General features: G+C 59.3%; 59 protein-coding genes and 1 pseudogene (1 of these 60 running past the window's edge). 26 read left to right on the plus strand and 34 right to left on the minus strand.

All coding sequences use genetic code 11. The features are described 5' to 3' along the window. On the plus strand, nt 1-288 hold a 288-nt coding region (locus BLP96_RS13065; protein WP_143005112.1), incomplete at its 5' end, for an integrase core domain-containing protein. A 51-nt stretch (nt 289-339) separates the two neighbouring features. Further along, nucleotides 340-2,004 (plus strand): ATP-dependent nuclease, encoded by a 1,665-nt coding sequence (locus BLP96_RS13070; RefSeq protein WP_089686889.1) that lies wholly within the window; start codon nt 340-342, stop codon nt 2,002-2,004. A gap of 115 nt (nt 2,005-2,119) precedes the next feature. Here the strand turns inward: BLP96_RS13070 and BLP96_RS13075 are convergent, their stop codons facing one another. Continuing rightward, nucleotides 2,120-2,491 (minus strand): histone-like nucleoid-structuring protein, MvaT/MvaU family, encoded by a 372-nt coding sequence (locus tag BLP96_RS13075; protein ID WP_089686891.1) that lies wholly within the window; start codon nt 2,489-2,491, stop codon nt 2,120-2,122. A gap of 236 nt (nt 2,492-2,727) precedes the next feature. On the opposite strand from BLP96_RS13075, the gene BLP96_RS13080 reads away from it, so the two are divergent. The 5 genes from BLP96_RS13080 to BLP96_RS13100 are packed head-to-tail and all read left to right on the plus strand — an operon-like array spanning nt 2,728 to nt 7,537. Then, nucleotides 2,728-3,162, plus strand: a complete 435-nt coding sequence (locus BLP96_RS13080; protein ID WP_089686893.1) for a TIGR03757 family integrating conjugative element protein — start codon at nt 2,728-2,730, stop codon at nt 3,160-3,162. Then, a complete protein-coding gene (locus BLP96_RS13085) occupies nt 3,159-4,109 on the plus strand; it encodes a TIGR03756 family integrating conjugative element protein (RefSeq protein ID WP_479688547.1) in 951 nt (316 codons plus the stop codon). Before BLP96_RS13080 ends, BLP96_RS13085 begins: the two co-directional genes overlap by 4 nt. 13 nt (nt 4,110-4,122) lie before the next feature. Next, nucleotides 4,123-5,610: an integrating conjugative element protein gene (locus BLP96_RS13090; RefSeq protein WP_089686895.1), complete on the plus strand. Its 1,488-nt coding sequence runs from the start codon at nt 4,123-4,125 to the stop codon at nt 5,608-5,610. Next, on the plus strand, nt 5,610-5,990 hold the full coding sequence (locus tag BLP96_RS13095) for a hypothetical protein (RefSeq protein ID WP_089686897.1): 381 nt from the start codon (nt 5,610-5,612) through the stop codon (nt 5,988-5,990). Before BLP96_RS13090 ends, BLP96_RS13095 begins: the two co-directional genes overlap by 1 nt. Next, on the plus strand, nt 5,990-7,537 hold the full coding sequence (locus tag BLP96_RS13100) for a conjugal transfer protein TraG N-terminal domain-containing protein (RefSeq protein WP_089686899.1): 1,548 nt from the start codon (nt 5,990-5,992) through the stop codon (nt 7,535-7,537). Before BLP96_RS13095 ends, BLP96_RS13100 begins: the two co-directional genes overlap by 1 nt. Nucleotides 7,538-7,554: 17 nt before the next feature. Here BLP96_RS13100 and BLP96_RS13105 read toward each other — a convergent pair whose 3' ends face one another. The 8 genes from BLP96_RS13105 to BLP96_RS13125 form a co-directional block, all read right to left on the minus strand. Continuing rightward, the gene (locus BLP96_RS13105; RefSeq protein ID WP_089686901.1) at nt 7,555-7,974 is read right to left on the minus strand and encodes a PIN-like domain-containing protein; all 420 of its coding nucleotides are present in this window, start codon (nt 7,972-7,974) and stop codon (nt 7,555-7,557) included. Continuing rightward, entirely contained in the window at nt 7,958-8,638 is a 681-nt protein-coding gene (locus BLP96_RS13110) for a hypothetical protein (RefSeq protein WP_089686902.1), read from the minus strand. Before BLP96_RS13110 ends, BLP96_RS13105 begins: the two co-directional genes overlap by 17 nt. A 317-nt stretch (nt 8,639-8,955) precedes the next feature. Beyond that, nucleotides 8,956-9,102, minus strand: coding sequence for a phage virion morphogenesis protein (locus tag BLP96_RS20585; RefSeq protein ID WP_176475894.1), 147 nt, complete (start codon nt 9,100-9,102; stop codon nt 8,956-8,958). 31 nt (nt 9,103-9,133) lie between these two features. Next, nucleotides 9,134-9,307, minus strand: a complete 174-nt coding sequence (locus BLP96_RS20590; protein WP_141247007.1) for a phage virion morphogenesis protein — start codon at nt 9,305-9,307, stop codon at nt 9,134-9,136. Between the two features lie 7 nt (nt 9,308-9,314). Next, the gene (locus BLP96_RS13115; RefSeq protein ID WP_089686904.1) at nt 9,315-10,073 is read right to left on the minus strand and encodes a hypothetical protein; all 759 of its coding nucleotides are present in this window, start codon (nt 10,071-10,073) and stop codon (nt 9,315-9,317) included. Nucleotides 10,074-10,315: 242 nt separating this feature from the next. Further along, complete coding sequence (locus tag BLP96_RS19910; RefSeq protein ID WP_141247003.1) at nt 10,316-10,735, minus strand: hypothetical protein; 420 nt, start codon at nt 10,733-10,735, stop codon at nt 10,316-10,318. 66 nt (nt 10,736-10,801) lie between these two features. Beyond that, nucleotides 10,802-11,116, minus strand: coding sequence for a helix-turn-helix domain-containing protein (locus BLP96_RS13120; protein ID WP_176475893.1), 315 nt, complete (start codon nt 11,114-11,116; stop codon nt 10,802-10,804). A 2-nt stretch (nt 11,117-11,118) separates the two neighbouring features. Continuing rightward, on the minus strand, nt 11,119-11,457 hold the full coding sequence (locus BLP96_RS13125; protein ID WP_089686909.1) for a toxin: 339 nt from the start codon (nt 11,455-11,457) through the stop codon (nt 11,119-11,121). Between the two features lie 279 nt (nt 11,458-11,736). Between BLP96_RS13125 and BLP96_RS13130 the strand changes: the two genes are divergently transcribed. Then, complete coding sequence (locus BLP96_RS13130; protein ID WP_089686910.1) at nt 11,737-12,177, plus strand: hypothetical protein; 441 nt, start codon at nt 11,737-11,739, stop codon at nt 12,175-12,177. Nucleotides 12,178-12,378: 201 nt separating this feature from the next. Here the strand turns inward: BLP96_RS13130 and BLP96_RS13135 are convergent, their stop codons facing one another. From BLP96_RS13135 to BLP96_RS13145, 4 genes are all read right to left on the minus strand, one after another. Continuing rightward, nucleotides 12,379-12,819, minus strand: a complete 441-nt coding sequence (locus BLP96_RS13135; RefSeq protein ID WP_023007306.1) for a DUF411 domain-containing protein — start codon at nt 12,817-12,819, stop codon at nt 12,379-12,381. Next, nucleotides 12,816-12,968: a hypothetical protein gene (locus BLP96_RS20130; RefSeq protein WP_023007307.1), complete on the minus strand. Its 153-nt coding sequence runs from the start codon at nt 12,966-12,968 to the stop codon at nt 12,816-12,818. The genes BLP96_RS13135 and BLP96_RS20130 overlap by 4 nt, the downstream gene beginning before the upstream one ends. Nucleotides 12,969-13,046: 78 nt before the next feature. Further along, nucleotides 13,047-13,349: a hypothetical protein gene (locus BLP96_RS13140; protein ID WP_089686912.1), complete on the minus strand. Its 303-nt coding sequence runs from the start codon at nt 13,347-13,349 to the stop codon at nt 13,047-13,049. Nucleotides 13,350-13,468: 119 nt separating this feature from the next. Beyond that, complete coding sequence (locus tag BLP96_RS13145; protein ID WP_089686914.1) at nt 13,469-14,161, minus strand: periplasmic heavy metal sensor; 693 nt, start codon at nt 14,159-14,161, stop codon at nt 13,469-13,471. 209 nt (nt 14,162-14,370) lie between these two features. On the opposite strand from BLP96_RS13145, the gene BLP96_RS13150 reads away from it, so the two are divergent. The 15 genes from BLP96_RS13150 (at nt 14,371) to BLP96_RS13215 (ending at nt 30,932) form a co-directional block, all read left to right on the plus strand. After that, nucleotides 14,371-14,865 (plus strand): cupredoxin domain-containing protein, encoded by a 495-nt coding sequence (locus BLP96_RS13150; protein WP_089686916.1) that lies wholly within the window; start codon nt 14,371-14,373, stop codon nt 14,863-14,865. A gap of 9 nt (nt 14,866-14,874) precedes the next feature. Further along, a complete protein-coding gene (locus BLP96_RS13155; protein ID WP_089686918.1) occupies nt 14,875-15,540 on the plus strand; it encodes a response regulator in 666 nt (221 codons plus the stop codon). A 43-nt stretch (nt 15,541-15,583) separates the two neighbouring features. Beyond that, entirely contained in the window at nt 15,584-16,855 is a 1,272-nt protein-coding gene (locus tag BLP96_RS13160; protein WP_089686920.1) for an ATP-binding protein, read from the plus strand. Between the two features lie 72 nt (nt 16,856-16,927). Then, nucleotides 16,928-18,739 (plus strand): copper resistance system multicopper oxidase, encoded by a 1,812-nt coding sequence (locus BLP96_RS13165; RefSeq protein ID WP_089686921.1) that lies wholly within the window; start codon nt 16,928-16,930, stop codon nt 18,737-18,739. 9 nt (nt 18,740-18,748) lie between these two features. Continuing rightward, a complete protein-coding gene (locus BLP96_RS13170; protein WP_089686924.1) occupies nt 18,749-19,519 on the plus strand; it encodes a copper resistance protein B in 771 nt (256 codons plus the stop codon). Nucleotides 19,520-19,648: 129 nt separating this feature from the next. Next, nucleotides 19,649-20,065: a hypothetical protein gene (locus BLP96_RS19915; protein WP_143005113.1), complete on the plus strand. Its 417-nt coding sequence runs from the start codon at nt 19,649-19,651 to the stop codon at nt 20,063-20,065. Nucleotides 20,066-20,288: 223 nt separating this feature from the next. Continuing rightward, nucleotides 20,289-20,702: a hypothetical protein gene (locus BLP96_RS13175; protein ID WP_089686926.1), complete on the plus strand. Its 414-nt coding sequence runs from the start codon at nt 20,289-20,291 to the stop codon at nt 20,700-20,702. A 157-nt stretch (nt 20,703-20,859) separates the two neighbouring features. Beyond that, nucleotides 20,860-22,164 carry a TolC family protein gene (locus tag BLP96_RS13180; RefSeq protein ID WP_245682250.1) on the plus strand — a complete coding sequence of 435 codons (1,305 nt, stop codon included), beginning with the start codon at nt 20,860-20,862 and terminating at the stop codon, nt 22,162-22,164. 35 nt (nt 22,165-22,199) lie between these two features. Continuing rightward, nucleotides 22,200-23,828, plus strand: coding sequence for an efflux RND transporter periplasmic adaptor subunit (locus BLP96_RS13185; protein ID WP_245682251.1), 1,629 nt, complete (start codon nt 22,200-22,202; stop codon nt 23,826-23,828). After that, entirely contained in the window at nt 23,828-26,953 is a 3,126-nt protein-coding gene (locus BLP96_RS13190) for an efflux RND transporter permease subunit (RefSeq protein WP_089686928.1), read from the plus strand. The genes BLP96_RS13185 and BLP96_RS13190 overlap by 1 nt, the downstream gene beginning before the upstream one ends. Nucleotides 26,954-27,232: 279 nt before the next feature. Next, nucleotides 27,233-28,042 carry a prolipoprotein diacylglyceryl transferase gene (lgt, locus tag BLP96_RS13195; protein ID WP_089686930.1) on the plus strand — a complete coding sequence of 270 codons (810 nt, stop codon included), beginning with the start codon at nt 27,233-27,235 and terminating at the stop codon, nt 28,040-28,042. 75 nt (nt 28,043-28,117) lie between these two features. Further along, the gene (locus BLP96_RS13200; RefSeq protein ID WP_089686933.1) at nt 28,118-28,456 is read left to right on the plus strand and encodes a hypothetical protein; all 339 of its coding nucleotides are present in this window, start codon (nt 28,118-28,120) and stop codon (nt 28,454-28,456) included. Between the two features lie 46 nt (nt 28,457-28,502). Beyond that, on the plus strand, nt 28,503-28,976 hold the full coding sequence (locus BLP96_RS13205) for a hypothetical protein (protein ID WP_089686935.1): 474 nt from the start codon (nt 28,503-28,505) through the stop codon (nt 28,974-28,976). Between the two features lie 138 nt (nt 28,977-29,114). Continuing rightward, entirely contained in the window at nt 29,115-30,455 is a 1,341-nt protein-coding gene (locus BLP96_RS13210; protein WP_089686938.1) for an APC family permease, read from the plus strand. An 18-nt stretch (nt 30,456-30,473) separates the two neighbouring features. Continuing rightward, nucleotides 30,474-30,932, plus strand: coding sequence for a hypothetical protein (locus BLP96_RS13215; RefSeq protein WP_023007325.1), 459 nt, complete (start codon nt 30,474-30,476; stop codon nt 30,930-30,932). Nucleotides 30,933-31,130: 198 nt separating this feature from the next. Here BLP96_RS13215 and BLP96_RS13225 read toward each other — a convergent pair whose 3' ends face one another. From BLP96_RS13225 to BLP96_RS13235, 3 genes are read right to left on the minus strand one after another with little or no spacing between them, the layout of a single operon-like run. After that, entirely contained in the window at nt 31,131-32,420 is a 1,290-nt protein-coding gene (locus BLP96_RS13225; RefSeq protein ID WP_089686940.1) for an ISL3-like element ISPpu12 family transposase, read from the minus strand. A 21-nt stretch (nt 32,421-32,441) separates the two neighbouring features. Continuing rightward, nucleotides 32,442-32,954, minus strand: coding sequence for a signal peptidase II (gene lspA / locus BLP96_RS13230; RefSeq protein WP_004863699.1), 513 nt, complete (start codon nt 32,952-32,954; stop codon nt 32,442-32,444). Between the two features lie 3 nt (nt 32,955-32,957). Then, the gene (locus BLP96_RS13235; RefSeq protein WP_004574643.1) at nt 32,958-33,854 is read right to left on the minus strand and encodes a cation efflux transmembrane domain-containing protein; all 897 of its coding nucleotides are present in this window, start codon (nt 33,852-33,854) and stop codon (nt 32,958-32,960) included. 95 nt (nt 33,855-33,949) lie between these two features. Here BLP96_RS13235 and cadR point away from each other — a divergent pair, with 95 nt between their 5' ends. Next, nucleotides 33,950-34,357, plus strand: a complete 408-nt coding sequence (cadR, locus tag BLP96_RS13240; protein ID WP_004364961.1) for a Cd(II)/Pb(II)-responsive transcriptional regulator — start codon at nt 33,950-33,952, stop codon at nt 34,355-34,357. A gap of 100 nt (nt 34,358-34,457) precedes the next feature. On the opposite strand, the gene BLP96_RS20235 is transcribed toward cadR, so the two are convergent. The 18 genes and pseudogenes from BLP96_RS20235 to BLP96_RS13335 all read right to left on the minus strand — a co-directional run bounded on the left by BLP96_RS20235 (nt 34,458) and on the right by BLP96_RS13335 (nt 53,322). Beyond that, on the minus strand, nt 34,458-34,718 hold the full coding sequence (locus BLP96_RS20235) for a DUF2933 domain-containing protein (RefSeq protein ID WP_058577548.1): 261 nt from the start codon (nt 34,716-34,718) through the stop codon (nt 34,458-34,460). Continuing rightward, nucleotides 34,715-37,261: a heavy metal translocating P-type ATPase gene (locus BLP96_RS13250; protein WP_089686942.1), complete on the minus strand. Its 2,547-nt coding sequence runs from the start codon at nt 37,259-37,261 to the stop codon at nt 34,715-34,717. The genes BLP96_RS20235 and BLP96_RS13250 overlap by 4 nt, the downstream gene beginning before the upstream one ends. Nucleotides 37,262-37,338: 77 nt before the next feature. Then, nucleotides 37,339-37,986: a Spy/CpxP family protein refolding chaperone gene (locus BLP96_RS13255; protein ID WP_089686944.1), complete on the minus strand. Its 648-nt coding sequence runs from the start codon at nt 37,984-37,986 to the stop codon at nt 37,339-37,341. Between the two features lie 669 nt (nt 37,987-38,655). Continuing rightward, the gene (locus BLP96_RS13265; RefSeq protein ID WP_089686948.1) at nt 38,656-39,903 is read right to left on the minus strand and encodes an MFS transporter; all 1,248 of its coding nucleotides are present in this window, start codon (nt 39,901-39,903) and stop codon (nt 38,656-38,658) included. Then, complete coding sequence (locus BLP96_RS13270; RefSeq protein WP_089677401.1) at nt 39,903-40,103, minus strand: hypothetical protein; 201 nt, start codon at nt 40,101-40,103, stop codon at nt 39,903-39,905. Before BLP96_RS13270 ends, BLP96_RS13265 begins: the two co-directional genes overlap by 1 nt. A gap of 68 nt (nt 40,104-40,171) precedes the next feature. Next, the gene (locus BLP96_RS13275) at nt 40,172-41,242 is read right to left on the minus strand and encodes a YncE family protein (RefSeq protein ID WP_089677402.1); all 1,071 of its coding nucleotides are present in this window, start codon (nt 41,240-41,242) and stop codon (nt 40,172-40,174) included. A 757-nt stretch (nt 41,243-41,999) separates the two neighbouring features. Then, nucleotides 42,000-43,031, minus strand: coding sequence for a zinc-dependent alcohol dehydrogenase family protein (locus BLP96_RS13280; RefSeq protein ID WP_045995012.1), 1,032 nt, complete (start codon nt 43,029-43,031; stop codon nt 42,000-42,002). 113 nt (nt 43,032-43,144) lie between these two features. Then, on the minus strand, nt 43,145-44,896 hold the full coding sequence (locus tag BLP96_RS13285) for a PHA/PHB synthase family protein (RefSeq protein ID WP_089677403.1): 1,752 nt from the start codon (nt 44,894-44,896) through the stop codon (nt 43,145-43,147). Beyond that, on the minus strand, nt 44,896-45,915 hold the full coding sequence (locus BLP96_RS13290) for a bifunctional enoyl-CoA hydratase/phosphate acetyltransferase (protein ID WP_089677404.1): 1,020 nt from the start codon (nt 45,913-45,915) through the stop codon (nt 44,896-44,898). The genes BLP96_RS13285 and BLP96_RS13290 overlap by 1 nt, the downstream gene beginning before the upstream one ends. A gap of 105 nt (nt 45,916-46,020) precedes the next feature. Beyond that, entirely contained in the window at nt 46,021-46,479 is a 459-nt protein-coding gene (locus BLP96_RS13295; RefSeq protein WP_043337196.1) for a hypothetical protein, read from the minus strand. A gap of 66 nt (nt 46,480-46,545) precedes the next feature. Next, entirely contained in the window at nt 46,546-48,246 is a 1,701-nt protein-coding gene (locus tag BLP96_RS13300) for a DUF3141 domain-containing protein (RefSeq protein ID WP_089677405.1), read from the minus strand. Between the two features lie 49 nt (nt 48,247-48,295). After that, nucleotides 48,296-48,502: pseudogene (locus BLP96_RS19920) on the minus strand (hypothetical protein); the annotation flags it as partial. Between the two features lie 84 nt (nt 48,503-48,586). Further along, on the minus strand, nt 48,587-49,246 hold the full coding sequence (locus BLP96_RS13310; RefSeq protein ID WP_089677406.1) for a methyltransferase family protein: 660 nt from the start codon (nt 49,244-49,246) through the stop codon (nt 48,587-48,589). After that, nucleotides 49,239-49,484: a DUF2933 domain-containing protein gene (locus tag BLP96_RS13315; RefSeq protein ID WP_052384922.1), complete on the minus strand. Its 246-nt coding sequence runs from the start codon at nt 49,482-49,484 to the stop codon at nt 49,239-49,241. The genes BLP96_RS13310 and BLP96_RS13315 overlap by 8 nt, the downstream gene beginning before the upstream one ends. Nucleotides 49,485-49,486: 2 nt before the next feature. Then, a complete protein-coding gene (locus BLP96_RS13320) occupies nt 49,487-51,895 on the minus strand; it encodes a copper-transporting P-type ATPase (RefSeq protein WP_176761525.1) in 2,409 nt (802 codons plus the stop codon). A gap of 100 nt (nt 51,896-51,995) precedes the next feature. After that, nucleotides 51,996-52,250, minus strand: a complete 255-nt coding sequence (locus tag BLP96_RS13325) for an SHOCT domain-containing protein (RefSeq protein WP_023004667.1) — start codon at nt 52,248-52,250, stop codon at nt 51,996-51,998. 399 nt (nt 52,251-52,649) lie between these two features. Continuing rightward, nucleotides 52,650-52,976 carry a DUF5676 family membrane protein gene (locus tag BLP96_RS13330; protein ID WP_083970599.1) on the minus strand — a complete coding sequence of 109 codons (327 nt, stop codon included), beginning with the start codon at nt 52,974-52,976 and terminating at the stop codon, nt 52,650-52,652. Further along, nucleotides 52,969-53,322 (minus strand): YHS domain-containing protein, encoded by a 354-nt coding sequence (locus BLP96_RS13335; RefSeq protein ID WP_023004669.1) that lies wholly within the window; start codon nt 53,320-53,322, stop codon nt 52,969-52,971. The genes BLP96_RS13330 and BLP96_RS13335 overlap by 8 nt, the downstream gene beginning before the upstream one ends. 1,048 nt (nt 53,323-54,370) lie before the next feature. Between BLP96_RS13335 and BLP96_RS13345 the strand changes: the two genes are divergently transcribed. Further along, the gene (locus BLP96_RS13345) at nt 54,371-54,802 is read left to right on the plus strand and encodes a MerR family transcriptional regulator (protein WP_089686952.1); all 432 of its coding nucleotides are present in this window, start codon (nt 54,371-54,373) and stop codon (nt 54,800-54,802) included. Between the two features lie 505 nt (nt 54,803-55,307). After that, a protein-coding gene (locus BLP96_RS13350) for a hypothetical protein (RefSeq protein WP_023004671.1) crosses the window boundary here: on the plus strand, nt 55,308-55,430 show its 5' portion. Its footprint extends 243 nt past the window's final position; only the first 123 of its 366 coding nucleotides appear in the window; its start codon is at nt 55,308-55,310; its stop codon lies off the right edge, out of view.

A 55,430-nucleotide genomic window follows, 5' to 3' on the forward strand; every position in this document is an offset into this window, starting at 1 on the left:
TTCCCCGCTGACGGCTTCGCCACCCTGGCCGAGGCTCAGGACTGGGTTCAGCAATTTACCGAGTGGTACAACCACGAGCACCGGCACAGCGCCCTTCGCTACGTCACGCCGAGCCAGCGTCATAACGGCGAGGCCAAAGGCATCCTGGCCCAGCGCCGGGAGGTCTTCGAGGCGGCGAAGCAGCGTCACCCGGAGCGCTGGTCGGGTGACATCCGGAAGCTCAGCCTGCCTGAGATCGTGCACCTGAATCCCGAGCGGGACCCAGTGCCGCAGGCAGCAGGGTTTTAAAGAGCCAGAACTATTTCATATGCCAACTATGTTGACAGACTCCGAGTGGGCTTGAAGATAAAAAGCGTTAGAATAAAATCTTTCCGCACAATTACAGTTGAGCAGGAAGTAGTGGTTGGCGATGAGCTAACGTTGGTTGGGCCAAACAATTCTGGGAAAACTAACACGCTACTAGCCATAATGGCTTTTTTTACCGGGTATGACAATGAGTACGATTACAGAGTTGAGAGAGACCTCCCTTATGGTCAAAGAAACGTAAAAACAAGTATAACTTGTACTTTTTCTGGCGATCCTGAGGGGGAGCATTCAGAAATATTCGATAAGCTTGAAAAGCTTAAAGAAATGCTTGGTGTTGCGACTGAAGATAAGAGAGAGTTCTCGATAAATGTTTATTTTAATGGGTCGAAGGCGGTCTATCAGGTATATCCTGGGATGAAAAGGCCCAAAGATAAACAGGCGCAGTTTTCAGTGGCGCAGAAGCAGTTTGTTTCATCTGTGCTAGATCAATTCCAATGGTATTACATTCCTTCCAATAAGTCTATAGAGGAGCTTTACCATGAGTTTGTCACCCCGTTTGTTCGTCGCAAAGTTGTTACCGTCCTGGAGAAATATGATTATGAAATAAGAGATAGTATTTCTAATTTGACGGATAGTATGAATGATATGCTTTCTGCAAATGGGATTCATGATGTTGAGACATCAATGGAGTATCCAGGAAAGGTAATGGAAGATTTTATTTCTGGCCTGGATCTATATGTGAAAGATAAAAATAGTAGCTCGATTTTTGAGAAGGGTATGGGGCTTCAGGCAGCTATATTGTTGTCTTCATTTAAGTGGATTACTGAGCAGCAGAGCAAGAAGATGGTGATATGGCTGCTTGAGGAGCCCGAAACATTTATGCATCCAAGTTTGGCTGAGAAGTGCTCTAGGGTCATCGATCAGCTGGCCGGAATTTCCACGGTTGTTAAAACTACTCATGCTATCAATTTTATCCCCTCCAATATAAATAAAGTGCAGGGCGTATCTCTTGGGAAAGATTTGAATACCATAATAAATCCATATTCTTCACATATTGAGGCAACAGAAAGCATACGTTGCTCTTTAGGTGTTAAATTCTCAGACTACTTTGGCCTGTCAAAAAAGAATATCTTCTTTGAGGGTGAGACAGATAGGCTTTACATAGAGAAAGTATTAGGCGCTACGGAGGGAGTCTCTCCCGATCCTTTTCCAGTCCTAAGAGCTGGTGAGGTTCAGTTAAGAGAGTTTACAGGAGTCACTGACCTTAAGGGGTTTTTGAAGGCAAACTATCATCTTATAAGAAAAGAAACTGCATTGGTCTCGCTTTTCGATGGAGATGACGCAGGTGTTAAAGCTGTTAAGGAGCTGGAAGGGTTTTATGGGAAAAAAGGTGGCTATAATGCACAGAAAGACTATGTTTTAATACCAGGGCGTATGGCAATTGAATCTATTTTCCCTCAAGAGTGGGTTTTTCAGGCTTATGAGACTGAGAAGTCATGGTTTGAAAGCTGGGTTCCGGATGCTGGTGGTGATATTGTATTTTTCTCAATTAGAGATAAATCGAAGAAGGCTTATATGGAATTTATTTTTAAGAAAATAGATGAGGCTGATGTCGAAGAGTGGATCGGTAAAGTCAAGTTGGTTGTTACTGCTTTAGAGGAAGCTTTGTTGATGCAAGAGAGAAGTATGGTGGCTTGATTGCAGCCTGTTAAGTGCCTGCGGTTAAGGTTTTGCGCATCAGCCGATAAAAGATGAATTTCGTAGCTGCAACTATCCCTGCCTGCGACGCTCTCGGCAGGCAGGGTAGCAAAACTTAGTCCTCAGTCTTCACCAGCCAACCCTCAACGGTCTCGGCTCCGTACTCCTCTTTCCACGCCTTCAGCGTCTTCTGATTGCCGCCGCGGGTCTCGACGACCTCACCGGTGTTCGGGTTCTTGTAGATCTTCAGTTTGCGCTTGGCGCGGCCGGTGCTCGTGGTGCCGGAGGCCTTGGCAGCAGCCGGCTGTGGGTTCAGCAGCTTGATGACATCGGCGGCTGACTTGTCGAACTCGCGCATCAGGGCCTCGAGCTTGTCCTTGAACTCTAGCTCGGCCTTGAGGCGATCATCGTTCTTCAGCCTGTCGAGCTCTTCCTGGAGCTGCTTGAGCTGCTGTTCCTTCTGGATGTAGGTGTTGAGAATGGACATGCGTTTACTCGTGTTGGGTGAGTGTTGGCAGCAAGTATGGTGGCTGTCGTGATTTGAATCAATGGATCTCTTCAATTAACCGGAGCTGTGGCAGTTGCCAGCATGATGATGGGTGCGCTGGGATATTGGGCTGCTGTCCCAGAAAACACCCTGCGGTCGAGTTAACATTTCCTGATGCAGCTCAAAGTCGACTCCGTAATGCTGTGCCAGTTCCTTGTTCTACTGGAGTGGCAAGCATGGAGAGACGCCAATCATGCCGCTGGCTGGCTGCTTTTGGGCTATGTGCATGCCTGGCTGGCCCCTCACTAGCTGACCCAGCCATCGAAGTCTTCACCACTGCCGGGGAGCCGGCTGTCAACGTGCCCTCGGGCGTGGCAGTGATCGAACTCGATGCGCCCGGTCGCCTGGATGCCGAGCTGTCGCAAGACCTTCCTGCTGATCCTGAACTTGCGGCGGCCTTGATGCGCGAGCGCATGACCACGCCCGCGTGGCAGGAAACTGCTGACCGCTATGCCGACAGCTATCTCGGGCTGGCCAGGGCCTGGCAGCTGGGTGTCGAGAAAGTGCCCGCCGTGGTGATCGATGGTCGCCATGTGATTTACGGCCAGCCGGACGTCGCGCAGGCATTGAACGAAGCCGATCGCCTGCTGAGTCAGGAGAGCCGCCCATGATGCGCTACAGGACCTTGGGCGCTCTGTTGATTGGCGCTGTGCTGAGCCTGGGCGTAATTGAGAGGCCCGCCCAGGCGCTAACAACACCAGAGATTGTGGCGTCGTCGATTACTACTCAATGCCTGGACTATCAGGTCATCGGCATCTGTGTCTGGCTCAACTGTTCCTGGTCGGGCTGCTCGATACGCACCTCGGTGCAGGTGCGTCATTACATCCCCGAGTTGGTGGTCTCCAGTTACGAGAACACTGGCGACAACCCGTGGTGGGAAGTGGCCACCCTCTCGCCACCCTTGGGTAAGGCCTTGGCAGGCGGGCAGAGCACCTCGGATGCCAACCGGGCGCGACATGAGCACCTGCGCTTCAAGAACGTGGACGCCATCGGCCACCCGGCCGGCAGCGCCTTCAGCAGCTTCGCCAGCGCCTTCGGCATGACCTGTGTTGGGGCAGCGACGCCCTTCCAGCCCTACCACCTCTCGACCCTGGACGCCCTGGCGTGGCGCAGCGGGATTCCCGAGTCGCTCTACCCGGAGGCTCTCACGCCCGGCATGCGTGAGCTGGGCCAGCCCGGCGACCTGTGGGGCAACGTCTATCCGCGCAGCGGCTTCCTGACCCAGGTGCATGATTACAAGACCGCGGCGACCACTGCCCAGCGCTCTGCCGACATCGTCACTCGCACGGGGCAGCCTCACGTCTACACGCCGCTGGTGGCCTCCAGCCTCGACGGCTACTGGCCGCCCGGGCCGGTCAAGGAGGGTGACCCCTCTACTCATCGCTGGCAGCGCCTGACGCCCGGCATGAGCAAATCCTGTCGGGTGTGGCCGGACCGTGGAGTCACCGACACTTACGGTGACCGCCTGGATACCGGCGGTGACTACGCCTGGTCGTTGTGGCTCCCCTATCGTTGCTGCAAGCGTCGCGGCCAGACCCTGCTGTATGCAGTCCCCTGAAGGAGAGAAGCCGATGAAAGGAACTCGTATACGACGCTTCGCCCTTGCGCCGTTGGCCAGTGCCCTGGTGGTGGGGCTGCTGTCTACCCATGCTGCCCAGGCTCAGGCGCAATCCGCCGATGCCCTTTACTACCAGATCGGCGGCGCCTCGCCTTTCAGCGTCTCCGCCGGACGGGGCTACAACCCCAACAGCCGTGGAATCGGCATCAGCTGGAACATGAATGCCACCTGCGGCAACTTCGATATCGGCGCCACGGTCTCCAACCAGCTCAACGGCATCACCAACGGCTTCCAGAACCTGATGGGGACGGTGGTTCAGAACGCCCAGAGTGCGGTGGCCTCGCTGCCTGCCATGGTCATCCAGCGGGCCAACCCGGGGCTCTATGACCTGCTGAGCAACGGCGTGCTGCAGGGGCGGGTGGACTTCGACCGGGCGTCGATGTCCTGCCGCAAGATGTCCGAGCGCATGGCCGATATGGTCACTGGCCAGGGATGGCAGCAGGTGGCCATGGCTGAGAGCTGGCAGAGCGCGGCCCAGTCCAACGCCGATGTCGTCGCGGCGCAGGAGCAGGTCGACCAGTCCGGTGGCAACCAGGGCGTGACCTGGGTGGGAGGCCAGCGCCGCGGTGGCCAGAGTCAGGCGCCAATTCGTGTGGTAGAGGACACTGCACGCGCTGGCTACAACCTGCTGCATGGGCGTACCGATACCACCAGCACGGCACCCATCCCGGGTGGCGGAGGCGGCTGGGGGTCGGTGGCCACCAACGAAGGCAGCTGGATCGGCGGCGGCGGGTTAGTCGGCACTTCCGGTGGGAGCGGTGGCGGCTCGGGGTCAGGCAGCGGGACGGGAGGAAGCTGTCTAGGCGGCATGTGCACGGTCTGGCAGAGCCCAGAGGAGGCCGCCGAGTGGACCCAGGCGGTGATCGGCGAGCAGTCGATTCGCACCTGCGACGGCTGCGAGCGCAGCGAAACCCAGGCCGGAACGGGGCTGGTGCGCGAGCTTGAGCGTGAGCAGCAGGAGGTCTACGGCAAGCTCCTGGGTCTGGTCGACGGCAGCGAGCCGCTGACCCCGGAGAACCTGCGCCAGGTCTCCGCCGGTGACGGCCTTACCGTGTCCCGTGGGGTGATCGAGTCCTTGCGCACCGATCCCGAGGCCTCGCTGCTGATCCATCGCCTGAGTGGCGAGATGGCACTGGCCCGGACGCTGACTAAGGCGCTGTGGGCGCGCCGGCTGCTGCTGGCCGGCAGCAGTGACCCGGGCATCGCCGACAACGAGCAGGGCATGTCGGCGCTGGATCGCAAGCTGGTGGCTCTGGATCGGGATATTGAGTCGCTGCGCTCCGAGATGGAGATCCGCCAGGCGCTGGGCAACAGCGCTGCCGGCATCGCCCTGGAGCGAGCCGCTCGGCGCAGCCAGGGAGCGTCACAGGGCGAGACCTTCCGGCCGGATGCGGCTCTGGATGGTCGTGGCCGTCCTGCCGGCGAGGAGGGTAGCGACTGATGGCTCGGCGCGCTTTCTCCTGGGTGAGCCCCGGTCGCTGGCCATCGCTGCTGGTCGCCATCGCGGTGCTGATCGCCATGTTCCTGCTCAGCGGGATCATTCTGGTGATCAGCGTGCGGCTGCTGGGTGGGCTCGAGGCCCACCATAGCGCCTGGCAGGCCGCCTGGCCGTGGCTACTGGCCTGGAGGCTGAGCCTCTACGCCGCGCTAGCCCTGGTCTGGTGGCGTAAGGTGCGCCCCCGGGCGGTGGCGCGGCTGCGCCGAGATCATGACGACGGTCGGCAGGCACTCGCCAAGCTCAGAAGGCTTGAGCTGATGGCCTTGGGCATCCTGGTGCTGCTGGAGGTCATCAACCTGGTCAACCAACTGGGAGGTGCCTGATGGGAGGCCTGCTTACCGCGCCGCTGGTGGTGTTCGACTACTTCGCCAACGCCATGACGCTGTTGGGCTGGATCATCAACAACGCCATCTGGAACGTCATGGTGGGCACCGGCATCGTCGCGGTGCCGTTCATTACCCTGGTGCTCTCCGAATGGTTCAAGGCCCGGCAGGAGGGCGACGAGGCCGGGACCAAGGGCATCCTCACGGTCAATCGCATCGAGACCCGGCTCTACGCCATGATTCTGGCCTATGCCTTCACCTGTTTGCCGCTGCTGCAGGTCCAGCTGGCCACCGCCGATGTCGACGAGAGCCGTTCGCTGGAGTGCGGGACCCGCCAGTTCGCCTCCGGCGGCTGGTCCGAGGGGGCGTTTGGAGCCACCGAGAATTCTATTGGAGGCCAGCAGGCCAGGATGCCGCTGTGGTGGGCGGGGGTGCATGCGGTATCCCACGGGGTCACAGCGGCGGCCGTTCACGCTATTCCCTGCTCGACGGACTTCGAGTCCATCCGCATGGAGCTGGACCTGCACAGCATTGAAGACCCGGGGCTGCAACAGGAGGTGGGAGAGTTCCAGCGCCAGTGCTTCGGCCCTGCGCGAAACCGGCTGCTGCAGGAGGGCGGCAGCATCGAGGCGAACCGGGCCATGGACGTGGACTGGATTGGCTCGACCTACTTCCAGACCACCCCCGGCTACTACGACAGCTTCTACGCCGGGCGGCCTATCACTGGCTTCCCCTACGATGCCAGCCGGGATGTCTCCCGGCCCAACACCGGCCCGGGGATGCCGGGCTACCCCTCCTGCCAGGAGTGGTGGTCAGCCGAAAGCGTTGGCTTGAGGGCCCGGCTGCATGATGAGGTGAGCACGGGGTTCTGGGACGACTTCCGCAGCGTCTTCACCGGCAGTGACGCCGAGGACTACGTGATACGGCGCCTGGTTAGCCCCCGCTCGGGTGCAGCCAGCGGCAACTTGGATCAGGCCGTGGTGGGCTTTCGAGGATTGGATGGTGGCAGCAGCTTCTGGGATGCCACCGTCACCGCCGGCTCGGCGATTGGCGGCACCCTGTCGATCCTGCCCTTCCAGGCCGGCATGGATATGCTCAAACAGGCGCTGCCCATGGTGCAGGGCATCCTGGTGATGGCCGTCATCATCTGCCTGCCCTTCGTCATGGTTATCTCCAGCTACAGCTTCAAGGTCGCCGGCATGGCCACCTTTGGGCTCTTCGCCATGTGGTTCCTGACCTTCTGGTGGGAGCTCGCCCGCTGGATCAACGCCAACCTGGTGGATCTGCTCTACCGCAGCGACGCCGCCAAGCTGAGCTGGCTCTCCGCCGCCAACAACCTCTACGACCGCATGGTGCTGCAGTTCGTGGAGGGAATGATGTTTCTGGTGCTGCCGACGCTGTGGGTGGCGGTGCTGGGGTGGTCAGGGATGAAAGTTGGTGACTCCTTGGGGCGGAGCGTGACCCAGTCCACATCTCCATCTCAAAGTGCCGGGCAGAAGGGTGGCAGCCAAACCCAAGCGAGCGGCTCTGGTGGGAAACTGGGGTAGGAATGGTCGGGGCTTTACTAAGGTTTTGGTAGCTTGCGGCCTTTGAGCTTGCCGGACATCCCCCAGGGGAGCTCGTAGAGCATGGGGCCTTTCGTCTGGGTGACTTCCTTGGAAATAGTCGGCCACCATCGGATCAACTGGATAGCCGTATCCCACACCTTGCGCCGGCTCCAGTCCTTTCCCAGGTTGATGATGGTCAGTCCGGCGTTCTCAAAAGCCAGCCGCTCTGGGTCGCCTTTCTTGAACCGATCCTTTGAGAGAATCACCCAGTTGCCTTCCTGCTGAAGGCGCTCCAGCCACTCCTGATCAGGAACACCAGGACGGGCATTGAACTCGCGGGCATGAACAACGCTGTGCTTTTCAGTGCGCAGCTGAGCGAGGTGATGAAGGGCGTTGGCGATGCGGTGGCTTAGGTTTTCGTCAATGAAGAAGTGCACCTGCCGCTATCCTTTTTTCAAAGTTAACGGCGCGATTCACCTCATCCAGTGAGATCTCGAAGTTCCTTGCCACGGCCTCGGCATCGCCATCTTCCGCCTGGAAGGCGCTGTAGATGGCATGGGTCGACATGTGGCAAGGGAGGACGATCGGCTTGCCGAAGGCGAGCTTCGGGTCGATCACGATGCTAGGGTCTTGGGGGGCGGGATGCCAGCGGACAGGATTCTCGCTGGCATCGAATTCGATACCTTTCAGCAGAGAGGGGAAAATGACGTCGGGGAAGACGGCCTGGCGTTTGCCGAGGTCGGTCAGGGCTTCTATACCGTTCTCCTCAAGGTGCCGCAGGAATACCGCCTTGCCATCGGTGAGAAGCCGAGGATGGGTCAGCGGATAATCGCGTTCGAGGTAGTCACGTAGGCTAGCGAGCGCTTCGCGAATCGCGGACATGGTGACGTACTCGCGGAACTGCGCCACCGCTCGGACTTCCAGAAGGTCCCGGAAGCTGAGGGTGTCCTCGGCACCCAGGGCTTCGGGCTCAGGGTGCCAGAGCGGGCCGAGGGGTGAGGTATCGCGCAGCAGCCAGCGGCGGATCTTGTCCGCTTCGACTCCGATGAGCCTCTCTGCCTGCTTGGGGCTGTACAGCCCAATACCAACGAGTGCCGTCATGGCTCCCTCCCCGAGTTCCTCTCGCCCTGTGACCGGTGCATCGCCGGTTCGTTCTACTGTCTTATGCTGTCTTTAAGTGTGGTGGACTATAGGCCCACTGCATAGGTAGATCAACCTTGGAGATCAGCTATTTTGGCCGCAGTTTCTTGATTAAACCTTGCGTTTCATGAGGTTGCCGCCTCCTTTCATCCCATCACAACTTCAAACCGCAGCGAGTTAGTATGGCGGTGTCGGCCAGATCTTGGGTGACCTCGGTGATCAGCCAGGAAGTGGCGTCGATTTCGGGCTTCCAGCCGGAGAGGGGGGCGGGGGCCACTTCAGTTGGGCATGGGGCCGCCGGGCTCGACGCGATTGCGCAGGTCGAGCTGATGGCCGCATGCGATGCGCGTCACGCGGCCGACCGCAGTGGCATTGGGGCCGGCCTTCATTTTCAGGGAGCATGCGGTGGGGCGCTTGGCGAACATGGCGCGCTGGCGGATGCTGCGGGCCTGGTCGCTAAGGGCGGTTTGAGGCAGGTAGGGAGGTGTTACCGTCGGGATTTTGCAGGGCCTTGATGCGCTCCAGCTGACTGATACGCAGGTCGTGGGCCTCCAGGCGGGCGAGATGGCGGGGCTCGGTGGGGCTGAGCTTCTCAATCAGCGGCTCGACCCATCGCTCCAGGGCCTCCAGCTGTCACTCATGAGGGCAGGCGCTCGCAATATTGGACGGCTTCTGGACAGGTCACGATAAATGGCTCGCTGACGTCGTAAGGCATCCCCCAGGTAAAGCGAAACTCTCGCTGGTGAGCGAATCGATCTGGTTTGATGAAGTGTCGCGCGGAGCTGATCATCTCGATGGTGCGGTGATCGATGCGGTCGATGCTGAAGCCTGGCTGTACTTTCCCACGCAGCGCTTTGTGAGGGCTATACACGCAGCTGGCATATTCATGGCCATGTGCACCTAGAGCTCGCTGTATCGCAGTGGCGAAGCCCGCTGGGTCTCGGATGATAAAGCCGCTGTCATACTCGAATTTCGCCAGCGTTTCGGGATCCGGATCTCCTCGGTACGTGCACAGTAGGTAGTGGTCGAAGCCTCCGGCGAACCGCCCAGCAGTGGTGAAGTTTTCCCTTTCGGCGAGCAGGACGACGTCCCCTTCCAGCTTGTCGCCGACTTCACCGTGGTCATGGCGGCTGTAGTATTCGAATGAGCCGAGTTGAAGTTTGCCTTCCTCGAAAAAGCTGTTGACGTGATCCTGTCGTGCCATCTTCACGATAGGCAAGCTAGGCACTTCCATACGGGAGATGGCTGACTCATAGACTGGCGTGACTTCCATGCTGTACTGGTAGGCATCGAGGTGTCGGAGGCCGAGAGTAAGAAAGCCGCATAACTTCCTGACCTCGACCTCGGTGAGGTTGCGGGCAATCCACATGTGCCCGAAAAGTTTCACCTTGCTCATCCTGAACGCTCCTAGATCAATTCGTCTTCACGCCAGTATGGCCGCTACGGGATAATCTCGTCCGGGCTTCCCCACTCGATGGCCAGCTGATAGCCGTTATCGCCTGAGCAGTTGATGTGCAACTTATAGAAGAGCCGGGCAGGCTTCGATGGGATAGGCGAGCATGTAGTGCGCGCCGCACTGATGGTATCGGCGCCGCAGTCCATCAAGGTGATCACCTGCTCGGTTAGGAGAGGTGGTATCTAGTCTTCGTACAAAGGGTTGCCGAGACAATCAATGGGAGCGCCAGTATGGTCGTAATACAGCCCTACTATGCGGTCAGTGCGGGGATCATTGGTATTGGCATTCCATGGGTCGCTGACATGAGAGCACTCGCTCCCAGCAGAGGCGCTCATAACTCCCTGAGCCACGCCACCGGCCATCATGGCGGCACCACCGGCTACTTTCCCGGCACCACGAGCAATCCGCCGCCATCCTTCTTGGGTGGTGGCGGTATGGGCGGTAGACTTGGCCGCATCGGCGGTGGAGTCACGCAGCACGCGCAACGACTCCGCTGTGCTCGCCCGGGTGTGCCATCCATCGGACCAGCCGTCCTGCTGGCTCTGTTGATGTGCCTTATTGCCAGCTGCGACAGCTCGGGCCAGAAGTGATTTCAGGGCCATGGGCTTCCCTCCCTGGATACATCAGATCTCTAGCATAGACCCAGTATGGGGGAAGCTCCACTGGGGTCAGCTGAGGGATGCGAGATGCTCGATGGTCTCGGGGTATTTCTGAACCAGACGAATTAGGGTCTTCGCCTGGGCGTTGGGCTTGGCGCGGCCCTGCTCCCAGTTCTCCAGCGTCCTGGGGTTGGTGCGCAGGTACATAGCGAATACCGGGCGAGACATATGCAGCCGCTCTCGTAGCTCGATGAGCTCGCTGGCTGTGACGTCGGGAACCTCCTCCAGCTCTACGGAGTGGGAGCGCAGCGTGCGCTTGCCTTGGCGCTCATCTGCCAGTGCATCGAAGCCCTCGACGAGCTCGTCAAAGATGTTACGGCCCATGGTCATGTCCTCGCGTTGAGCTCCGCATCCAGCAGCTGTTTCAGGGTCTTGCGCTGGGCTGGCGTCAGGTCATCCTGTGAATCCTTGTCGTACAAGGTGAACAACCAGAACTGGGAGCCACCCAGCCACCAGTAGTAGATGATGCGAACACCGCCCCGTTTGCCCTTCTGCCGCTTGGGGTCGCTGAACCGAACCTTGCGCAGCCCTCCTGTTCCCTGGATGACGTCACCGGCCGTGGGGTTCTTGAGCAAGAAGCTCTGGAAGGCACGAAATGCGGCATCGTCGAAGTAGGTAGAGCGATGCCGCTCGAAGGCCGGCAGCTCGACAAAAATTGCTTTCATAGAAGTGTACGTGGTTTGCGTATATTTTTGCCGCTGCACCTAACTCTGTCAAGCGCCTCGATGGTCGGCCTAGCGGTATTACATCAGCAAATAGTGAAAATGCCAAAAGGGCGGAAAGGTGGAAGGGAAGGGGAGATCAAGGGGAAGGGGCTTATCCTGAAAAGTCAGCAAGTTGCGAACCCCAAAGGAGAAAGGGAAAAGGGCTGCTCCAGTGGCATTGCGGCTATGACATACTCTCAAGCAAGCCCTACGTGAACTGTCGAACAAGGAGCCTCCTTGATGCTGACTGGTCTCAGCGCCTTTCCCCTGACGTCCATGAACGAGCAGACCATCGACGAGGTCGCCTTCGTCGGTCTGATCGAGCGGCTGGCCGCCGCAGGGGTCGACTCTATCGGCGTGCTGGGCCTGGCCGGGTTGCTGGCTCCCACCGGCATCGCCGTCCCCGAGGCCATGGCGGGTTTCGATATCCCGGTCATGATTGCCGTGGCCTTGCTCTGTCTGCCGATCTGCTTCACTGGCGGGGTGATCAGCCGCTGGGAGGGTGGCGTTCTGTTAGCCTATTACCTGGCTTACACCCTCTACTTGATCCTGGCTGCCACACACCACGATGCGCTACCGGTCTTCAGCGTCACCATGCTGTTCTTTGCACTCCCGCTGACAGCCCTGACGCTGGTGGTACTGGTGTTACAGGAGCGCCACCGAGGAATACGGCCCTTATGACCACTATTTACCCCTGCCCGCGCCCGAAGTGGCCGGTTGGCCTGTCGGGCCGTGGGTGCTATCGACCAAGTGCCAATGCCTTGACGTCATCGGCAGTCCTGTCCCGCCCTACATATCACGACGCAGTTGTGCTTCAACCAAACAGAAAAAACCGCTTCACTCAAGCGTGAAGCGGCCTTCTTCCTCTGCCTGTAGGTCGGATTACAGGGTCATGAAGGGTGTTGCCTCCCCGTTCCGGAATTGATAAATGTTCCAGTCTTCCTGCTTTGGGCCCGGCATCCCGGGGGTGCCGATAGGCATGCCGGCCAGGCCGATGCCATCGGTGTCAGGACGTTCCTCGAATAGTTTCTCCACGGCCACGAAGGGAACATGGCCCTCAATCACGTATTCACCCATCTCGATGGTGTGGCAGGCGCCGAGCCCGTAGGGCAGGCCGACGCGCTCCTTGACCTTGCCCAGCTCCACGTCATCGACGATGGTCACGCTGACACCGCGCTCCTCAAGCTGGCGGGCGTACTCGTCGCAGCAGCCGCACTGGGGATTCTTGTAGAGGGTGGCCTCGGTCGGCGATGCGGCCTGGGTGGTGCCGGCGCCCAACAGCAGCGCGGTGGAGAAAAAGAGGGTGGGGGCAAAGCGGTTCATGAGCGGTTCTCCTGGGTGTGACGGGAAACGAACAGGTATTTGACGAGGGCGGCAATGCCTAGGCCAAGCAAAAGCGTGACCGTCAGCGGCATCAGCCATCCCATCCAGCTCATTGAGTCCATGAAGGCGAAGCATTCGTTGCTGAACATAACAAGACTCCTGACGAACGTGCAGGTAAATCCGGTGGCAGGCCGATGGCCAGCATCACCGAGGCGTTGGATGCACGGTCAGGGTCTGGGAGGTTCGCGCGGGGGCGGGGCGATGAATTCGACCTTAGCCGGTCCGGCGGTGTCGGCCAGGGTGTCGGGGGTGGCAGGAATGACGAGGGGCGTCGACGCCAGGGCCGCGCAGCCGGCGCATTCGGGGTCGGCGTGATCGAACAACTCGACCTCAGCCGTGCTGCAGTCAGCGGCGCAGCTCTCCATGGCCGCCTGAGCGGTCAGGCCGGACACTGACAGTAGCACCACGAGCAGCAACGCCAGCAAGCGTCCTCCTCGTGTGCGGTGCAGCGGTCTGGCCTGTTCGGTCATGGTGATTCCCTCGTCATCCTTGTGTCATTCTGTGCCAGTCATCCGGTTGACCACCTTGACCCAGCGCAATAGGGAGCGAGATGGCTGAGCGATACCCGTCAGGCGGCGGGCATCGGGTATCACTGCGGGTTGTTGCCGGAAGACGGGTCCTGCTTCAGCTGCTCGCGCTGCTGATCGCTCAGCAGATCCTGCATCCGATTACGCATGCGCACCTTGTCCGCCATCATCTCGCCCTGGAGGGTGGCCATCTGACCATGGAGTGCCTGGACCTCCTCCGGATCAGGACGCTCCGCCTGCATCAGCAGCATCATGTCGTCACGCAGGTTCATCATCTCGCCCATGCGTTCGAACTGGGCGGAACGGTGCTCCCTGCGCATCTCGCGCAGGGAACTCAGCTGCTCTTCGTCGAGCATTCCGGCCATGCCTCCCATGTTCGCCATCATCGGACAGGGCATCATGCCGCCCTGGCCGCCCATCATCATGCCGGGGCCCATGCCGCCCTGGCCGCCCATCATCATGCCGGGGCCCATGCCGCCCTGGCCGTCCATCATCATACCGGGGCCCATGCCGCCTTGGCCGCCCATCATCATGCCGGGGCCCATGCCGCCCTGGCCGCCCATCATCATGCCGGGGCCCATGCCGCCCTGACCGCCCATCATCATGCCGGGGCCCATACCGCCCTGACCGCCCATCATGCCGCCTTGTTGCATGCCCTGACCCTGTTGCATACCTTGCGCAGAGGCGGCACCGCTGGTGACGACACCCATGCTGGCGGCCAGAGCGATGGCGAGAAGCTGCTTGTGCTTGATCATGTGCTGTACTCTCATCTTGCTGCTGGTAGAGAAATCGCCTTACCGAGGCAGGGAAGGCTGTTTGGCTTCAGTTATGAGCTTACAACCTATGGGTGGGCCCAATGTCAAGGTGTGATGTGGATTGACACTATTTTTTGCTTTGTTCAGCTTGTCTTCAGGTTTGTGCGTTACAAGTGAACTCCCCTGACTCAACTAAAAGAGGGTATATCATGCGCAAGACTCTACTGACGCTGGCACTCGGCCTCGCTACGACAGCTGCCTTCGCTGGTGCTGGGCACGGCGGCTCTCAAGCTGCGGTGAGCGATGCCGACATCGATCGCACCATTAGGCTCGAGGCGGGTGACATGTGGTTCAACGCCGAGAATCTCGATATCGCGCCCGGAGACACCATCAAGTTCGAAATCGTCAACACCGGCAACCTCGAGCATGAATTCGTAATCGGAGACGCCAAAGCACAGGAAGAGCATCGCGAAATGATGCAGGCGATGATGGGAAGTGGGGACGGCGGACATGGCGGTCACGGAGGCCATGACATGGCCGAGGGCGAGCATGGCGGCAGCATGCCGTCCGTGACCATCGCGCCGGGTGACACCGCGGAGCTTGTATGGACTGCCCCCCAGAATGTGGACGGGCTGGAGTACGCCTGCAATATTCCGGGCCATTATGAGGCCGGCATGTCCGGAAATATCGATTTACAGGGGTAAGCTTTTCACATGAAACTGTTGCTTCTTGAAGATGACGACCTGCTCGCGGAGAGTCTGGCCGAAAGTCTGAAAGACAACGGTTACCGGGTTGACCTGGCCACTTCGCTGAAAGTGGCCAGGTCACTTATGGCAACCGAGCACTATGAACTGGTAATCCTCGATCTCGGTCTTCCAGACGGCTCTGGACTGGATTTGCTCAAGAAGTGGCGTAAGGATGGATACGACCTTCCTGTTCTGATTCTGACGGCTCGAGATACATGGGAAGATAAAGTCGTAGGCCTTGAAGAAGGTGCTGATGATTATTTGACAAAGCCCTTTCATGAGCCTGAGCTCATCGCCAGGATTAGAGCACTACTGCGCAGGAAATTTGGCAGTACGTCGAATGAGCTTTCTCTCAATGGTATTACGTTGGATGAGGCAAGCCGGTCTGTCAGCGTCAATGGGAGAGCTTGGCAGTCTTTGACCGGGACTGAATTCGCCCTGATGCGTTATTTTATGCATCACCCTGATCGAGTGCTTTCTAAAGAACGCCTCCTCCAGCAACTTTACGCACTAGATCAAGATGCGGCGACGCCTAATATTATTGAAGTGTACATTGCCAGATTGCGTCGTCACGTAGGAAAATCGATGATACAGACTCGGCGTGGACAGGGGTATATCTTTGTTACGCATTGACCGACGGAGCCTGCGAATCCGCTTGCTGTGTTGGCTCTCTGGCATGGCCATCATTGTGACCGGAGCCACATGGCTATTGCATGGTATCTTGCTTAAAGATCTAGCGCGCGATTTTCTAGGAGAGCGCCTGAAACGAGAAGCCGACCATGCGATTGAGCAAGTCAAGCAGGATCATATATCTACCCCCGTCGTGCTGGATTCCGCCAGCCGTGGTTTTCAAGCCTTTCACCACCTGTACGTTCTACGTTTAGGCAGCGATATCTCTTCTTCAGACCCGCGTTGGGTGAAGGCACTGGACTTTTTGTTGGATAATATCAGTGATGGTCTCGTGGAAGTCAGGGATGGAGCGCAACATTTATTGGTATATCGGCGATCTTTTTCTTTGGAGGAAGAACGTGGGGTGCTTCTTGTTGGTGAAGATTTTTCCCAAGTAGAAGCGGGGCTGCATGAACTTCACTGGTGGGTAGCGGCTATTGCGGCAGTTATTTTACTGCTCCTGGTGCTGCTGAATATTCTGGCGGTCAATCGAGGCTTGATACCTCTCTCACGCCTACGGGATCAACTTGGAGAACTTCGAACTGGAGATCGAGAGCGTCTATCCTTGGATGTTCCCTCTGAGCTAGATAGCTTGGTCATTCAGCTCAACCGATTCATGGATGAGATCGATAGTCGTTTGCAGCGCTCCCGCGATTCGGTGGCAAACCTGTCTCACGCACTAAAGACGCCGCTCGCGGCGGTGACTCAGGTGCTGCGAGGTTCGCGCCCTATTGATCAGACTCGTCGCCAGAAGCTGGTGCAGCGTCTCGAGGAGATTCACGCCCAACTTGATGCAGAGCTTAGGCGGTCAAGAATTGCAGGCCCGAACGCGGGGCGTATGGCTGATCTCCATCGTGATTGCACAAGGTTGATCGAGATGTTTCGAGGTCTTTATCCAAATATTAATTTCACCATGAGATTGCCGGAGGAAACCGAGAAACGAGTACCCATTGAGTCTCAGGATTTTTCCGAGATACTAGGGATAGTGCTTGACAATGCCGGAAAGTGGGCTGGCAGTGAAGTGGATTGTCGTATTGTGCTCGATGATCGCCTAAGGATCACCGTTGAGGATGACGGCCCTGGCGTTTCAGCAGATGACCTGCCACGCCTTGGTCAACGTGGCCGGCGGCTAGATGAAAGTCACCCCGGGTATGGTCTTGGACTGTCCATTCTGGGGCAGCTCATGACGCGGTATGCCGGGGAAGTGAGATTTGAACCTAGCGCACTGGGGGGGTTGTGCGTGACGGTCGAGGTGCCCATCAAGGAATCTATCGACTAATTACGCATTTTCAGCCCTGTTTCAGGTTCGTCCGTCAGAATGGCTCGCGTCAAACATGGACGGGAGTCACACATGGCAAACTCGCGCGTCATCACGCACCCGCTGTCACGTCGTCAGATTCTGAAAGGCGGTGCTGCGCTTGGGCTTGGTTCGGCAGCGGCTCTGAGCCTACGTCCCAGCTGGGCCAACCCTTGGGGGCAGACCAATGTATATTCCAAGGGAGTCGAAGAAGGCCCCGAGGTGTCGTTGGCCATCCGCCGGGAGTCGATCCTGATCGACGGCAAGGAGGCGAGACCGTTCAGCATCAACGGCACCAGCCCCGGGCCGATGATCCGACTCAAGGAAGGCCAGGACGCCGTACTCAAGGTCACCAACTTGCTCGACGAGCCCACGTCCATCCACTGGCATGGCCTGATCCTGCCGCCCGGGATGGATGGCGTGCCGGGGGTGAGCTTTCCCGGCATCGCGCCGGGCGAGACCTTTACCTACCGTTTCCCCGTTCGCCAGAACGGTACCTACTGGTATCACAGCCACTCCGGCCTGCAGGAGCAGCTCGGCCATGCTGGCCCGCTGGTCATCGATGCCGCCGAGCGCGAGCCCTTCCGCTACGACCGTGAGCATGTGCTGCTGCTCACCGACTGGACCTTCGAGGACCCCATGTCGGTCTTCCGCAACCTGAAGACCGCCGAGGGCTACTACAACTTCCAGGAGCGCACCATCGCCGACTTCTTCGCCGACGTGCGTGAGAAAGGCTTTGCTGCCACCGCCGAGATGCGCGGCATGTGGGCGAAGATGCGCATGAGCTCTCGCGACATCGCCGACGTCACCGGCAGCACCTACACCTACCTGCTCAATGGTCACTCGCCAGAGGAGAACTGGACGGCGCTCTTCAGGGCCGGTGAGCGGGTTCGCCTGCGGGTGATCAACGGCTCGGCGATGTCTTACTTCGACGTGCGTATTCCCGGGTTGAAGATGACCGTGGTGGCAGCCGACGGCCAGCCGGTGCAACCGGTTCCCGTCGACGAGTTCCGCATTGGGGTGGCCGAGACCTATGACGTCCTGGTCATGCCCGAGGACGATACCGCCTATACCATCTTCGCCGAATCCATGGATCGTAGCGGCTTTGCACGCGCCACCCTGGCGCCGCGTGAGGGGATGGCCGCCGAGATCCCCGAGCGACGCAAGATTGCCGACCGCGGCATGGAGGCCATGGGCGCCCACGGCATGGAGGGCATGGACCACTCCGCGATGGGCGGCTCAGACACGCAGGGCATGGATCATTCCGGCATGAACGGCTCGGACATGCAGGGCCTGGATCACTCCAGCATGCAGGGCATGGACCATTCCAACATGCAGGGCATGTCGAATGAGCGCAGCAGGATCAATGCCAACGGCATGCTGGCGGCGGGGGCGGCCCAGCCGGGATCCCGCTACGACCAGGCCGGCATCGGCATCGACCCGGAGGCGCGACGCATGCTGGTCTACCGGGACCTCAAGGCCTTCACTCCCTGGCCGGACCGCCGTGAACCGGAGCGGGAACTGGAACTGCACCTCACCGGCAACATGGAACGCTACATGTGGTCCTTCGACGGCAAGAAGTTCAGTGAGGTAACGGGCCCCATCCACTTCGAGAAGGACGAGCGCCTGCGCCTGATCCTGATCAACGACACCATGATGGAACACCCCATCCACCTCCACGGCATGTGGATGGAGCTGGAGAACGGCCAGGGTGAGCTGATTCCCCGCAAGCACACCCTCAACGTCAAGCCCGGGGAGCGCGTCTCGGCGCTGATCACCGCCGATGCCGAGGGCAGCTGGGCCTTCCACTGCCACCTGCTCTACCACATGGATGCCGGCATGTTCCGGGTCGTCAAGGTTTCGTAAGGAGAAGGCATGAATAACAGAATCCCACTGACCGCCGCCGGTGTCCTGCTGGCCACGACAGCGTTTTCCGTCGCCCAGGCAGAGGACGGCTACGATGCTCCGGCCGGCTGGCCGTCACCGGTTGTGGAACACAATATGGGCATGGCACTGTTCGACCGGCTCGAGTACGTCGTGCCCGACAAGGGGGAAGAGGCCGTGGTTTGGGACTTCGAGGCCTGGTACGGCGGCGACGTCAACCGTGTCTACCTCAAGTCCGAGGGCGAGAATGTCCAGGGCGATGGCGAGGACGCCGAGTTCGAATCCCTGGAGCTTCTCTATAGCCGGTTGATCGCCGACTTCTGGGAACTCCAGGGCGGCATCGGCTATCAGGGCGGTGTGTTCTCGGACGACCACGCCGAACGCGGCTATGGGGTCATCGGCCTGCAGGGTGTGATGCCCTACGGGATCGAGACTGACGTGGCACTTCAGGTCAGCGACGAGGGAGACGTCTCGGCGAGTTTCGAGGGTGAGTATGACCTCCGCCTGACCCAACGACTCTATCTGCAGCCACGTACCGAAATTGTCGTCGCTGCCAGCGAGGTCGAGGAGTTCGGTGTCGGCGAGGGGCTCAACTCCGTGCGTGTCGGTATGCGCCTGGGCTATCAGGTAACCCGGCGGTTCGCGCCCTACGTGGGTGGCTACTGGGAGAAGCAGTACGGGGATACCGCCGATCTCTCGCGTGCCGGAGGTGATGCCACGGAAGATACCGGTCTCGTAGCCGGGGTAAGGCTGATGTTCTAGCCATCCTTATATGTCGGTGCTTGCGCCACCTTCCGGTGGCGTTTTTTTTACCCTTCACCTACGTATATTCAGCTCTATTTCAAGTTGCACCACTATCATGACAGTGTCACCAAAACGGAGAGACCTCTCATGAAGTTCAAGACAATTACTTTTGGAATGGCAGTGGCAAGCATGTTTTCAATGCCTGTCCTCGCCAATATGGGAGCCAGTGTCCAGGAGATGCCGGTTTTGGAAAGAGGCGTATCTCCTACACAGATCCTCGCTAATGGACACCCGAAACGCTTCCAGATTAACATTGACCAGCCCACGACGCTGAGAGTCTCAAGTGAACACTTTACGGGAGTGTCGAGTCAGGGTAGTCAGATCAAAGCGATATTATATGATGATGCCGGTAACCGTGTGGCGGAAGCATCCAGCCCTCGAGGTCACTTTCAGCTCAACAGACAGCTGCAACCTGGGAATTATCAAATTGAAGTGTCAGGATCATCACTGGGAGGCAAAGCTGAGAGTGATCGAAACCGGTATGAGCTTCACACTGCATACTGAATGAAGTAGTCGGGCAGAGTTTTTTCATCATAGTGGCCAGCCTTGAGCTGGCCTTTTTCATTACAGCCCAATCACGGGTGATTTTTGGGGTAGCCATAAGTCATGTTGGCAATGCAAGTGAATAGTTATGATCTGTGTCATGGTTTTAAAGTATGCCTGTTAAGGCTGGGTTCAGGTAAGAAACGTATCTGAGTCTGTCACCAAACAGGAAGGGAGAGTTGACATGAAAATCAAATTCGCATTTGCCGCCGCCATCATTAGCCTCGTTGCTACGCCCGCATTTGCCAGTTTTGGCCACACCGAATCTCAGGGCAAGCAGCTGTCGGAGGGGGTTACGCCCGGTGGCATTTTGACCAGCGGCTTCCCGCATGAATATGCACTTTCGTTAAACGAAAGTTCGGAGGTGAAAATTGCCAGTGATCACTTTCCAGGATCATCAAGTCTTACACTTGGGATGAAGGCAAAGTTGATGAATGATTCAGGGAAAACTATTGCGGAAGTAGATTCATTCAATGGAGACTTCACGATTGATGAAAAGCTCGAGAAAGGCGAATATCGCCTGATGGTATCAGGTGATAGTGGTGGGCTTGGTGATAGTGATATTCACCAGTACAGTCTGCATGTAGACATTCAGTGATACGCGAGGGTTGGTCAGCTAATGCTGGCCAACTATCGTCCCGGTAAGTTGTTGGTTTTCAAAATGGATATCCAGTCATAGTGTGTTATGGCTGAGTATTAAAGTTAGTTATGATGATGTTTTTCTGTGTAGCATAACATTTCCGTGGGGAGCTGCTGTGATCAAGGCTGTATTATTACTCACCGGTGTCTTGGGTGTCGCCTGGATGCCAGCTATTGCTGTTGCCGGGAGTGAAACGGACAGTTTGCAAAAAGCGATACAGATAGCCATTGATCAAGACCCTTGGTTAACCGGAAGTATGTCCACTGAAGCCGCCCTTGAGAACGAGGCCATTGCGTCGGCCCAGCTCCCGGACCCCCAGATTTCATTGAAAGCGGGAAATCTGCCGGTTGATACTTTTGACTTGAATCAAGAAGGTATGACCCAGTTCAGCGTAGGAATCAGTCAGAAATTTCCCAGAGGAGATAGCCTGGCGCTTGCCAAGCAACAAAAGCAGCAGATTGCGGCCCAACAGCCGATGTTGCGGCAGGATAGGGAAGCCAGAGTCGAGGCTACGGTCAGCCAGCTTTGGCTGGAGGCCACTCGAGCTCAGCTGAGCATCGAGCGGATAGAGCGTGATCGTAGCTTGTTTGAGCAGCTAGCTGATGTCGCCGAGGTGAGTTATTCGTCCGCCTTTGGAATGACCCGCCAAGACGATGTGATTCGTGCTCAGTTGGAGTTGACTCGCCTGGAGGACCGGTTGACCGATCTCAGGCAGCAACAGGAGGCCGTTGAACGACAGCTATCTGAATGGCTGGGGAGCGAAGCGATAATGCCGGTAGTGGCGGATTTCCCCGGGCTGGAATTGGAAGAACCTAAGCTTTTCACTGCCGTTGAGCGTCCCAATCGTCAGGCATGGTATGAGCGGGTGAGGTATCACCCTGCCGTGCTGGCAGTCGATAAGTCGATTGATGCCATGGAAATTGGAGTCGATGCAGCGAGGCAGCAGTACAAGCCAGAATGGGGTGTGTCGGCTCAGTATGGCTACCGCGAAGACGACCCCATGGGTGGGAGCCGAGCGGATTTGTTCTCCGTCGGCGTCACATTCGACGTGCCTATCTTTACGGAAAATCGACAGGACAAGCGAGTGGCGGCGGCTGCCTCTCGCCATGAATCAGTGCAATATCAAAGGGAAAGCTTGATACGTGAACTGATTGCCAGGCTAGAAACAAATTGGGCTAAGTTGTCGCGGCTTGATGAAAGGCTTGCACTGTATGGGAATCGCTTGTTGCCAGAGCTGAGCGAACAGGCCGAAGCTTCCCTGAATGCCTATAACAATGACGATGGTGATTTTGCAGAAGCCGTGCGGGCACGAATTGATGAAACCAATGCGAGTGTGGAGCTCATAGGCCTGAAAGCCCAACGACTCAAGGTGATCTCGGATATCAACTACCTGCTGTCCCAAGGCACGTCTTCACGCTAACTCACGACTTCTCAAGTCTGGAATGAGACATCACGATGAATCAAATGGGTAGGTACTTTTTCGTCATATCGTTAGGCGTCATGTTGGGCGTGTCCGGCAGTATAGTCCTGGGAGGCAAGACATTCATCCTGAATGCAGTAGAAACTGCTATTGGAAACGATAGTAGTGAGACTGGGATGGAAGAGAGGGGGGAGCGCGTTCCCCTTTATTGGGTGGCGCCAATGGATCCCGACTATAAGCGGGACAAGCCTGGAAAATCCCCGATGGGGATGGACCTCGTGCCGGTATATGATGATCAGGACCAAGGAGATACTCCCGGGACAGTGAAAATTTCTCCTGATGTCGTCAATAATCTTGGTGTCAAAACAGGCACAGTCGAAAAGGATACCTTTGACACTACGGTAAGGACAGTTGGGTATGTCCAATACGATGAAGATAAGTTGGTACATATCCATCCCCGCGTCGAGGGGTGGATAGAAAAGTTATTTGCCAAGTCCGAAGGGGATCGAGTTACCCAGGGTCAGCCGCTCTACTCGATCTATTCGCCGACGCTCGTGAATGCACAGCAAGAATTGTTGCTTGCAATGAACCGCGGCAACCAACGTCTGATTTCTGCCGCCTTGGAAAGGCTCCGCGCGTTACAAGTTCCCACTGAAGCCATCCAGAGTCTCAAAGACACACGCCAGGTCAGCCAGACGATCATCTTGCGCGCACCTCAGAGTGGCGTTTTGGACAACTTGCAAGTGCGTGAAGGAATGTTCGTGAGCCCGGGAATGAGCATGATGAGTATTGGCGTTCTTGATCATGTGTGGGCTGTCGGAGAGGTGTTTGAGCGCCAGGCAGCGTTGATCGCTGAGGGAGATGAGGTTCGCATGACTCTTGACTATCTACCCGAACGGGAGTGGACAGGGGTGGTGGACTATATATACCCAAGTATTGATAGTGAGACGCGTACGGCTCGTGTAAGGATGCGTTTCGCCAACGACGACCTGGCACTGAAGCCTGGAATGTTTTCTCAGCTGACCATTATGTCCGATACGACGACTGAGGCATTGCAAATACCCCGTGAGGCCTTGATTCGCACCGGAAGCCAGTCGCGTGTCGTTCTTGCATTGGGTGATGGAAAATTCAAATCGATCGAAGTCGACGTTGGACGCGTGGGTTGGGAAACCGTCGAGATATTATCGGGCCTGGAGGAGGGCGATCGCATTGTTACGTCGGCTCAGTTCCTTCTGGATTCCGAGTCAAGTCGAACATCAGACTTTCGACGAATGGAGCATAGTGACAGTGCTGAAGAGGCCGATGATAATTCCCTTGTTGAGACCGTATGGGTGCCAGCACGCATCGAAGATGTCATGCCGGATCATGGCATGGTGACGCTATCCCATGCCCCCATCGCGGCGTGGAACTGGCCGGCCATGAGCATGGATTTCCAGGTTGCTGATACGGTTAGCCTTGAACAGCTGAAAGACGGTATGGACATCCATGCCGAACTCGAACGGATTGCGGAAGACAAAGTCGCTCTACGCGGTGTGCATGTTGACGATGATAAGACTAAAGCACCCAGCGATGAGGGCATGGATCACGGAGAAACCAGTAATGCGGAACGCGGCCAGCAAGACGTGATGAGCCATCAAGGCCATGCAACTGGGGAGAGCAAGTAATGATTCCTGCGTTGATCCGTTGGTCAATAAGCAACCGTTTTCTCGTGCTTCTTGCTGCCGTGATTCTGGCGGGGGCGGGAATCTATTCAGTCAAGAATACCCCGATTGATGCTCTACCGGACTTGTCAGATGTGCAGGTGATCATCAAGACCAACTACCCGGGCCAGGCTCCGCAGGTCGTCGAAGATCAAGTCACCTACCCGCTCACCACGGCCATGCTGTCGGTTCCCGGGGCGGCAACGGTACGCGGATACTCCTTCTTCGGTGACTCCTACGTATATGTGATTTTTGATGAGGATACCGATCCCTACTGGGCCCGCTCTCGTGTGCTGGAGTATCTTTCTCAGGTGGCGCTTACGCTACCGGATAGTGCGCGCCCACAGCTTGGCCCAGATGCCACTGGCGTGGGGTGGGTCTATCTCTACGCCCTCATCGACAAGACTGGCCAACATGATCTCAGTGAGTTGCGGAGCTTGCAGGACTGGTTTCTGAAGTATGAGCTTCAGACCGTGTCGGGCGTCTCTGAAGTCGCGGCGCTTGGCGGCATGGTCAAGCAATACCAGGTCGTGGTAGATCCGGAGAAACTGCGTGCCTTCGACATTCCCCTGGCTCACATCCAGACCGCTATACAGCGGGCCAACCAGGAAGTTGGCGCCTCGGTCGTCGAGATGGCCGAAGCCGAGTACATGGTGCGCGCCACTGGTTATATCCAGAGTCGTGAGGATCTTGCCAGTATTCCGCTGGGTGTGGATGATAATGGAACGCCTCTGCTGCTCAAGGATGTCGCCGACATCGGGATGGGCCCCCAGATGCGCCGTGGCATTGCCGAACTGAACGGGGAAGGTGAGACCGTCGGTGGCATCGTTGTCATGCGCACAGGAGAGAATGCCCAGAAGACGATCGATGGCGTCAAGGCCAAGCTTGAGCAGCTCCAGTCCAGCCTGCCGGAGGGGGTGGAGGTCGTGACGGTCTATGACCGTTCAGGCTTGATCGAAAAGGCGGTAGACAACCTGCTGCGTGGCTTGCTCGAGGAGTTAGCCATCGTAGCCTTGGTATGCGTGCTCTTCCTGTTCCATCTGCGCTCTGCGTTAGTGGCGATGATCAGCTTGCCGATGGGCATTCTCACTGCCTTCATCATCATGAACTGGCAGGGCATCAACGCCAACATCATGTCGCTTGCGGGTATCGCCATAGCGATCGGTGCCATGATCGATGGCGCCGTCGTATTGATCGAGAATTTGCACAAGCACATGGAGCGTACACCGTTGACGCGTGAGAACCGCTGGAAGGTGGTGGCCGACTCGGCGGTGGAAGTGGGACCGGCTCTTTTCTTCAGCTTGCTGATCATCACTGTCAGCTTTGTTCCTGTCTTTACCCTCGAGGCCCAAGAGGGGCGAATGTTTTCACCATTGGCCTTCACCAAGACCTATGCCATGGCAGCCAGTGCCGGGCTGGCGGTCACCTTGGTTCCGGTGCTGATGGGCTATTTCATCCGCGGCCGCGTACTTCCTGAGCACAAGAATCCGGTCAATCGACTGCTGGTCGGGGTCTACATGCCGGTACTCAAGGCGGTATTGAGATTCCCAAAGACGACCATCGCCCTGGTGCTAGCGATAACCCTGGTAGGTTTCTGGCCGGTCAGCAAGATTGGCAGCGAGTTTATTCCACCCCTGGATGAAGGCGACTTGATGTACATGCCGACCACTTATCCAGGGCTGTCGATCGGCAAGGCGCGGGAGCTCCTTCAGCAGACCGATAAACTGATTGCCAGCGTACCGGAGGTGGACACGGTGTTTGGCAAGATCGGACGGGCCGACACGGCTACCGACCCTGCGCCGCTGACCATGATCGAAACATTCATTCAGCTCAAACCGCGGGAAGAGTGGCGAGAGGGGATGACCACCGACAAGCTCAAGAAGGAACTCGACAGCCTGGTGCGGATACCGGGGGTATCCAATGCCTGGGTGATGCCGATTTCGACGCGCATCGATATGCTGGCGACCGGGATCAAGACGCCGGTGGGCATCAAGGTGGGCGGAGAAGATCTCAAGCAGATTCAGTCCATCGGACAGCAGCTGGAGACGATCCTTAGCGATGTTCCTGGTACCGCTTCGGTCTATTCCGAGCGGGTGGCCGGAGGTCGCTATATCAAGGTTGATATCAACCGCGCTCAGGCGGCGCGCTATGGCCTGAACATTGCCGACGTGCAACAAGTGGTGGCGACCGCTATCGGTGGTCAGAACATTACTCAGACCATCGAGGGATTGGAGCGCTACCCGGTCAACCTGCGCTACCCACAGGATTACCGGGACTCCCCCGAGCGGCTGGCCGAGCTGCCGATCGTCACCGCCAATGGGCAGCGTATCGCGCTAGCAGACGTGGCGGACATCTACGTGGAGGACGGTCCACCGGCGATCAAGAGCGAAAACGCACGCCCTAACGGTTGGACCTTCGTGGATATCGAGGGTGTGGATGTCGGCACCTACGTGCAGCGCGCCATGGATGTCGTGGCGGAGGAGCTCGAGCTACCCACCGGATATTCGGTGACGTGGTCCGGGCAATATGAATACATGCTGCGTGCCAAGGAGAAGCTGAGCTATGTGGTGCCTTTCACGTTGGCCATCATCGTGATCCTGCTCTACATGAGCTTCAAGCGCTTCAGTGAGGTAGCCATCATCATGGGCACGCTACCACTGGCCATGGTAGGGGCCATCTGGCTGATGTATCTGCTGGGCTATAACTTCTCCGTGGCCGTGGGAGTGGGGTTTATCGCTCTGGCCGGGGTGGCAGTCGAGATCGGAGTGATCATGCTCGTATATCTCAACCAGGCCTATCAGCAGATGCTCGAGCGCTGCCAACACAAGGGAGTACAACCCCGTCGGGAGACTCTTCGCCACGCCGTGCTGCACGGTGCTGCTCTCAGGGTGAGACCGGTAATGATGACATCGGTCTCGACCATTGCCGGTCTTCTGCCACTGATGTACAGCTCCGGCACGGGTTCCGAGGTGGTCAGCCGCATTGCGGCCCCGATGGTGGGGGGGATGTTGAGCGCAGTGATACTGACGCTTCTGGTGTTGCCCTGTGTCTACTACCTGTGGAAATGCCGCCATGTGAATCATGCATAACGTCAGGATCGACAAGGCTGGGTGGCACATTCTAGATAATCGAATGCAGTATCTCGCGAGCACCCAGCCTAACACGAATCGTCAGTGGTACTCGATGTGAGGTACACCAGCGATGCCCCCTGGCGTTAGGTTGAATTTGCACTTCGTGAGTCAAGATTCAGCTTGTATTCAGGCCATGAGGCTATGCTGGTAGATAAGAGAGCACGCTTGGCTATTCGCTAACCCGCTGGCGTAGCGTCGAACGGTTCATAGAAGCTTGAAGGTCGCGAGGAAATTGCCATGATTGCGTACCCACAGATCGATCCAGTGGCATTCTCCCTCGGACCGGTACAGCTACATTGGTATGGCCTAATGTACGTGGTGGGGCTGACGGCCGCATGGTGGCTGGGGCGGCGGCGAGCGCACCGCCTCGGCCTGACCCACGATGATATCGGTGACCTGATCTTCTATGGCGCTCTGGGCGTCATCATCGGCGGCCGCCTGGGCTTCGTGTTGTTCTATGGGCTCGATCAGCTCCTGACCAACCCCTTGTGGCTGTTCATGGTCTGGGAAGGGGGCATGAGTTTCCATGGGGGCCTGGCCGGCGTACTGATCGCCGCGTGGCTGTTCGCTCGCCGTCACCGCCTGGCCTACCTTCAGCTGACCGATTTCATCGCCCCGCTGGTGCCGATCGGTCTGGGGGCAGGGCGTCTGGGCAACTTCATCAATCACGAGTTGCCGGGGAGGGCCAGCGAAGTGCCCTGGGCGATGATCTTCCCTCCCATGCTGGGCTTGGGGCCTGAACCCCGACATCCATCAGCACTCTACGAGTTTGTCCTGGAGGGTGTGGTGCTGTTTGTCGTGTTGTGGTGGGTGTCACGGAAACCGCAAACTCAAGGGCTTATCTCGGGTCTATTCCTGCTTCTGTATGGCACCTTCCGTTTCATCGTGGAGTTTGTGCGCTTACCCGATCCTCAATTGGGCTTCATCGCCTTTGATTGGCTCACTATGGGACAGTTGTTGACGGTACCAATGTTGGCAGCAGGTGCGTTCCTGGTCACCACTGCATGTCGTAGTCAGCGAACCATGGTTGCTACATCGGACCGATAAGCAAGACAAGTGATATGAGGTATGTCGATAATATTGGAAGAACGTTAACGATATTACAGTACGAGGAGAATTCTCATGGCACACAGAGAGCATCGGTTGGGAGTTTCTGAAACGACCTTGGTGAACCGACACTTAAAGCTTGATTCCAGCGATCTGGATGCGGTGAAAGCGGCTGTTGCAGATATTGATGAGCTATACGGGCTAGACAGTGTTTCGTTCGATGAGCAGAAACGAAAGCTTCACCTGGCCTATGATGCCTCACGTCTCTGCCTCGACTGCGTCGAAGATATTCTCGACAAATATGCGGTCGAAATCAGTCGTGGTTGGTGGAACCGCTTCAAGGAGGAGCATTATCGATTTGTCGATCAGAATGTGAAGGACAACGCCAAGAAGGAGCCTTGGAGCTGCCATTGAATGGTAGTCATAACCGCGCATGGGCTAGCCTTGAGGTGAACACTGCATGAAGCTACGCTTACTCCGCTCGGCGCCGGAGCTTCATGTAGCGCTCTTTGCCTTTCTGCTGAATCTTCCCTGGGAGTTTCTTCAGGTTCCGTTGTATGCGGGCATGCCTGTGATGCCACATTGGGAAGCTGTGCAGGCTTGTACCCAGGCAGCCCTTGGCGATGTATTGATCACGTTGATGGCGTATTGGTCGGTGGCCGTATGGCATCGACGTCGTGACTGGCTTCGGGGCTATGGGGCCAAGGAGTGCCTGGGCTTCGTGCTGGTGGGCGTCGGTATCACGGTGGCGATGGAGTGGCACGCTACGTTATTCAGTCAACGGTGGGAGTATGCACCGCTAATGCCCCGTGTGCCGTGGTTGGGCACCGGCCTCTCGCCGTTACTCCAATGGTTGATCTTGCCACCGCTGATACTGTGGATGGCGCGTCGTCATCGGCTAGGTTCGGAGGTTGTATCCAAAGAAAATATTTGACTATTGGGTTGCACATAGGTTCTACACTTTGATTCTGTCGTGTTGAATTACGCGCTACTATTCGTCATCGGGCGAGTCTCAGAATGTCAAGAGGGCTTTCCTTTCGGTAGGGTCTGGTTTCATTCACCCATGAGAGAGATGATGCAGTCAATGGATAGAACGCCACAGTACAAGCAGAATAGCCTCTCGCTGGTCGGTGCGATTGCCTTAGGGACCGGGGTCATGATTGGCGCTGGTATTTTTGCTTTGACGGGACAGATGGCCGAGATGACGGGAGAGCTTTTCCCGTTAGCCTTCTTGTCAGCGGCTCTAATCGTCTCTTTCAGTGCTTATTCCTACGTGAAAATGTCCAATGCCTATCCGTCAGCTGGTGGTATTGGCATGTACCTCAACAAGGCTTATGGACCAACTCTGACCACCGCTTTCCATGCGCTTTTAATGTATTTCTCCATGGTGATAGCACAAAGTTTTTTGGCGAGAACGTTTGGGTCCTACACGCTAGAGCTTTTCGATTTTGGGGATAGGTCACTGCTTGTCCCCTTATTGGGTGTTGCGCTGCTGATATCTGCATTTTTACTAAATCTCTCTGCCAACAAGCTGATTCAGGGTGTTGCGTCAGTACTCGGGTTCATAAAAATTGGTGGGATCATCTTGTTCGGGGTCGTCGGTGTCATCATCGCCGACTCGGTCGGCATGGAAACCTCGGCGTCGACGCCCGAGGGATCTCTGTCAGGCTTTCTAGGAGCAACCGCGTTGGGGATCCTGGCCTTCAAGGGGTTCACGACGATCACCAATAGTGGTTCAGAGATAAAAGATCCCCATCGCAACGTCGGCAGGGCGATCATGATCTCGATCGCCCTGTGTGTGGTGATCTATGCGTTGGTGGGCTTCGCTGTCGCCAGTAATCTGTCGTTGAGCGAGATAATCGAAACGAAAGATTATTCGTTGGCGGCTGCTGCCCGTCCTGCGCTGGGGGAGGCCGCCGTCTGGTTCACCGTCATTCTCGCCATGCTGGCCACCGCGGGTGGTATCATTGCCAGTATATTTGCGGTATCACGCATGTTGGCAATGCTGACGGAAATGAAGCTGGTGCCACATCGCCACTTTCATATGCCAGGCAGTATCCAGAAGCATACCTTGGTCTATACGGTCGTGCTTGGCTTGATCTTAACGGCATTCTTTGACCTCAGTCGTATCGCTGCGCTTGGAATCATTTTCTATTTGATTATGGATATAGGTATTCATTGGGGGGTATTGCGTCATCTGCGTAATGAAGTTGGTGCAAGCGCAACGGTGCTAGTGATTGCTATACTCCTGGATGTAGCCGTGTTGGTAGGCTTTCTTTGGGTCAAGGCTACGACAGATTATTTAGTGCTAATCGTCGCAACGATTGTCATGGCGGCTATCTTGATTGCCGAGCGACTCTTTTTGTCTCGTAACGGCGCTTCTAGTTCAAACGATAATACTCATTCTCATTAACTATTAAGGATAAGGATCATGGAGGTTCGGACCTTTGGTGACCTGATTGACTGGACACGGCAGCTGCATGAGCATTTGGCGCGCTGTCTTTCTCACTGTGCCGATCATAATGAAGAAGAGCGTGCCAAGATGCTCCTTAATTATCTGGCAGCTCATGAGCATGAGATGGAGTATGTTGTTGGTGAGTTAAAGAGTAGAGCGGACCCCAAAGCATTGAATACCTATGTATATGATTATCTGGAACACAGGCCGATCCGGACGCATCGGACCTGTGATGCACCCTATGCTGCGCTGGGTTTCAATGAAATCTGTCGGGAGATTTTCGACTTCCATGATCAAGTGACGGATCTCTATCGTAACTTGGTTGGCAAGGCGGAGATTCCTGAAGCAAGGGAGTTGCTTGAATCCCTTCTTGAGCTGGAACAGCATGAAGCGATGCGCCTTGTTCGGCAGACTGGGAGGATGGACGATCTGTAAGAAAATGATGTCTGGATCTGTTATAACTGCCTGATCGCCACCCTCGGCATAACATCTGTCCTGACTGTTCCTAATGTAACGTACCAGAACGGCATCGGCATTGCGTGTCTGGCATCGATGCCGATTGTCCTGTTTTTTATGGGTATACGGATTTAATGGTTGATGGGGCACCTTCACCCCATCAATCTGATACCACCCTCAGATGGTTGATAGATCGACTCCGTAGTTGAATTCCTCTGCGAAGTCCGGCAGTCCGTAACCGATGGTTTTCTTGTAGAAAGGAGAGACCTTCGCAGTCGGTGCCTTCTTCTTGTGCTTCGTGGTGTAGAGCATTCGTGCCCGCATCACCTCGAAGGAGTAACCGCGCCCTTCACGGTTCTTGTCCTTGGCCAGTCGGTTGATGGACTCCGTGTAAGCGTTGGTGACGGGCATGTCCGTCTCGAAGTAGGTCATGGTCTCTTCGCGCCAGTTTCCCACTGCCCTGACCAGATCGCTCCAGACTTCCTTTTGGCCCTTCGGGATGGTGGCTATCCACTCGTCCAGGGCGGCTTCTGCCTGGAGCCGTGTGGTGGCGTCCCAGATGCCGTAGAAGCGCTCCTTGTGCTCGTAGGCGGCCAGCAGTTGCGGGAACGCGCCTGTCCAGGTCTCCATGATGAGGCGCTCCCGGTCTGAGACTTCGTGAGCGCGTTTCAGCAGGATTTTCCGGTCTCCCTTGAGAGTCCGGCTCTGGGACGGTTTCAGCTCCTTTCTGAGGCCCTTGCGCACTCTCTCTAGGGCATCGTTGGCCATGCGCACCACATGGAACTTATCGACCACGATACGGGCCTGGGGCAGCACAGCCTTGACCGCTGCCCGGTAGGGGTTCCACATGTCCATGCTGACGATCTCGACCTTCTGCCGGTCTTTCAGCTTCATCAGGTAGTTGGTCACCACGTTCTGGCGGCGGGTGGCCAGCAGGTCGAGCAGGGTTCGCTCCTCAATGTTGGTCAGAATGCAGCGGTAGCGCTTGTTCAGGTATAGCTCGTCAATGCCCAGGATGCGGGGCGTCTCGAAGCGGTGCCAGCGCCCCAGGAACTCGGCGCGGGCGTTGAAGATGTCGCGCACCGTCTTCTCGTCCAGGCCGGTCTGTGCCGCCACAAAGGTGTAGGGGTGGTTGAAGGATTCCTTCTCCACGTACTCATGCAGCCGCAGTGTCATACGGAATCCGTCCACCATCTCCGGTAGCTGGGGCCTGAATGTTGTCTTGCAGGCCCGGCAGGTGTATCGGCGGCGGACCACCCAGAGAGTGACCCGCTTGCCGTGGATGGGCAGATCACGATAGGGAACGTCACGCTTGCCGAACCGTACGAACTCACCCTGCACGCCGCATTCCTCGCAGGCGATGGGATCGGGCACGTCCACCTGGAAGTGCATTTCGTCGTCGGTTGATTTGCAGCCCAGTACTTGGTATTGCGGCAGGTGAAGGATGTTGTCGGGAAGTTCGGTCATGGTGTTGTATAGGCGTAGGTGTCAGTCAGATCCATCCGGCTCGGCATTGGTGTTTGCTTTTTTACCCAACAAGCTGCTGGAAACGAAAAGTAAGGCACCGAGGACAATTGCAATATCAGCCAGGTTGAAGGCCGGCCAATGCCAGTCTCGCCAATAGAAATCAAAGGAATCCACAACATAGCCGCGAAAGACCCGGTCAATCAGGTTGCCCATGGCGCCACCGAGGATAAGACTGTAAGCGATGGCTTCTCCTTTATGACGATTTTCAAGGATCAGCTTGATCAGAAAAATCGAGACCACTACCGCGATTCCGATAAAAAAGTAGCGCTGCCAGCCTCCACCATTCGCAAAAAGACTGAATGCGGCACCGGTGTTCCATAGGTGCACCCAGTTAAAGAACGGGGTCACCGAAACATACTCGCCATAGGCCATTGATTGCTGCACCAGCCACTTTACAGCCTGATCAGACGCTGCCAGCAGGCCCGATATGGACAATAGGGCATATGGCGAGAGCTTTTTGCCAATAATGAGCATTATTTAACCCTTCAACGCCAAAATGCGTCTGGCACCGTTAAGTACAATGCCCCCCGCGATGGTGCCGATAATCAGATCCGGATAATTGGAACCGGTCCACGCGACCAGGGCGCCGGCGGTGATGACCCCCAGGTTGATCACCACGTCGTTGGCCGAGAATATCCAGCTTGCCTTCATGTGCGCCCCGCCTTCCCGATGTTTGGATATGAGCAGCAGACAACTGGTATTGGCAATCAATGCGACGAATGCGATAGCCATCATCACCAGCGATTCAGGCTCACTACCGAATACAAAGCGTCTCACCACCTCTACGAGCACGCCCACAGCCAAGATCAGTTGCAGTACACCAGCAAGATGCGCGGCACGTACCTGCATTTTCACGCTATGTCCAACCGCATAAAGGGCAAGCCCGTACACCGCCGCATCGGCAAAATTGTCCAGGGATTCTCCAATCAGGCCGGTGGACTGGGCGATCAGACCGGCAGTCATTTCCACCACGAACAGAAGTGCATTGATGCCGAGCAACCAGCGCAGGGTCCCGGATTCTTGCTTAGCAGAAGCTGCCGAAAACTCGGCGGCCTTGATGGTCTCCGGATTTGCAGCGACGGTTTCCTGAAGCGAGGCGCCTAGCCCCAAGGTCTTCAGTTTCGAGGTGACGGGCTCGACCTCGCCGTCATGCACGACCTTCAGCCGGCGGTTCGACAAGTCGAAGGACAGCGCCCGAATCTCCTCAAAGCCGTTCAGGGCTAGGCGAATCATTCGTTCTTCTGATGGACAGTCCATCTTCGGCACGGCATAAACACTGACCCATCTCCCTGGCGCCTCGGAGGAGGCCTGTATATCGGTATCCGCTGCGGACGTTGCATCACCGCCACAGGCGCCACCACAGGATTTGCTCATGATACGACTCCACTTGAACAATGTTGTGGTACCATTTAAAACTATAAAGCTACTATAAGGTCAATAGAGTAAAGAATCCGTTGGGGAGGAGGCTGATGCGCATTGGTCAGTTGGCGCAGTTGGTAGGGGTCGAAACACAGACGATCCGCTTCTATGAACAGCAGGGCTTGTTGCCGCCGCCTGATCGGCAGGACAACGGTTACCGTGTCTATACCGAGAAGCATGGTGAGGGGCTGGCCTTCATCCGTCGCTGCAGAATCCTGGGCCTGTCACTGGCTGAGATTCACGAACTACAGAGCTATCAGGACGACCCTCATCAGCCTTGTACCGCCGTCAACGCCTTGCTCGATGATCACATCTCTCATGTGCGGTCGCAGATAACCGCTCTGCAAGCGCTTGAGAAACAACTCGTTTCACTGAGAGCGAGTTGCAACGATGACCGGGAAGTTGAGGCGTGTGGGGTTCTTGCTGGAATTAGCGAAGGAAACATGCACCAGCAGTAGGTGAAGCATCAACCAGATAATCCGATGAGATGCCGGTCTGTCTCACTCTCATGCAAAGGTAAGATCAACCATTTAATCCGCTTACCCTTTTTTATATCTGCTATTCATCTCGGTCGCGCTGATCATGCCCGACATGACGGTGCATCAGGAAGTGCATGCCGAGACAGAGGGCCAGGGGCAGCAGCAGCCAGGCGCCGCTGCTCAGTGATTGCCCGCCCCACATGAACAGCAGCACGGCGCCTCCCATCAGCACCACGCAGGCGGTCATCATCCATTTATGGAGTGCCGCGGTAGGGGAAGACGGCTCTTTCTGTGATTCGGCCTCTCCCGAGGGGGGCTTGGTGGATTCTGGTCGTTTCATGAGCGGTCGCCTTTGGCTTGGACCGATGGGGTGGCAGTGGAAGGCTCTCCGCGGGGCTGCTCACGGGCGTAACGCCGCTTGAGCAGCAGCGAGTTGCCGATCACCGAGAGGGAGCTGGTGGTCATGGCGATGACGCCGATCATCGGGTGCAACAGGCCGATGGCGGCGATGGGGATGGCGGCCACGTTATAGGCGCTGGCCCAGATCAGGTTCTGGACGATCTTGCCGAAGGTGGCACGCGAGAGGTGCATGGCGTCCACCACGGCGGTGAGCTCGCCGCGTACCAGGGTCACGTCCGCCGCCTCGATGGCCACGTCGGCCCCGGCACCGATGGCGATGCCCACGTTGGCCTGCTTCAGTGCTGCGGCGTCGTTGATGCCGTCGCCGACCATGGCCACGTGGTTGCCGTGTTGTTCCTGCAGCGCGCGGATGGCATCAACCTTGCCTTCCGGCAGCACGCCGGCCTGGACCTCGTCGATGCCCACCTCGTCGGCCACGGCGCGGGCGGCGCGTTCATTGTCGCCGGTGATCATCACCACGTGCAGACCGAGATCATGCATGCCGCGGATGGCCTCCACCGACTCCTGCTTGAGGGTGTCGGCCACTGCCCCCAAGCCGAGCGCCTGGCCGTCGGCGGCGACGATCACCACGGTGCGGCCCTTGCCCTCGAGCTCGCCCATGGCGTCATCCAGGGCCTCGAGGCCGGTCACGCCTTCCTCTTCCAGCAACCGGCGATTGCCGATCAGCACGCTTTCGTTGCCGACCCGGCCCGACACGCCACGGGCGCCGGTGGAGCGGAACTCGCTGACCTCGCCGGGTTTCACATCGCGCTCCCGGGCACCATCGACGATAGCCCGGGCGATGGGGTGCTCCGAGGCGTTCTCCACGCTCGCCGCCAGGGTGAGCAGGCGGTTTTCGTCGGCGCCTTCGGCGACGACGGCCTCGGTGAGTTTTGGTTCGCCGCGGGTGATGGTGCCGGTCTTGTCGAGCACCATCACTTTGACGTCCTTGAAGGTCTGGATCGCTTCGCCGGAGCGGATCAGGATGCCACGCTCGGCACCGATGCCGGAGCCGACCATCAGCGCCGTGGGGGTGGCCAGGCCCAGCGCGCATGGACAGGCGATGACTAGCACTGCGATGGCGGCGAGAATCGCCAGCACCGGCGTGGCGGCCTCGGGGTTCACCCAGGGCAGGAAGGTCGCACCCCAGTCGAGGATCGGTCGCAGGGCATCCGGGAATAGCGCCCAGGCCACCAGGCTGGCCAGAGCGATGGCCAGCACCGCCGGTACGAAGCGACCGGTCATGCGATCGGCGAATTCCTGGATCGGTACCCGCGAGCCCTGAGCCTGGTCGATCAGCCGCACCACTTGGGAGAGGAAGGTATCGCCGCCGACGCGGGTCGCCTTGACCCGCAAGCGTCCCTCCTTGTTGATGGTGGCACCGATCACGCTGTCCCCGGTGCTCTTGTAGACCGGTATCGACTCGCCGGTGGCGATGGACTCGTCGAGATGGCTCTCGCCCTCGACCACCTCGCCGTCGGTGGGGATCTTGTCGCCGGGGCGCACGACCATGATGTCGCCCGGGGCCAGCTCCTTCACCGCCACCTCGACTTCCTCGCCATCGCGCTCGACGCGTGCTGTCTTGGCACCCAGGGTCATTAGGCGGCGGATGGCCTGGGAGGCGCGTCCCTTGGCGAGTGCCTCCAGGTAACGGCCCAGCAGGTGGAAGGTCATGATGGTGGCGGCCATCTCGATGAATGAGGTCATGGGGTAGACGAAGCCGACTAGGCCGATCAAGTAGGGCGGCAGGCTGCCCATGGAGATCAGCACGTCCATGTTGAAGGTGCCGTTCTTCAGCGAGCGCCAGGTCGACTTGTGGGTGGCGATACCGCCATAGAGAAACACCACCGGGAAGGCCAGCACGGCGATGATGGCCAGGTAGCCGGGAATCGGCTGCCAGAACATGTGCGGCATCATCAGCAGCATGATCAGGGTGGTGGGTACCGCAGCGATGATCAGCCGCTTGCGGGCCTGGGAAAGATAGGCCTCCTCGATCTCGGCGTCGCTGTCGGCATCCTCCGCCTCGTCGGCCTGCACGGCGGCCACCTCATAGCCGGCCCCTTCCACGGCGCGCTTGAGCGCATCGCCATCGGGGCCATCGGCGGCAATACTCACAGAGACGCGATGGCTGGCGATATTGGTGTCGATTGATTCGATACCCTCGAGCCGCTCCAGGGTACTGCGGATGATGCCGGCGCAGTGGTCCGAGCCCATGCCGGGAACGGTCAGGCGGACCTGTTGCATGCCGGTACCACCACTGACGGCGGCCACGTCATAGCCGGCGCCTTCGACGGCTTCCTTCAAGGTGTCGCCGTCGGGCCCGCCTGCTTCGATGGTCACGCTGACATGGTGGTTGGCGATATTGGTCTGGATCTCGCCCACGCCATCGAGGCGTTCCAGCGTCTTGCGCACGATGCCGGCACAGTGGTCACTGCCCATGCCGGGGACCGTCAGGGTGATCGTGTTGGGGGGCGAATCGCTCATCGCTTGTCTCCTGCGGGCGTTGCCGAGTGGACGGCCAACCATGGCCGTCCTGTTGCCTGAGTCTGTGACACTCCCGGTCAGTGATGGGCCTCGTGGTCCTCGGGGTCGACGTCACCCTCGGGGGTGGCCTGCTGAAGCTGCTGGCGTTGCTCGTCGGTGAGCAGGTCGTTCATGGTATTTTCCAGACGCACCCTCTCGGCCATCATCTCGCCGTGAAGCTCGGCCATCCGACCGTGCAGGGCCTGGACCTCCTCAGGATCGGGGCGCTCGCCGCGCATCTCCGCCATCAGGTCCTCGCGTAGGTTCATCAGGCGGCCCATGCGCTCGAACTGGGCGGGGCGATGCTCCTGCATCAGCGCGCGCATCTCGTCGTGCTGCTCCGGGTCGAGCACCTCCCGCATCATGCCCATGCCGGCGCCTCCCATCATCGGGCAGGTCATCATCCCGCCACCCATCATGCCTTTCATCATGCCGGGCCCCATGCCGCCCTGGCCGCCACTCATCATTCCCCCCATCATGCCGGGCCCCATGTCGCCCTGGCCGCCGCCCATCATTCCGCCCATCATGTCAGGGCCCATGCCGCCTTGGCCGCCGCTGCCGCCCGTCATGCCGCTACCCTGATTGGGCTGATTGGTCGGCATGCTCTGGGCGAGAGCGATGCCGCTACCACTGGCACCGAGTGCCAGGGCGAGTCCGAGAGCGAGAGTATGCTTGCGAATTTCCATGATCCTTCTCCTAGCGAGCTGTTGGGCCCATTCAGGCCCTTTGCTGACATTATTCGGCTACGTGCTGCACAGAGGTCAATCCCATGTAACAGTGACTAGGTGTGAGGAGAATTACCCAGGGCTCAGGATCTGAAACGTTGTGTCAGCAGATAGACGGGAACCGGAGAAGGGTCGGGCAGAGCTTGCGGGACACCGCTGCTGGCGAGTATCCGAGGTGCCGGGTCCATACCGCCCAAGGAGGGAGGAACGGTAGCGAATTTGATGTCCTGCTGCGTCACGTGCGGCAGGGCACCGACGAGAGAACTCGTATCATGGCCATGGTGGCAGCTGGGGGCCTCCTGGGGAGCCTCGAGGTGTTGCCCGGCTAGGGGGCTGCCCTGGAGGAAGGCAGTCTCGTGGTGGGCGTGGGACTGAATCGCAACCAGGAATAGACCCAGTAGCATCAGTGCGACTATACCGATACGCAGGCACGACAAGGCGTGGGCAAGACTGAGGCGGCGTGTCGGTGGGCTCTTGGCCATGGTGGCAGACAACTTGACGAGAAACGGCTCCCTCACCTTAGACCAGTGATACTACCTGTCCATTGATATGCATCAAGATCGAAGAAAGCAGGAGGCGTGTGTGCAGAATCAGGTTGCCAAATCCTGTTTCCGCCATGAAATACTGTCATTAATTCTGACGCGGTGCGTGTTTAACCAGTGCTATCACTCGAGGATGATAGTGAACAAAGAATGTAAGGATGGCGGTAACGAAAAGCACGATCGCAAGCCCCCAGTATGTGCCGAGCGCGCTGCCAGCGAACAGCAATCCGGCGCCCGCAGACCCCACGGCTTGCCCAAGGCTGGCCAAGGCGGTCTGCTTGCCCAGCGCCGCACCCTGTGCCGGCCCGCTGGCCAGGGAGACCTGATAGGCCAGTAGCGGAACCAGCAGCCCTGATCCCGCGCCAAGTAGCCCGACCACGACGAATGCCCCCCAGAAGTTCGAAGCATACGGGAGGCCAAGAATGCCTACGGCCATCAACAGGAAGGACCCGCCGATCAGATGGCTGGGAGAGAGGCGTTTCGGTGGGTATGCCGACCACAGAAGTTGCGCCGCCAGCATCACCAGGCTGCACTCCGTGAACAGCAACCCGACCCTGAAGGGGTCGAGACCAATAGACTGCCTCGCCTGCAGGCTGAGCCCCACCTCAAAGGCCCCCAGGCCGAGCATCGCCAGCAGCGTCAGCGTCAGGAAGCCACCGATTGCTCGAGTCGAGTCCGGCTCGGAGGCATGCGTGTCGGAAGGCGGGCGGTGAGCCGGCTGTTCGCGGACGTGATGGTAGATCAACAGCCACACTGCACCAGCGAATCCCGCCGTGACCACGAAGGGCCATGCCACTGGCCCGCCGAGGACCATGTCGGATTGAGGCATCACCATGGGAATGCTGGCGAGCCAGCCGCTAAGCATGGGGCCGGACAAGAAGCCCAAGGTGGCGGCGGCACTGAGCCAGGCAAAACGCCGTGCACGGCGCGTTGGGTCGTCACACTCGGCCGCCTGCGCCAACGCCACCGGGATCACCGCTGCCGCAAAGGCGCCGGCAAGGGCCCGTACCCCATAGGCGAGTGGCAGGTTTCGAGTCAGGCTGAAGCCCAGCATGGCCAGTGCAAACCCTGCCAGCCCCCATAGCAGGATGGGCCGACGGCCCAGGCGGTCGGAGAGACTTCCCCATAGTGGGGCAAAGCCGAACAAGGCCAGCGTATACACCCCCGTCAGCAGCCCGGTGTGAAGCGATACGTCCCCGGGGGTAGTCACTGCCAGCACCCGGTCGAGGAACAGCGGCAGAATCGGCAGCACCGTACCGTAGCCGAGGAAGACGACTAAGGTGGCGGCGAGCAGAGCCGTGAAGCCGGCTCCTGATTTGCTGAGGACCCCCGCCATTAGTGAAAGACCATGCTGGCGATATCAAAGCCGGCATCGACTTGGAATATCTCACCGTTAACACCAGTGACATAGTCGCTGGCTAGCACCGCCGTCCGTGCCGCTTTTACGGAGGCAACGCGGAGCAGGTAACCGTTCCGAGCCCGCTGCACCAAGTCATCGAGCGTTGCAATAGGCACTGGCGTTGCCGTCTGGGTCATGTCACTTCTCGGGTGGATGCTATCTAGGTTGATAGGTTCCGCTCGCAATCGGCAGCAAGAGTGCTGTCTTAACGCGGGGCCAGAGATATCTGGTGGCCTATCCCATTAAGTGGTATGTCGTGCTGGATATTGAGAGTGATTGGGTCGATTACCCAGAGCTTGCTTTCCTCGCTACTGGTGACAAGCAACCGACCATCAGTTGGAGCCACTGCCAGATGGTAGGGGGCCGGGGGCAGGTCGATACTTTGCCGAGTCCCGTCGTCGAGTGTGATCCTGACAAGCCGGTCGTCACCTTGGCTCGTCGCGTACAGCGTCTGCCCATCTGGGCTCAAGCCGACGCCATGGGGGGCTTTGCCCACTGTATATTCACCCGCCACGGTGCCGGTAGACAGATCGAGTGCAACGACGCGCCCGGCCGAATCATCATTGACGTAGAGCCGGTCATTGTCGGGTGATAGGACCATGTGCCCCAGGCTGCCGCCGATCCGCATGTTGCGTTCAACGAACCAGTTCTGGGTATCGATCTCACTGACCGTCCCATTCCCCGTGTTGCTGACCAACAGCGATTGGCCGTCTTCAGTTTCGGTGACGTAGTTCGGGGCCGGTCCGGTGGCCACTGTCGCGACAACCTGGCCGGAATTTAGCGAAACGATACTGATGCCACCCCCCATGGGATGAGTGGAGACGGCATAGCGACCATCGGCCGTCACCAACACATGGTGAACCGGGCTGGGGACTTCCAGCTTTCGCACGATGGAATGGGTGGTCGTATCCACTACATACAGTAGGCCGGTGCTTTGCTCATCCGCCGGGGCCTTCCCGCTCCCACCGTGATGTGCCGCATGTTCGTCTTCCGTCATGCCCTCCGGACGACTGACATTTTCCTCGGTATCGCGCGGCGTGAGGCTGCCGGCAACCAGATACTTACCGTCCGGTGTTAATGCCGAGCCGTGCGTATTAATGGTATCCGGTATGGTGGCAGTCATCTGGTAGCTCTCCAGGTCGATCACGCCGACGGCATCTGCCAAGCCCATCGGCACGAAGGCGTGATTACCAGACGCCATCGCAGTGATCGATGCTCCCATCATCACACCCGCCACCATGGAGTTGAGCCATGGCCGTATTGATTTGCGTTTCATGCTTTACTTCCTTATCTTTGCTGAAATACGCCGTAAGAGCGCAGGGCTATGGGTTCGCTGTCGACACGGTCGTTGGTGATTTAGTCCTGGGGCGGCATAGTTTTGATGAGACGAATCTCACTGGGTCACTTTACCCTTGTGCCACGAAACGACACGCCCAAACGCCACGCCTTAGAGTTCCTCGAACCCCATCTCAAAAAGGCTGTCGCGAGTGGCGGCGACGTAGCGAATTCATTACCACCGTGACTTTCATTGTGCCGGCTTTCTCGCCTTTCCTCCGATTACCGTGAGATGGATGTTCATGTCGGTGAAGGTGCTGAGCTATGGAGTCGCCTGCCTCGCCTTGATGTCTTGAATCAACTTGTTGGCTGGGTCATCATGGGTTTAAAGATTATGTTTTTATTCCCCGTAGTAATATAAGTGGGTGAGGCCGAATGGAGTAAATCTGGGCAACACATGATATTTCGATCAGACGTCAAGTCTGTTTGACGACATTGATTATAGCTGTGCAAGCTGAAATGAAGCTGAAGATGCAGATGCAGTTCAGCGGTGCTCGCTTCTCGGGCCATTGAGTAGTTCGCCGAAGTGCTCGATGCCGGAGGCGGCCTTGGCACGCAGCTTGTCGAGGCTCTTATTGGGCATCGCCTTCACCATGGCCATGCAGTAGCCCCCCCCCGGGGGCGATGGCCGCGACGCAGGTATTGTGGCGGGCGAAGTCCTTGGCCCAGGTGGCGCCCATCGCATCCCCCCGGATCGGTTACTCGGCCGTCAATAGCATCTTGATGGCCTGCTCCTTCGATGCCCGGGAAAACACGTCGTAGGCCTTCTCGATGTCGTCGAGCTTGAAGCGGTGGGTCACCAAACCTGCGGGCTCGACGCCACCGGCCTCGACGATGCGCATTAGCACCGGGGTCGTGTTGGTGTTCACTAGGCCAGTACGCACCGTGACATTCTTGATCCAGAGATCCTGCAGGCGGAACTCGACGCTCTTGCCGTGCACGCCGATATTGGCGATATGCCCCCCCGGGCGCACGATGCGCTGGCAGATATCGAAGGTCTCGGGGATTCCCACTGCTTCCATGGCGACGTCCACGCCTTCGCCACCGGTCAGCTCGTCGATAGCGTCGAGTGGATCCCGGGCGATGGTGTCGGTGGCGCCGAGCTGCTTGGCCATGGCCAGACGGTTCTCGTCGGGGTCGATCATGATAATCCGTGCGGGAGAATAGAAGCGCGAGGTCATCAGGGCCGCCAGGCCGATGGGCCCCGCGCCGACAATGGCCACCGTGTCGCCGAGCCCTACCTCGCCGTTCAAGGCGCCGATCTCATGGCCGGTAGGCAGAATGTCACTGAGCATCACCGCCGCGGCGCGGTCCATGTCCTTAGGCAAGCGGTGCAGGCTGTTGTCCGCGTGCGGGATACGCACGTACTCGGCTTGGGTGCCGTCGATCAGATGACCGAGGATCCAGCCGCCGTCGCGGCAGTGGGCATAGAGACCCCGCTTGCAATAGTCGCAGCGGCCACAGGAGGTGATGCAGGAAATCAGCACCTCATCGCCGACCTGAATATGGCTGACGCCGTCGCCGACTTCCTCGACGACGCCGACGCCCTCGTGGCCGAGGGTACGACCATCCTCCACGGCGGGCACGTCGCCCTTGAGGATGTGCAAGTCGGTGCCGCAGATAGTGGTATGGGTGATGCGCACTACCGCGTCCGTGGGCTTGGTCATGCTCGGGCGCGGCTTTTCCTCCCAGCGTCGCTGGCCCGGTCCGTGATAGACGAGTGCTTTCATGATGTTACCTCATTGAGTGGCACAGCTCGGCAGCTCATGGAGAGCTACGCATTCGGGTCAATTCGCGGTTACAGTTGCACCGCTTCCTCTAGCAGGCCCGCAGGACGGGCTCATTACTCCAGTACATAACGCCCTGGCGCTTCGTCCAGCGCTGGATAGCCTCTGGTCACCCCCGGCTCCCGAGCGGGTATGCGCTGGGTACTGTGACCTTCCAGCCAGCCCTGCCAGCAGGGCCACCAGGAGCCGTCATGATGCGCGGCAGTGGCCTGCCAGCCATCCGGATCCATGAAGGGGTCCTCAGCCTGGATGGTCGAGATCTGGTGGAAGCGGCGGGAATCACCGGGCGGGTTGACGATGCCGGCGTTGTGCCCGCCGCTGGAGAGCACGAAGGTGACGTCCGCCGGCGTCAGCCACTGGACCTTGTAGACGGAGCGCCAGGGGGCGACATGATCCTTGAGCGTGCTGACGGCGAACACGGGAATCTCGATGTCGGTCAGCGATACGGGCCGTCCGTCCACCCGGTAGCGCCCACCGGCGAGGTCGTTGTCGAGGAACAGCCACCGGAGGTACTCGCTGTGCATGCGCGCCGGCATGCGGGTGCCGTCGGCGTTCCAGGCCATCAGGTCGAACATGGGCGGACGTTCGCCGGCGAGATAACTGCGCACCATCCTCGACCAGATCAGGTCCTGGGAACGCAGCAGCTGGAAGGCGCCGGCCATCTGCCGGGTGTCCAGATAGCCCCTGACGGCCATGAGGTCCTCGAGGAAACGCACCTGATCCTCGTCGATGAACAGCATCAGCTCACCGGCCTCGCTGAAGTCGGTCTGCGCGGCGAGCAGCGTCAGGCTGGCCAGGCGATTGTCACCGTCCCGGCCCATGGCGGCCGCGGCAATCGACAGCAGCGTCCCGCCCAGGCAATAGCCCACGCCGTGGACACGCTGCTGCGGGCAGATGGCCGTGACCGCGTCGAGGGCCGCCATGACCCCCAGCCGCCGGTAGTCGGCCATGCCCAGGTCCCGCTCCTCGCTGCCCGGGTTCTTCCAGGACACGACGAACACCGTATGGCCCTGCGCCACCAGGTAGCGAACCAGGGAGTTTTCCGGGGAGAGGTCCAGGATGTAGTACTTCATGATCCAGGCCGGCACGATCAGCACCGGCTCGACATGGACCTCCTGGGTGGCGGGCGCGTACTGGATCAGCTCGATGAGCCGGTTGCGGTAGACCACCTTGCCCGGCGTCACCGCCACGTCTCGGCCGACCCGGTATGCTTCGACGCCCACAGGCCCCTCGCCGGCCTGCCGGCGGCGCCAGTCCTCCAGAAGATTACTGGCGCCGCGGGCCAGGTTGGCGCCACCCTCGCGCCGAGTCTGCTCCAGCAATTCGGGGTTGGTGGCGAGGAAGTTCGACGGCGAGAAGACGTCGAGTATCTGTCGTGCACCGAAGTTCACCATCGCCTCATGGTGGCGCGAGACACCCGGTACACCGGTGGTGGCTGCATGCCACCACTGCTGCTGCAGCAGGAAACCCTGATAGAGCACGTTGAAAGGCCAGCGCTGCCAGGCCTCGCCGCGAAAGCGCTTGTCCTGGGGTAACGGCTCGATGCAGGGCTCGCACGGTGCCCGGCAAGCCTGCTCCCAGTAACCGCCGAAGCGTTGCCACTTACGCAGGGCCTTGCCGGCGAGTTCGGCCTGCTTGTCGGGCGACAGGAGCAGATGTTGCGCCCAGTCCCACCAGGCCTGCTGGACGGCGGTCGGCGACAGCCCACCCGTGAAGAGGCTCGCCATGGCGTGCAGGCGCTGATCGGTCGACGTCGCCGGTGGGCTCGCTGCCGGCCCGTCGATGTTGGTTCGGGTCGTGGTGTCCATCAGCGCACCTCCATGGGGCGGCAGGCCGACTCGGGTTGCGGGGAACAGCAGAAGGTGGGTTCCGCTTCGGTAGGAGAGGGCACGGGCAGGCGGATCCCCGCACGGTACATCAGCGCCGCCACGGCCAGTCCGGCCAGGCGTGCCTCGGGAGGGTCGGCCCGGGAACTCAGTACCACCGGTACCGTCAGCCCCATGACCACCCCGGCCGCCGTGGCGCCGGCATGGTACTCGAGGTTCTTGGCCAACACGTTGCCGGACACCAGATCCGGCATGAGCAGGATGTCGGCTTTCCCCGCCACCGGGGAGTCTATGCCCTTTTCGTGGGCCGCGCGTTCCGAGATGGCGTTGTCGAAGGCCAGCGGCCCGTCGACCTCGGCGCCGGCGATCTGGCCGCGGCGGGCCATCAACGTCAGGCAGGCCGCATCCAGGGTGGAGACGATGGCCGGTTTGACCGTTTCCACGGCGGAAATGACCGCGGCGCGTGGCCGCTCGAGCCCGATCATGTGCATCAGCTCGATGGCGTTGTGCAGGATCTGCGCCTTGGCGTCGAGATCCGGCACGATGTTCACGGCCGCATCGGTCACGGCCAGCAGGCGTGGGTAGTCGGGCACGTCCACCAGAAAGACGTGGCTCACGCGCCGGCCGGGCTGTCGCAGGCCATTGCCCAGCAGGGCATGCATGAAGGTATCGGTGTGGAGGTGCCCTTTCATCAGCGCCTCCGCGCGTCCGGCCTGCACGAGCTCCACCCCGATGCGGGCGGCCTCCACATCCGAATCGGCCTCGATCATCGCTTGCGGATCGAGGTCCCACTCGATCGCCGCGGCGGCCTCGACGATCTCGGTGGGACGGCCGATGAGCACCGGCTCGGCGATGCCCAGCCTCGCCGCCTCGCGAAGCGTCTCCAGCACGGCGGCCTGGGCCGCGTTGACCACGGCGACGCGGATCGGGTTACCGCCACCGGCTCGCTGAATCAGATCATCGAGCGTCGCAAGGGCCACTGGCGTTGCCGTCTGGGTCATGTCACCTCCTGGGTGTTGGTTAATGTGCGCTGCACGTGCCGGGCGATCATCCGTTCTTCATTAGTGGCTACGACCTCTGCTTAGACGGCCCTGTAGCGTCGACATCTATAGATCCCGAGCCCGGTTGATCTGCTGGGACAGACGCATCGCCTCGTGTTCCTCCAGCTTCAATAGCTCGCGAACGAGATCCCGAGCCTCGGGGATGTCGGCGCGTCCTTCCAGGTAGCGGTATAGCGCGATGACCTGATCGTGCAGCGAGAAGACTTCCCGGCTGATGTCTTCGAAGCCCATCTCGGCATAGGGCAAATTGCACGCCTGATGGGGTTTGATGGGCGCATGCGACAGATAATCGTAGACCCAGGTGTTTAGGGCCTTGGGGTCGGCCTGCTTCTCGAAGCTGGCCACGGTGTGCTCCAGGACCGCCTCGTGATCGGCGAGATACTCCAGCAGTGATTTGGCCCGTGCCTCCTCCTGCCGGGTGGCACAGTGCCTGAAGCACTCGGCCAACTGGGCATGCAGCTGGCGAGTCCAGTCGATCAGGTCATGAAAGGTCTCGATCTTCATTTATTGCTCTCCATTAGTGGGTTGCTCTATAGGTATTGGCTGTAAACCGGGTCGGCTTCGACTGGGTCACTCGTTCTCGCTCCACCATCCCCCGCCGTAGAGGCTGCGAAACCCCATCTCGTACATGCTGTCGCGGGTCGTGCCGGCAAGCTCCAGCGTCGAGGCGATAGAGTCGCTCAACAGCGTCTCCCATTGCCGATAGGGGGTGTCACTATCGATCGGCGCCGGTGCGGTCTCTACCATCTCGGCCAGCCACTTCACACCGGTCATCCAGGGGGAGAAGCGTTCCGAGTACATCAGCCGGCTGGTCCGCGCCGGATGCAGTTGACGCAGCACCTCGGCTGACCAGGGGGTGGTGTAAAACCGCACCCAGGGCCCGACGAAGGTCTCGTAGAGGGCCACATTGTGCTCGGAGAGCGCTCGCACCCCTTCGAACGCCGGGGCCTGGTCGGGAAAGTTCAGGTCTTCCACGCGGCGCTCCTCGAAGCGCACCTGGAACTGGGGCTTGTGACAGTCGGGGTCGCCGGTGGGGTTGTCGATGCGCATCTCGTAGAGGCCAGGGGCCAGGTCATTCAGATTGCCGACGCTCTCGAGGATCGCTCGGTGCTCGAGGCGCGCCACCTTGGAGGAGACGAAGATGCCCAGATGCCCGACGTGGGGATTGAGCAGGTAGACGATACGCTGGTCGGCGGCCTTGAGTGCCGCGGTATCGGGATAGACCGCGGGGATCCAGTTGAGCGCCTGATGGGGCGGGGTGATGTTGTCGCCGCCGGAGGCGAAGATCACCAGGGGGTTGCGGATGCGCTTGAGGTCGACGCTACAGCCGGGGCAGACCTCGAGCTCGCCACGCTCCAGCTTGTTGCCGACGAAAAGGTTCTCGACGATGGCAACGATCTCCTCTTTGCTCAGGCTATAGAAGCCCGTCCACCAGCGCTCGAACTCGAGGAAGCGTTCGCGCTGGCCGTCGATGTCGGCGAACAGCTGATAGTCCTTCTGCCACAGGGTATTCGCAGGCTTGAGGGCTTCGAAGTTGGTGGCGAGGTTCGCACCGTCGAAGCGCCCGTCTCCCAGGTCGGCCATCAGGTGCGTCAGCCAGGCACCGCCAAGCAGGCCGCCGGCGAGGCGCATGGGATTGACGCCGGATTCGCCGGACCAGTAGGAGAGCGGCGAGCCGTTCAGCACCGCCGGCCCGACCAGACCCTCGCAGTCGGCGGAGAGCAGCGCGATGGCCCAGCCCGCCTGGCAGTTACCGTAGAGCACCGGCGGCTGGCCGGGGTGGCGCTCGGCCAGCGTCTCGACGAAGCGGCGCAGGACGTGCAGCACGTCCTCCAGTGTCTGGCCGGGGACGGGCTCGGGGAAGAAGATCACGAAGTAGACCGGGTGTCCCTCGTGGAGCGCCATGCCCACCTCGGAGTCGCGCTTGAAGCCGCCGATGCCTGGGCCGTGGCCGGCACGCGGGTCGACGATCATCACTGGCGGCCTAGTCTCGTCGAGGCAGTCCTCCAGGCAGTCCTCGCCGACCCGGGTGATGCGCAGCAGGGCATAGTTGGCGGGGCGCGCCAGTCGACGGCCATCCACGAGCATCTCGTAATCGAAGTCGAGCAGTGGCGGCTTGCCCGCCTGCTCATGCTCGAGCATGTTGTCCGCGCGCTCACGCAGCGTGTCCAGGTAGCGTACGCCGCGTCGCCACAGGTCGGTCTGATAGGCGAGTAGCTCCGTGGCCGGGTGGCTCGGGAGGGTGCCTTCTTCGGGCTCGGGTGCGGTCATCGGGGCGTCCATCTCTGGTGGGGCGGTGGGTTGGCGCTTGCGCGGGGTTTTATGAGCCGTGGGTGGCTTGGTGGTGGATGTTTTGGCGGTCATAGTGGATACCTCTCAGTGTCAGGATGTCGTGGGCGCCGATCTCGATCCGGGACTCGGACAGGAAGCGGTACGGCGGAACCTTCAGGTTGATCGGCGCCGGCACCGCCTTGAACACGCGTCCGGCGAAGTCGAACTGGGAGCCGTGGCAGGGGCAGAAGAAGCCCCGGGCGAGTCGTCGCTGACGACCACGATCGTGCCGACGAGAAAAACGTCTGCTTTTCATGACTGCACCTCTGGGATTTTGTCCTTACAGGCGCCAGCCACTCGTACTCGCCATCCGCAGGTGCGGAATGAAGCGTGGCGTGCGGGCCGCGTAGGTCTGCCATTTGTCGCCAAACTGGCGCGCTACCTCGCGCTCTTCGTGGATCGCCAGTCGTGAGTACATCCACACCAATACCGGGAACATGACCAGGGTCAGCAGGGTGGGCCACTGCAGCAGGAAGCCGGTCATCACCAGCACGAAGCCGGCGTACTGGGGATGCCGGACATGGGCATAGAGCCCGGTGGTGGCCAGTTCTCCCCGCCGCTGGGCGGTATAGAGTGACCGCCAGCCGGCGGCGATGAGCCAGAAACCCGCGGCGATGAACACCATGCTCAGCAGATGGAACGGCCCGAAATGCGGGTTGGCCTGCCAGCCGAACAGCATCTCCAGCAGGTGGCCCGCATCGTGGCTGAACCAGTCCACCTCCGGGTAGCGCGACTGCAGCCAGCCGGAGAGGAAGTAGAGGGTCAGCGGGAAGCCGTACATCTCCGTGAACAGCGCCACCAGGAAGGCGCTGAAGGCCCCGAACGAGCGCCAGTCGCGGCGCGTCTGCGGCTTGAAGAAGCTGAAGGCGAAGAAGATGAAGATCGCCGAGTTGAGAATGACCAGGCCCCACAGCCCATAGGCGGGTACGTCATCACTCATCGCGTCCTCCCTTGTGATCATCATGCCCGCCATGACCCCCGTGGCCTCCATGTCCGCCGTGCATGAACACATGCATTAGCGGACAGGCGAGCAGGATCAGCCAGGGCAGGGCACCGAGCAGGTGCACCTTGTGCTCCTCCCAGAGCAGGAAGCCCATCACCGCCAGGGCGATCGCCACCATGAGCCAGAAGCTGCCTTTGCTGGGTCCTCGCTCCAGCCACCCCTTTTCGTCATGCATGATCAAATCCTCACCCGGCGCAGGCGCAGCGAATTCATCACCACCGACAGCGAAGACGCGCTCATCGCGAAGGCGGCGAACATCGGCCCGATCAGGATGCCGAGGAACGGATAGAGGATCCCGGCGGCGATCGGTACGCCGGCCCCGTTGTAGACCAGGGCGAAGAACAGGTTCTGCTTGATGTTGCGCATGGTGGCCAGCGACAACTTGCGGGCCCGAACGATGCCGTCGAGGTTGCCCTTGACCAGCGTGAAGCCGGCGCTTTCGATCGCCACGTCGGCGCCGGTGCCCATGGCGATGCCCACATCGGCCTGGGCCAGGGCGGGAGCGTCGTTCACCCCGTCGCCCGCCATGGCCACCTTGCGGCCTTGTTCCTGCAATTCGCGGATGATGCGGGCCTTGTCCTCGGGCAGCACGTCGGCGCGGATCTCATCGATACCCAGTCGCCCGGCCACCGCCTTGGCCGTCCGCTCGTTGTCGCCGGTGGCCATGATGATGCGAAAGCCAAGTTTGTGCAGCGCCTTCAGGGCCTCGGGGGTGGTCTCCTTCACCGGGTCGGCGACGCTGACCAGGCCGGCGATCTGGCCATCGAGCACGACGAACATCACCGTTTCGCCTTCATCGCGGCGGGCGTTCGCGGTCTCGGAGATCCGGCCGCCATCGAGGCCCAGTTCGGCCATCAGCTTGGCGTTGCCGAGGGCCACCGACTGGCCGTCCACGACCCCCTTGACGCCCATGCCGGTCACGGCTTCGAAATCGGTGGCATCGGCGAGGGATACGCCACGTTCTTCGGCGCCGGCGACGATGGCCTCGGCCAGTGGGTGTTCCGAGCCACGTTCGAGGCTGGCCGCCAGGCGCAATACCTCGGCCTCGTCATGCCCTTCCTCGGGCAGCACCGCCACCAGCTTCGGCTTGCCTTCGGTCAGGGTGCCGGTCTTGTCGACCATCAGCGTATCGACCTTGGCGAAGCCTTCCAGCGCCTCGGCATTCTTGATCAGTACGCCGGCCTGCGCGCCGCGTCCGGTGGCCGTCATGATCGACATCGGCGTGGCCAGCCCCAGTGCACAGGGGCAGGCGATGATCAGCACCGCCACCGCCGAGACCAGCGCATAGGACAGCGCCGGCGCCGGCCCCCAGATCGCCCAGGCGATGAAGGAGAGGATGGCGACGCCGATCACCGCGGGCACGAACTTGCCCGCCACCTTGTCGGCGAATTTCTGGATCGGTGCGCGGCTGCGCTGGGCGGCAGCCACCATCTCGACGATCTGGCTGAGCATGGTGTCGGCGCCGATGCGGGTGGCCTCCATGACCAGGCTGCCGGTGCCGTTGATCGTGGCCCCGGTGACCTTGTCGTCTTTGACCTTTTCCACCGGCACCGGCTCGCCCGAGATCATCGACTCGTCGATCGAGGAGCGGCCCTCGACCACCACGCCGTCCACCGGCACCTTGTCGCCGGGGCGCACCCGCAGGTGGTCGCCCACCTGCACGTCTTCCAGCGCGACCTCTTCTTCGCTGCCGTCGGGCCGGATCACCCGCGCGGTCTTGGCGGCCATGTCCATCAGCGCGCGGATCGCCTTGCCGGTGCCTTCACGGGCGCGCAACTCCATCACCTGACCCAGCAGTACCAGGGTGACGATCACCGCCGCGGCCTCGAAATAGACGCCGACGGTGCCGTCTTCCCGGCGAAAGCCGTCGGGGAAGACGCCCGGCAACAGCACCGCCACGATGCTGAACAGATAGGCCGCGCCGACCCCCATGCCGATCAGGCTGAACATGTTGAGGTTCATGGTGCGGAAGGAGTTGTAGCCGCGCACGAAGAACGGCCAGCCCGACCACAGGATCACCGGCGTGCTGAGCACCAGCTCGATCCACATCGCGTTGCGTTCACCGAAGAAGTCGCGAATGGCCCCGAGGCCCAGGTAGGGGCTCATCGTCAGAATCAGGACCGGAAGCGTGAGCACGGCCGCGACCCAGAAGCGTCGGGTAAAATCGACCAGCTCGGGATTCGGCCCTTCATCGCCGACCGCCGCCGATTCCAGCTCCAGACCCATACCGCACAGGGGGCAGGCACCGGGAGTGGTTTGGCGCACCTCGGGGTGCATCGGGCAGGTGTAGACGGCGCCGGCATGCCCGGCCGGCACCTTGTCGTACTTGCCGCCGTGGGCCGGCGCGGAGGCCCCATGACCATGCCCGTCATGCGTCTGCGAGTCGTCGCTTCCCACGGGCACGAGGTGCATGCCGCACTTGGGGCAGTCACCCGGCTGGTCGGAGACGACCTCCGGGTGCATCGGGCAGGTGTATTGGGCGCCACCCTGGCTGCCGGCGGTGTGTTGGTCCGTATCGCCGCTGCCTCGTGTCGGTGCCTCGTGCGAGGCATGCCCGTGACAATGGTCGTGTTGGTGTTGCGTCATGGAATCGTCTCCGTCGCTTCCGCGTCTTGATTCAACCTCGTGGCCCTATCTCGATAGGGTCGAAACTAATAGTGCCGTATCCAATAATCAGGAGGTGCGATCAAAGCAGAAGATCGCGCCTGCGTTGCTCGTACTCCTCGCGGTCGATCTCGCCGCGGGCATAGCGTTCTTGCAGAAGGTCCAGTGCCGTTGGCCGCTGTTGAGACATGGCCTCGCCCCGGCCTCGGGTCATGCCACGCACGAGGAGAACGGCCAAGGCAATGACGGCGCCCCAGAACAACACCATCATGAGCCCGCCGAAGAGCATATGCCCCCAGCCGTAATTCCCCATATACGCCATCATGTCGCCCCACATGGTCGGACCTCCTTTCATGTTGAATTACCCTGCCCTGATGTCAGGCTAAAACCTGTGGGTAACCCAAGGATCAAGAAAAATAGAGGTGAAAGCATGCGGCTCTTGATCCCGGTCAGCTTTCGTCATCCTCGTTGGAATGGAATCACCACCGCAGGCATGCGTTGATGTGTGAATCCATGTTAGTGCCCCCCGCTCATCGTGAGTATTGCGTGAGGTATCGGCTAGCTTCCGCCACTGTCCCCAGCGAGGAATAAACATCGGTACTCGCCGCTGATAGGCGCGAGATGTCGCTGCCAATTCCTTGGCAACATCGAGTATGGCCGGAAAAGCTGAAACAAGCCTGAATGGCTGCTTGGAGCGTTACATGTGTTGTCCATGGGGCCTGCCTCCCGCCGATTCTCACCGTCCAAAGCGTGTGGCAAAGAAGTTGTAGAGCGGGCCGAAGACCAGGGCGACGTACCAGCCGTAGCCGAAGCTTTCAGCCAGGCCCAGGAAGAAGCTTGACCAGCTCAACCAGGTGAAGCCAGGCAGCAGGCGAAGCCAGCTCTCATACATCGCCTGGTCGGGAAACAGCAGGTCGAAGCCGACGCATAGGGTGAAGGTCACGGCCAGAAACAGCCCCAGGCTCATCCCGAGCGTGATCACGGGAATCCGTGGCGTAGCCTGGACCGGCAAGCGGGTTCCGGAGCGAGGCTTGGCTGTCGACGGAACATCGGCATCAGGCATCTTCGTTCTCCGGTTGGGTAGTAAAGTCCTTTGCTGCAGGTGCGAGATATTGTTCGGGCGCGGCCTCGAAGCGCTCCCGGCAGTCACGAGAGCAGAAGTAAAAGACGTGGCCATCGTGGACGCTCGGCTTGGCCCTTTCGGTTCTGACGGTCTTGCCGCAGACGGGATCGACGTCCTCGGCTGGCGGAATCCACTTCAGCCCCTCGGTGGCGTGTGGATCCTCTCGACTATCGTCGCCATGCTTGCTCCTGCCATGGCGGTGCCCCATGACGTGGGCACCACAGCCAAAGCGCATCATCAGAAAGAGGATCGCTGCCCAGATCAGGAAGTAAAACAGTGCGTTCATAAATGCCTCCTCGTGACTTCCGCTAAGCTGTACCCGATACCGAGCCCGCTGGCGTGCTTACGAATGTGCATGCGAAAGAGACTCTCCACGCACAGAGGCCACTCCGGCAGTTGCCTGGATCAATGTGGGGCGGGCACGGGTTTCTCCCGCACAGCCATGTCTGGAAGCGCGGGATCAGGGAGCGAGTCGACTTAGACTCTGTAGCGTTGGGTCAAAAGGTAGACTGGAACCGAAGAGGGGGAGAGGAGAGCGCTTGGCCTGCCGCTGGCGGTGACAACCCGGGGCGCTATGGCTGGGGCCGTCATGCTCAAAGGAAGAGGCTCGAAGTCCAAGTCCTGGCGCTCCAGGCGCAACAGGGCGCTGCCGACATTACGAGTGCCATGGCCATGGTGGCATCGCGGTTGAGGATAGTCTGCGTTGATGAACTCGATGTTCGAGTGCGCATCTGCGTGAGGCTCAACGCCAACCTGGCCAGACACAGTAGAGGAGGGAGCATCTGCCGAGGAAGGGACATCTGCCATTGTGGCGGCGCTAGAGAGCAGTAGCACCATGCCCAGCAGGATGACCAGACCAAAGCGATGCCACGCGGTGGCAGACCGCGAGGATTGCTTGGGAAATGACGCGTGCCTGGCCATGCGGCAGGGCTCCTGCAGAGTGATGTACATCTTACCCTAGCGCAGAATCGAATCCTGTCCATTGACATGGATCAAGATGGAGCTTGCCGTAAGCTGCAGTGGCCTCATTGAAGTGGTGACCTGGGCGAATGGCTGGGATGACTTTTACCATAGGTTATACCGTTTCGGCATGGATGTATGTTCAAAACTTTGGTCTTGGTTGGTTATTCGGCATGACACCAGCGCAGTATTAACTTCTTGAATCCTTTGTACCGCTCTCATGCGTATCTGTTTTTTTACCCTTGATTCAAGGCCACATTTTGGAGGTGCAGCACTACGATGGAGACCGCCATGGGTCGACCCAGCTCGATCTTGACCTTTGGGCAGCCTCAAGGTTGTAAGCTGACGTAGAATGGATATGTAGGGAAAGGGCAATGCGAGTCACAGAATTGGCTCGTGCTGGTGGCGTCTCTGCTGAAACGGTACGCCACTACACACGTGAGGGTCTGTTACGACCGCAACGGGATCCGTGCAATGGCTATCAACTTTACGATGAAGAGGCGCTAGGGCGACTTCGTTTCATTGATTGCCTTCGTTCGTTGGGAGTTGGTCTCCCGGCAATCAAGCAGATACTACATTGGGCGGATCAAGACAATCCTACGGTTGTCGATAGGTATACGCCGTTGGCTAATAAAGGTTGTCACATTCGCTTGCGGATTCGAGAGCTCCAGGCGATAGCGCAATGGCTGGAGAGCATTGAACATGATGATGCACCCGATGATTCCAGCCTGAGGCAACTGATAGTAGCTTTGGGGTCGTCGGGGTCAGCGGACATCAAGGGTGATTCAGAAAGACGCCGTCAGTGATGCGGAAGAGATGTTATGTCGGCAGGATCTTCTCTACTGATTATTCACTGCTGATGTCAGAGTTACTATATGCCAAACATGATTTTTAGTAGTTCGTAGATTCCCGTTGCCGAACGCTTAGCCGTTTTTAAACGTTGGTGGGGATATGTAAACAATCTCCATAATTTTATTTCTATTCGAATGTGAACAAGCCGCCATGCGTGTGGCTCTGCCGCTTGACTGTGGTCGGCGGTGACGTAAGCTTGCTCTTGTAAGTGCCGCCCATGGCGGTCCGGTGGTCTCGACCGGCACCAACCGAGGCACCCCGGCACCCAGGCGTTTTGAGGGTGCGCCGCTTGGCGGTACGCCACCTCCCAAGGCCTCGCGCATCCCGAAACGAGGCCGCCCTCCCGGGGTGGATGCAGCACCTCTTCCTCGGCACTCATGTGCCATCACCCACCAGGGGATCCACTTTCCCCGGTGGGGAAGGTGTGTCCCCTGTGTGCAATACCGCAGGAGATACACCATGAAATCCTACGATATGTCGTCGCTGGCTTGTGACCATGGCTTTGTGGGCAAGGTTCGCATCAGCGAGCGGGCCATGGACGACTGCATGTATGCCGCAGAGCACGTGGTCTCGGAGCATGGG

It is taken from the genome of Billgrantia gudaonensis (assembly GCF_900100195.1).
In the GTDB taxonomy this organism is placed as follows: Bacteria; Pseudomonadota; Gammaproteobacteria; order Pseudomonadales; family Halomonadaceae; genus Halomonas; species Halomonas gudaonensis.

Coding starts and splice junctions, on each gene's coding strand:
- BLP96_RS13285 (WP_089677403.1), bottom strand. CDS start 44,896: ATGGACACCACGACCCGAACCAACATCGACGGGCCGGCAGCGAGCCCA.
- BLP96_RS13210 (WP_089686938.1), top strand. CDS start 29,115: ATGATGCAGTCAATGGATAGAACGCCACAGTACAAGCAGAATAGCCTC.
- BLP96_RS13115 (WP_089686904.1), bottom strand. CDS start 10,073: ATGAGCAAGGTGAAACTTTTCGGGCACATGTGGATTGCCCGCAACCTC.
- BLP96_RS13330 (WP_083970599.1), bottom strand. CDS start 52,976: ATGCCTGATGCCGATGTTCCGTCGACAGCCAAGCCTCGCTCCGGAACC.
- BLP96_RS13255 (WP_089686944.1), bottom strand. CDS start 37,986: ATGGAAATTCGCAAGCATACTCTCGCTCTCGGACTCGCCCTGGCACTC.
- BLP96_RS13265 (WP_089686948.1), bottom strand. CDS start 39,903: ATGGCGGGGGTCCTCAGCAAATCAGGAGCCGGCTTCACGGCTCTGCTC.
- BLP96_RS13335 (WP_023004669.1), bottom strand. CDS start 53,322: ATGAACGCACTGTTTTACTTCCTGATCTGGGCAGCGATCCTCTTTCTG.
- BLP96_RS13160 (WP_089686920.1), top strand. CDS start 15,584: ATGGCCATCATTGTGACCGGAGCCACATGGCTATTGCATGGTATCTTG.
- BLP96_RS13200 (WP_089686933.1), top strand. CDS start 28,118: ATGGCACACAGAGAGCATCGGTTGGGAGTTTCTGAAACGACCTTGGTG.
- BLP96_RS13325 (WP_023004667.1), bottom strand. CDS start 52,250: ATGTGGGGCGACATGATGGCGTATATGGGGAATTACGGCTGGGGGCAT.
- BLP96_RS13175 (WP_089686926.1), top strand. CDS start 20,289: ATGAAAATCAAATTCGCATTTGCCGCCGCCATCATTAGCCTCGTTGCT.
- BLP96_RS13235 (WP_004574643.1), bottom strand. CDS start 33,854: ATGAGCAAATCCTGTGGTGGCGCCTGTGGCGGTGATGCAACGTCCGCA.
- BLP96_RS13135 (WP_023007306.1), bottom strand. CDS start 12,819: ATGAACCGCTTTGCCCCCACCCTCTTTTTCTCCACCGCGCTGCTGTTG.
- BLP96_RS13090 (WP_089686895.1), top strand. CDS start 4,123: ATGAAAGGAACTCGTATACGACGCTTCGCCCTTGCGCCGTTGGCCAGT.
- BLP96_RS13205 (WP_089686935.1), top strand. CDS start 28,503: ATGAAGCTACGCTTACTCCGCTCGGCGCCGGAGCTTCATGTAGCGCTC.
- BLP96_RS13185 (WP_245682251.1), top strand. CDS start 22,200: ATGAATCAAATGGGTAGGTACTTTTTCGTCATATCGTTAGGCGTCATG.
- BLP96_RS13080 (WP_089686893.1), top strand. CDS start 2,728: ATGGAGAGACGCCAATCATGCCGCTGGCTGGCTGCTTTTGGGCTATGT.
- BLP96_RS13145 (WP_089686914.1), bottom strand. CDS start 14,161: ATGATCAAGCACAAGCAGCTTCTCGCCATCGCTCTGGCCGCCAGCATG.
- BLP96_RS20585 (WP_176475894.1), bottom strand. CDS start 9,102: ATGTTCGCCAAGCGCCCCACCGCATGCTCCCTGAAAATGAAGGCCGGC.
- BLP96_RS13100 (WP_089686899.1), top strand. CDS start 5,990: ATGGGAGGCCTGCTTACCGCGCCGCTGGTGGTGTTCGACTACTTCGCC.
- BLP96_RS13295 (WP_043337196.1), bottom strand. CDS start 46,479: ATGAAGATCGAGACCTTTCATGACCTGATCGACTGGACTCGCCAGCTG.
- BLP96_RS13155 (WP_089686918.1), top strand. CDS start 14,875: ATGAAACTGTTGCTTCTTGAAGATGACGACCTGCTCGCGGAGAGTCTG.
- BLP96_RS13150 (WP_089686916.1), top strand. CDS start 14,371: ATGCGCAAGACTCTACTGACGCTGGCACTCGGCCTCGCTACGACAGCT.
- BLP96_RS20235 (WP_058577548.1), bottom strand. CDS start 34,718: ATGAAACGACCAGAATCCACCAAGCCCCCCTCGGGAGAGGCCGAATCA.
- BLP96_RS13165 (WP_089686921.1), top strand. CDS start 16,928: ATGGCAAACTCGCGCGTCATCACGCACCCGCTGTCACGTCGTCAGATT.
- BLP96_RS13320 (WP_176761525.1), bottom strand. CDS start 51,895: ATGACGCAACACCAACACGACCATTGTCACGGGCATGCCTCGCACGAG.
- BLP96_RS13120 (WP_176475893.1), bottom strand. CDS start 11,116: ATGGGCCGTAACATCTTTGACGAGCTCGTCGAGGGCTTCGATGCACTG.
- BLP96_RS19915 (WP_143005113.1), top strand. CDS start 19,649: ATGAAGTTCAAGACAATTACTTTTGGAATGGCAGTGGCAAGCATGTTT.
- BLP96_RS13310 (WP_089677406.1), bottom strand. CDS start 49,246: ATGAGTGATGACGTACCCGCCTATGGGCTGTGGGGCCTGGTCATTCTC.
- BLP96_RS13110 (WP_089686902.1), bottom strand. CDS start 8,638: ATGACGGCACTCGTTGGTATTGGGCTGTACAGCCCCAAGCAGGCAGAG.
- BLP96_RS13140 (WP_089686912.1), bottom strand. CDS start 13,349: ATGACCGAACAGGCCAGACCGCTGCACCGCACACGAGGAGGACGCTTG.
- BLP96_RS13130 (WP_089686910.1), top strand. CDS start 11,737: ATGCTGACTGGTCTCAGCGCCTTTCCCCTGACGTCCATGAACGAGCAG.
- BLP96_RS13125 (WP_089686909.1), bottom strand. CDS start 11,457: ATGAAAGCAATTTTTGTCGAGCTGCCGGCCTTCGAGCGGCATCGCTCT.
- BLP96_RS13250 (WP_089686942.1), bottom strand. CDS start 37,261: ATGAGCGATTCGCCCCCCAACACGATCACCCTGACGGTCCCCGGCATG.
- lspA (WP_004863699.1), bottom strand. CDS start 32,954: ATGCTCATTATTGGCAAAAAGCTCTCGCCATATGCCCTATTGTCCATA.
- BLP96_RS19910 (WP_141247003.1), bottom strand. CDS start 10,735: ATGGCCCTGAAATCACTTCTGGCCCGAGCTGTCGCAGCTGGCAATAAG.
- BLP96_RS13300 (WP_089677405.1), bottom strand. CDS start 48,246: ATGACCGCACCCGAGCCCGAAGAAGGCACCCTCCCGAGCCACCCGGCC.
- BLP96_RS13270 (WP_089677401.1), bottom strand. CDS start 40,103: ATGACCCAGACGGCAACGCCAGTGCCTATTGCAACGCTCGATGACTTG.
- BLP96_RS13075 (WP_089686891.1), bottom strand. CDS start 2,491: ATGTCCATTCTCAACACCTACATCCAGAAGGAACAGCAGCTCAAGCAG.
- BLP96_RS20130 (WP_023007307.1), bottom strand. CDS start 12,968: ATGTTCAGCAACGAATGCTTCGCCTTCATGGACTCAATGAGCTGGATG.
- BLP96_RS13190 (WP_089686928.1), top strand. CDS start 23,828: ATGATTCCTGCGTTGATCCGTTGGTCAATAAGCAACCGTTTTCTCGTG.
- BLP96_RS13290 (WP_089677404.1), bottom strand. CDS start 45,915: ATGACCCAGACGGCAACGCCAGTGGCCCTTGCGACGCTCGATGATCTG.
- BLP96_RS13215 (WP_023007325.1), top strand. CDS start 30,474: ATGGAGGTTCGGACCTTTGGTGACCTGATTGACTGGACACGGCAGCTG.
- cadR (WP_004364961.1), top strand. CDS start 33,950: ATGCGCATTGGTCAGTTGGCGCAGTTGGTAGGGGTCGAAACACAGACG.
- BLP96_RS13085 (WP_479688547.1), top strand. CDS start 3,159: ATGATGCGCTACAGGACCTTGGGCGCTCTGTTGATTGGCGCTGTGCTG.
- BLP96_RS13275 (WP_089677402.1), bottom strand. CDS start 41,242: ATGAAACGCAAATCAATACGGCCATGGCTCAACTCCATGGTGGCGGGT.
- lgt (WP_089686930.1), top strand. CDS start 27,233: ATGATTGCGTACCCACAGATCGATCCAGTGGCATTCTCCCTCGGACCG.
- BLP96_RS13095 (WP_089686897.1), top strand. CDS start 5,610: ATGGCTCGGCGCGCTTTCTCCTGGGTGAGCCCCGGTCGCTGGCCATCG.
- BLP96_RS13345 (WP_089686952.1), top strand. CDS start 54,371: ATGCGAGTCACAGAATTGGCTCGTGCTGGTGGCGTCTCTGCTGAAACG.
- BLP96_RS13170 (WP_089686924.1), top strand. CDS start 18,749: ATGAATAACAGAATCCCACTGACCGCCGCCGGTGTCCTGCTGGCCACG.
- BLP96_RS13315 (WP_052384922.1), bottom strand. CDS start 49,484: ATGCATGACGAAAAGGGGTGGCTGGAGCGAGGACCCAGCAAAGGCAGC.
- BLP96_RS13225 (WP_089686940.1), bottom strand. CDS start 32,420: ATGACCGAACTTCCCGACAACATCCTTCACCTGCCGCAATACCAAGTA.
- BLP96_RS13280 (WP_045995012.1), bottom strand. CDS start 43,031: ATGAAAGCACTCGTCTATCACGGACCGGGCCAGCGACGCTGGGAGGAA.